Here is a 47,474-nt window from a genome sequence, read left to right as displayed (position 1 = left end):
GTCGGATCAGTGTCCGCTTTCAGCTCGGAATGCTGTCCGCTTTGACGTCGGATTGGTGTCCGGTTTGGATCGGAATAGGTGTCCGGATTCGGCCGGAATACTCACCCTAAGGGAATAGGGTCGCTGGCGGCTAGTGGCTGGCCGCCTTCCCCTCAATCATCCTCATCCCGATCACGACGCTCGACGGTCTCTGGGTCTGCCGTGATTGGACGATAGATCTCCACGCGATTACCGTCCGCAAGCTTAGTGTCGAGCTTGCTGAGCTTGCCGAAGATGCCGACCTTGTTCACGTTCAGGTCGACCTCCGGGAACTGATCGAGCAGGCCCGAACGCTCAATAGCATCCCGAATGGTGCTTCCCTCAGGCACGTCCAGCTTGAGCCAGGTCTGCTTGAACTTGTCTGCGTAGGCGACTCCGACGTGCATTTTGTCTTACTCCAAATCTCGAGACGATTCGTGGGCGCCGGCCGGTAGGGTGGACGAGCGAGAGCGAAGTCCACCGAGCCATGCGCCCGCCCGTGGTGGAGTGCGCTGCGCTTGTCCACCCTCAAGCTGCCAGCTGTCCTTTCTTCGCGCCCTTTCCACCTTTGCGTTTCCACTGACCGCACCGAGGCTCAGGCCAGGGCCTCTGTCCCAGACTCGGCGCTGCGGCGTTTCACTTCGGCGATGCGGGCGTCGATCAGACGCTTGGCGGCCAGCATGAAGCCCAGGGCGATGAAGCCGCCCGGCGGCAGGATGGCCAGCAGGAAGCCGCGGTACTCGGGGATGATGGTCACTTCGAGGAAGGACATGCCCTCGCCCAACAGCAGGCTGGCATTGGCGAAGAGGGTCCCGCTGCCGATGATCTCGCGCAGCCCGCCGAGCATCACGAGCGCAAAGGTGAAACCGACGCCCATCATGAGGCCGTCGAAGGCCGAGGGCAGCACCGGGTTGCGCGAGGCGAAGGATTCCGCGCGCCCCAGGATGGCGCAGTTGGTGACGATGAGCGGGATGAAGAGCCCCAGCACCTTGTGCAGATCGTGCAGCCAGGCGTTCATGCCCAGGTCGACCAGGGTCACGAGCACGGCGATGACCAGGATGAAGATGGGGATGCGCACCTCGGGCGTCACTTGCCCGCGAATCAGCGCGACGAGCAGGCCAGACGCGATCATGACGACCGTGGTCGCCAGCCCCATCCCGAGCCCGTTCGTCGCCGTGCCAGTCACTGCCAGCAGGGGACAGAGCGCGAGCGATTGCGCGAAGACGACATTGTTGTTCCAGAAGCCGTCGGAGGCGATCCGCCCCCACTGGGTCTTGGGCTTGGTCTCTGTGTCTTTGCTCATGGCTGGCTCCGGACAGGCGCATCGGGATCCGCTTTGGTGATCTGGGCCGGACTGGTCAATGCCTCGCGGTGGCTCTCGAAGAACTCCAGACCGCGCCGGATCGAGCCCACAACACCGCGCGGCGTGATGGTGGCCCCGCTGAACTGATCGAAATCACCGCCATCCTTCTTCACGGCCCAGCGCTCGGCGGGCGGATCTCCCAAGGAGAGCCCGTTGAAAGCGAGGATCCAATCGTCTTTGGCGACCTCGATCTTGTCGCCCAGTCCAGGCGTTTCGGCATGGGAGAGCACGCGCACGCCGAGGATCCTGCCCTTGGCGTCGACCGCCATGATGGATTCGATCTCGCCGGCATAACCGATGCCAATGATGCGGTAGGCAACCGCCTTCACCTGCACGCCGTCCAGGGCCCGGTAGACGGTCACCGGCTCGCCATCGGCGTTCTCCAGCGTCAAGGGCTGCGCCAGCAGATCATTGTCGTGGATCGCCGGGGGGATGACCTGGCTCAGCGAGGCCTTGAGGTCCTCGGCCCTGCGCAGCTCGATGGTGTCACGGGTCGCCATATCGCCCATCACGAGCAGCGCGGCGGCCAGAAGGGTGGAGCCACCCAGCAGGCCGGCCTGATAGCCGATGCGCTGGCGATAGCTTGGCTCGGCGGCATGACTCATGACTCCACCTCCGCATCGTCAGCGTACTCGATGGGTGCGCCCTTGCGGTCGCGGCCATAGACACGCGGCTTGATGTAGTAGTCGATCAGCGGGGTGCAGGCGTTCATCAGCAGCACCGCGAAGGCGACACCTTCTGGATAGCCGGCCCAGGTGCGGATGGCATAGACCAGCAGCCCGCAGCCCGCGCCGAAGAGCAGCTGCCCGCGCGTCGAGACCGGCGAGGTCACTAGATCGGTCGCGATGAAGAAGGCGCCGAGCAGGGTCGCCCCCGAGACCAGGTGATAGAGCGCGCTGGTGTAGTGCTCAGGGTCATAGAGGTTCATGGCCGTGGCCAGCACCGCAATGGTCCCGAGCATGGCGAGCGGGATATGCCAGGTGATGATGCGCTTGAAGATGAGGAAGAGCCCGCCGAGCAGGATCAAGATGGCCGAGGTCTCGCCCATGCTGCCCGCAACGGTGCCAATGGCACCGGAAAGCGGCGCGAAGAAGCCCGGCAGGATGCCGGACAAGCTCAGCCCCTGCCCCAGTTCCGTCCGCACATGGCCGAGTACGGTCGCGCCACTGTAGGCGTCGAAGCCCTGACCGCCGAAGGTGATGGCCAGGCCCTCGAGCAGCCCGGGCGTATCGGCGGAGAACAGCGGCGCCGGCTCGACGAAGCTGGTCATCTCGAAGGGGAAGGCGATCAACAGGGCCACGCGCGCGACCATGGCCGGATTGAAGAGGTTCTGGCCGATGCCGCCGAAGACCTGCTTGGCGATGACGATCGCCATGAAGCTGCCGACCACGCCGATCCACCAGGGCGCCCAGGGCGGCAAGGTCATCGCCAGCAGCCAGCCCGTCAGCAGCGCCGAGCCATCGAAGATGAAGGGACCGACCGGCTTGCCCGCGATGCGCAGACTGACCACCTCGAACAGGAGGGCCGAGGCGATGGTCGCGGCGAAGAGATAGATGGCCGGCCAGCCGAATTGCCAGAGCCCGAAGGCGGTGGCTGGCAGCAGCGCCAGCATGACCAGCCCCATGGTGCGGGAGATGCTGACGGGCTCGTGGGCGAATGGCCCGGCCTGAGCCGCCGGGGTCTCGATACTCATCTCAAGCCTCCGTCTCGGCTGGGGCCTTGGCATCGGCAGGAGCGGACTCCACCTTCGGCGCCGCTGCGGCCGCAGCCTGCTGCTCGGCCTCGGCCTTCTTCTTCGCGGCCATCTCGAGCTTGCGCTTCGCCATGGCCTCGCGCTTAGCCTTCTTGAGCGCCTCCATGCGCTCCGTGCGCTGCTCTGCGAGACGCTTGGTCTCGGCCTGCTTCTGCTTGGCGCGGCCGCGCGCCGCCATTTCGCCCTTGGCGTAATTGAAGAACTGCACCAGCGGGATGTGGCTCGGGCAGGCGTAGGCACAGGAGCCGCAGCCGATGCAGTCCATGAGTCCACGCCCGACTGCGCCCTCGAGGTCGCCGACGCGGATATGGGCCGCCATCTCGAGCGGCACCAGGCCGCAAGGGCAGGCATGCACGCAGCTCGCGCAGCGGATGCAGGGCATGGCCTCTTGGACGTTGGTCTCTTCCGCGGTCAGGGCCAGAATGCCATTGCTGCCCTTGACCATGGGCACGCGCGTGCTCGGCAGGGGCTGCCCCATCATGGGACCGCCGCTGATGAGTCGGTCGGGCTCCACCTTGAAGCCGCCGCAGTAGTCCAGGATGTCCTGGACCCGGGTGCCGAGCGGGATACGCACATTGCGCGGCTCGGAGATCGCCTTGCCGCTGACGGTCACCACACGTGAGACCAGCGGGTAGCCGTAGCGCAGCGCCTCGTGGACGGCGAAGGCGGTCGCGGGATTGTGCACCACGACGCCGATATCCGCAGTCAATCCACGGGCAGGGGTCTCGCGGCCGGTGAGCGTCTGCACCAGGTGTTTTTCCGACCCCATGGGATAGCGCGTCGGCAAGCGCGCGATGCGGATGCCCGGAAACTCGGAGGCGACCACCGCCATGGCGGCCTGCGCCTCCGGCTTGTTGTTTTCGATCCCGATGACGATGCGCTCGACACCGAGCGCGTGCGCCATGATGCGGATACCGTCGAGGACGTCGGCGGAGCGCTCGCGCATCAGGCGGTCGTCGCAGGTCAGGTAGGGCTCGCACTCAGCCCCATTGATGACCAGCGTGTGCAGCCGGTACTTCTTGCGCAGGTTTAGCTTGACCGCAGCGGGGAAGGTCGCGCCGCCCAGACCGACAACGCCGGCTGCAGCAACACGGGAGGCGACCTCCTCCGGCTGCAGCGCGAAGGGATCCGCGACGCCCTGGATGTGATCGGCCCAGCGATCTTCACCGTCGGGCTTGAGCGTGATCGTCGGCACCGAGAGCCCGGAGGCATGATGCGCCGGATAGCTGCCGACGCCCATGATCCGCCCCGAGGTCGGCGCATGAACGGGCGCCGAGATCATGCCCTGACCATTGGCCAGAAGATCCCCCTTGGCGACCATCTGGCCGCGACGCACGGCCGGGCTCGCCGGGGCGCCGATATGCTGCTGTAGCGGGATGTGAAGCAGCGCCGGCATCGGCAGGTTTTCGATCTGCTGACCTGCTGCGAGCTGTTTGCGGTCGTCCGGGTGGACGCCGCCACGGATCTTGAAGAGTTTCATGGCCGTGAGCGGACCTCCATCCGAGATTGCGAGCCCCCGAGTGCGAGGCGCGGATTGGCAAACACAGGCTGGGTCATATCGCCACCGCCGGCTTCGGCCAATACCAGGTCTGCAGGGTCGGCGCGAGCGGACGCATCTCGATGCACTCGGTCGGGCAGACATCGAAGCACAGCTCGCAGCCAATGCAGGCGTCCGCGAAGACGCTGTGGATCATATTGTTCGCGCCCATGATGGCGTCGGTCGGACACCGCTTGAAGCACTTGGTGCAGCCGATGCAGAGGCTCTCGTGGATGTGCGCAATGGTCGGCGCCTTGTCCTCGACGCCCGACAGATCCGCCGTCACGCCAAGCAGGCTGGCCAGAGCCTCGGCGAGCACGCGGCCGCCCGGCGGGCAGATGGTGACCGGGGCCACACCCGAGGCGATGGCCTCTGCGGCGGGACCGCAGCCCGGATAACCGCACTGACCGCATTGTGAGCCGGGCAGCAGGGCGGCCACCTCTTCGGTCGCCGCGCTCCCCTCAACCTTCAGGTAACGCGCGGCGAGTCCCAGCAGTCCGCCGAGGGCGAGACCAAGCGTGGTCAGACTGGCGATCGCGGCAAACATAGGTGTGCAGATCTCCGCAGCAAATCATTAGGTGGATGGGTAGAGCACAGCGAAACCCATCGTCTTCAGTGGTCGGTGGTCGGTGGTCGGTGGTCGAAACGCTAGGCCAACCCGGCGAAGCCCATGAAGGCCAGCGACAGCAGGCCGGCCACGATGAAGGCAATGGGCGCCCCGGCGAAGGCCGCGGGCACATTGGCCAGGGCCAAACGCTCGCGCATGCCGGCGAACAGGACCATGACCAGGGTGAAGCCGAGCGCAGAGCCGAGCCCGTAGAGCACGCTCTCCAAGAACCCGTGCTCTTCCTGCACGTTCAGCAGCGCCACGCCGAGCACGGCACAGTTGGTCGTGATGAGCGGCAAATAGATGCCGAGGACTTGGTAGAGTGCCGGCGAGATCTTGCGCACCACCATTTCCGTGAACTGCACCACGGCGGCGATGACCAGAATGAAGGTCAGGATGCGCAGATAACCGATGCCCAGCGGCCCGAGCACATAGTGCTCCAGCAGCCAGCCGGCCACGGCCGCCAGTGTCAGCACGAAGGTCGTGGCGAGCCCCATGCCGAGTGCCGAGTCCAGCTTGCCCGAGACCCCCATAAAGGGGCAGAGACCGAGGAACTTGACCAAGACCACGTTGTTGACCAGTGCGGTGGCCAGGATCAGCATGAGATACTCGCCCATGTGCGAAAGCCCTTGCGCGACGAAACCAGATAACCCAGGCAATGCAACGCGAATGCCACTTCACCTCGTAGGGCCTTGAGCCATCGCCCGAGACCTTTTCGCCTGAGCCTTCCCGGCGCGCCTGAGTTCACGACTCCCGCACCTAAAACAGCAGGTTGCGGGTATGATCAGGAGCCCTTAGATGCGGCATGGATGGAGGTCGGGAGTCTCGCGCCACCGTCGCGATCGGAGCCGCCGGCTGTCGCGGTACCAACAAGATCCCCCGTTGCGGCCAAGTAAGATTGTTGGAAAACTGACAAGGTGCCCCGCCCAAGCGCGCAGTGCTGCGGGCCATCACATGGTGTAATTTTTGCTTAATACTAAAAGTATTATTGAATCCGCTCAGGAGAGTGCCGTGCCGGTCCGACAAGCCCCCGAGCCCGTTCAACAGGCCGTGATCAATGCCTTGGGCGAATTTCTCGCATCCCCTCCGGATGGAACGCCGCCCGAAGTCATCGAGGCACTGGCCCTCATGGGCGGCAACCCCGCGGACCCCTTGCCGCCGCGACTCTTTTTCGAGGCTGTCGAGCAGTCCCCGATCGCGATCTCCATCACGGACGCCAAGGCGGTCATCCTCTACGCCAACCCCGCCTTCGAGCAGTTGACAGGCTACGGCCGCAAGGAGGTGATCGGACAGAACGAGGCGATCCTGTCCAACAATGCGACGCCGAACAGCGTCTACGAGCAGCTCTGGCGCACCATTCAACGCAAACAGACCTGGACCGGCACCCTGGTCAATCGCACCAAGCAGGGCGGCGACTACCTCGCCGAGCTGACCATCTCGCCGGTTTTGGATCGCAACGGCGATCTCAAGTACTTCCTGGGCATGCACCGGGATGTGACAAAGATGCACGAGCTGGAGGGCGCACTGCGCCAGCAGAAGTCGCGCATCGAGACCGTCTTGGACGCCGCCCCCGTGATCGTCGTGCTGCTCGACAGCGCCGGGCGCGTCATCCTGGACAATCAGGAATACAAACGCCTGCTCAGCGACCTCAAGGGCAAGGAGCCGGTCGAAGTCTTGCGCGCAGCCATCAGCGAGCAGCTCGGCATCGACGCCTTCGCCGCCTGTCTGGAGGGCCAACCCTTCAAGAACGTCGAGGTCAGCATCGACATCCGCGGCCATCAAGGTCCACGCTGGTTCTCCTGCTCCGGCACCCCGGCGCAAGAGACCGACCCCACCGCGCGCAGCTATTTCGGCCAGGTCGGCCCAGGCGAGCGCCGCATCCTCATCCTCGCCAACGACATCACCGTGCGACGGCGCGAGATCGAGCGCGCGCTCATGGAAAACCTGCGCGCTCGCCTGGCCGAGCAGCAGCTGATGCACGGCATGCGCGAGGCGCTCGCGGCGGCCATCTATCAGATCCAGGTCCCACTGAACGTCATCAAGGCGGCCGGCAGCATGCTGCGCAGTGGTGCCGGCAACGTGGACACCCTCGTCGGCATGCTCGATCAGATCAGCGAGTCCGGCGCCAAGGCACTGGAGACGCTGAGCGCCGCACTGCCGGAAGAGCCGCGCGAGGCCGGGGTCATGGTCAATGTGAACGCCCTGCTCCGTCAGGTGCTGGAACTCGAAACCAACCGATTGCTAGCCGACGGCGTCGTAGTGGACTGGCGACCGGCCAACGTGCTGTCCGAGCTGCCCGCGCACAAGAACGAGCTGCGCTCCATGTTCAAGCACCTCATCGAAAACGCCATTCAAGCGCTGCGCGAATCCAACAAAGGTCATCGCGAACTGAGCCTGACCACCCGTAAACTGGACAACGGCGTGGAGGTCGAGATCCAGGACAACGGGCCTGGGATCCCGACCGACGACCGCTACCGGGTCTTCGAACCCTTCTATATCGGCTGGAAGAACCGCCGCGGCCGCGCCGGCATGGGCCTCGCCCTCTCCCAGGAGATCGTCAACGCGCATGGCGGATCGATCGAGGTCGATCCCGACTTCACCGACGGCTGCCGCATCCGTCTCTCTCTGACCGCTGTCTTTCCGGACGACTGACTTTGCCCGAACGATCAATGAGCTCTAGCACAACCGACTTCGGGGCCGCTGAAGAGGCGCATCGCCTCGCCTTAGCCGAATCCCAGCTGGCGGCCCTCTTCGAGGTCAGCAGCGTGCTCAGCCGCTCGCTGAACCTGCGCCAGACCCTGCGCGAGGTGCTCAGCGCGCTGCACGAGCGCGGCCGCATGAGCCACGGCCTGGTCTGCCTGCTCGACGAGGAGCGCGGCGAGCTGCTCATCAGCGCCTTGCATGGCAAGGACGCCGAGCCCTTCGAGACCGTCACCTACCAGCCCGGCGAGGGGGTCATCGGCCACATCCTCACCACCAATGAGCCCTGGGTCCTACCCAAGGTCGCGGATGAGCCGCGCTTTCTCGACCGACTCAATCTCTATGATCCGGAGCTACCCTTCATCGGCGTGCCGATCCGCATGGGCGAGGAAAAGGCGGTCGGCGTCTTCGCCGCTCAGCCGCCTCCGGATGACGCACTGCTCGGCTACCGCTCGCGCTTCCTCGAAATGGTTGCCAACCTCATCGGTCAAGCCGTGCGCTTGGCGCGCACGGTCGAGGCCGAGCAGCGCGCCCTGCGCGAGGAGCGCGACACCCTAAGGCGCGAGGTCAAGGGCACTCACGGGTTCGACAGCATCATCGGCCGCGCCAACTCCATGCGTCTGGTGTTCGAGCAGGTCCGCCAAGTCGCCAAGTGGAATACCACGGTGCTGATTCGCGGTGAGTCCGGCACGGGTAAGGAGCTGATCGCCAACGCCATCCACTACAACTCACCGCGCGCCCGTGCGCCCTTCGTCAAGCTCAATTGCGCCGCCCTGCCGGACAACCTGCTGGAGTCCGAACTCTTCGGGCATGAGAAAGGCGCCTTCACGGGCGCCGTGAGCCAGCGCAAGGGGCGCTTCGAACAGGCCCACGGCGGGACCATCTTCCTCGATGAGATCGGCGAGATCTCCCCCGCCTTTCAGGCCAAGCTGCTGCGCGTCCTCCAAGAGGGCGAACTCGAGCGGGTCGGCGGCGGCCGCACCCTCAAGGTCGATGTGCGCGTCATCGCCGCGACCAACCGCGACCTCGAGGCCGAGGTGCGGGCGGGCGACTTCCGCGAGGACCTCTACTACCGCCTCAACGTCATGCCCATCCGCATGCCGGCGCTGCGCGAGCGCATGGAGGACATCCCTGATCTCGCGCGCTTCCTTATCGACAAGGTCGCGCGCACCCAAGGGCGTGACCTGGAAATCACCGATAGCGCCATCCGCCAGCTGATGCGCCACGATTGGCCGGGCAACGTGCGTGAGCTGGAAAACTGCATGGAGCGCGCGGCGGTCATGAGCGAGAACGGCATCATCGACCGGGACGTCGTCAATCTGACCGGCTTCAGTCCGGACAGCAGCGAGCAGGAACTCGCTGCCTCCCCGGCCGCGCAGACCACCCAGGTCGACCTCAACGATCCCAACCTCGACGAACGCGAACGCGTCATCGCCGCGCTGGAAGAGGCCGGCTGGGTCCAGGCCAAGGCCGCGCGCTTGCTGAACATGACACCCCGTCAGATCGCCTACCGCATCCAGACACTCAATATTAAGATGCGACAATTCTGACCTCGGCAGCGGCGGTGCTCACCGTCGATGCCTCGGAGGGATCGGCGATGAGCAACCTGATCGACGCGATCGTCCTGGTGGCTATGCTGGCCGCGCTGGCCAAAGGCTGGGGTTGGTGGCGAACGGCGCAGCGCCTGCGCTTCATCCGCACCTACAGCTTCCCGGATGGCCTGCTCGAGCGGCTCGGCAAGCACCACCCCCATCTCGACGGCCGCGACCGCCACCTGGTCGCCCGCGGACTGCGGCAGTTCTTCATCGCCTACCTGCGCGGCGGGCGCAAGTTCGTATCCATGCCCTCCCAGGCCGTCGATGACCTCTGGCACGAATTCATCCTCTACACGCGCCACTACCAGGCCTTCTGCCGCAAGGCCTTCGGGCGCTTCCTGCACCACACCCCAGCGGCCGTGCTCGGGGCCAACCGAGAGAGCAACGCCGGCCTGCGCCGCGTCTGGTGGCACAGCTGCCGCGAGGAAAAGATCGATCCCAAGAAAACCACCCGACTCCCGCTGCTCTTCGCCCTCGACCAGCAGCTCAAGCTCGAGAACGGCTTCCGCTATGCGCTGGATTGCCATCGTCCGAAACGCCAGGGCCAAGACAGCTCCAGCGCCCCCGTCTACTGCGCCGGCGACATGTCCAGCACCGCCTTCGACGGCTCATCCGACGGCTTCGGCGATTCCTGGTTTGGCGGCAGCGATGGCGACGGAGGCGACAGCAGCTGTGGCGGCGGCTGTGGTGGGGATTGAGGTTCGAGGTAAGGGGCTCAGGTTTTCAGAGGCTGTCTGAATATCCACGCTGGATATGCCCGCGGTATCCACCGGCAACATGACCGGCTGCCCGATGAGATCGGCGAGTGGCACGATCTGATGTTCTATGGCAAGGCGCTCAAAAAGACATTGCAATTCTTTTTTCCAGTACACCATATCCTCTTCACTTTGGGGTGGGTTGTCGTGGAGGAGGAGGATGTCGCCAGGCCGGATCTTCCGCATCACCCTGGCCGCAAGATCGTGAACATTGCGGTTGCCTCGGTCGAAAATGCGGCAACTGAAGGTCATGGCCTGCAAGTTGAGAGAGGCGAGTGCCGGCACCAGGCGAGGGCTGATGACCCCGATAGGTGGTCGGAAAAACAGCGGTCGCACGCCCAAATTCGCCAGGATCTCCTGGGTCTGTCGAATATCCGCCTCCACTCTATCGCACTCGCGCAGCATGAGCAGGTTGTCATGGCTGAAGGAGTGGTTGCCGATGGTATGCCCCTGGGCAAGGATGGCGGCGATTAGCTCCGGATGGGCGGCTGCACGCTCTCCCACCACAAAAAAAGTGGCCGGTAAGCGATAACGCGCCAATAGCTCCAGCAAAACCGGAGTGGAGTCGGGAAAGGGGCCGTCGTCAAAGGTGAGTGCGATCCCTTCACGGCCATCCGCCCCTCTGGAGATGACGGGCAGAAAAAAAGACGAATGGGGCCAAAATGGTGCCCCCAAGCAGGCCAGGAGAAACAGTCCCAAAGGAATGGCGGCAAGCTGGGGAGCCTGGCTGAGGCCCAATGGGATCGCCGTGAGCAGCGCGCTCAAGCCCGTCTTTTTCGCCAGACTGAAACGGCGATGCCACTGCCGCTTACTCATTTTGTCGATGCCCCGGGTTTGCGGCCACTGAGCCAATAAAGTTCACTGTTGATCGCGGCCTCTAGTTGAAGCTCAACAAAGCCGGCATCGGTCAGCATCCGTTGCCACTGTTCCGGGCTTCGGTACCAGGTCCGCCCGCCGCGAAGGCGAGTACGCCAATCCTCAAGATACCAGGTTAACGAGAGGCGTCCCTGGGGCCGAGTGACGAAACGGATCAACACCAGCCCCCCATCTGCCAACTCCCTGAAGCCGCGTGCACAGGTGGCAACCAGCTGCTCATCGCTCAGGTAATGCGACATGTCCAGCAGCATGACCCGATCGACCGGGCCGGGGATATCCGGAAGATCGGGCGCAGATCCGACGAGCATGGTTCCCCTTGCGCCGGTGGCACGGGTAGCGACATGCACTCGGGATGCGTCAGGATCCACGCCGATCACCTCGGCCGCCGGATACCGTTCCAGACACCAGCAGGCCGGAACACCGTAGCCACAGCCGATATCAAGGATCTTTCGTATCTCCCCTTTCCCGTCCAGCCACTGAGGGAGTTCACGAAACAGCGGATCAAGTCGGAGCTTGAACCGGGCAAACACGCGCGGGTAGGCCTCGATGAGGCGATACCGAGAGAGGAGGCGCTCTTCAAGTGTTGCCGCCGGATCGAGTCTGGTCCGATTTTGGGCAAAAAACCGGCGCAATAGCGGCGGCAGCAGCAGAAAGGTACCAAGCAGGGAGTAGCCGATGCCGAGCAGCGAGGTCAAGCCGATGCTTTGTAGAGCGCTGTGCTGGGCGAAACAGAGAACGCCAAACCCGATAAAGGTGGTCGCGGCCGCCATGAGGATTGCACTGCGCACCAGGACATGGCCGGGATGATCGACGGTGCCGTACCATTGACAGCCGCAAACGGTGTAGATGGCGTAGTCCACGCCCATACCAAGAATGACCACCGAGAGCATCAGGGCAGGGATATCCAGAGGATGGCCGATCAGCCTCAAGGTACCAAGGGTGCAGATAAAGGCAAAGACCAGGGGGGAAAGGGTGATCAGGGTAAGACGCCAGTTGAGTAGCTGCACAAAGAGCAGCAGGCTCACCATGGCAACGATGATCGCCAGCAGGGTCGCAAAGGTGGAAAACAGGGTCTCACCTAGACGGGCGGAGAAATCATTGCCGTCAAAGACCTTGCCCTCCTGGCCATACTTTTCGAGGAAGGATTGCGCATTGTAAGCCTCTCCCGGAGTCAGGGCGGTGAACTGGATCAGGTGGCCGTCCGCCCCGGTGGTGATGCCAAAGAGCTGGTTGTAACGGCCATCGAGGATCGGTGGTGCAGGCAGGCTCGTGGCCTTGAGTTGCGCGAAAAAAGGAGCAAAGGCATCGGCTGTCAAGCCCAGGGTGATCCCCTCGTCAACGAGGGTGCTTTGTACCTGCTGCACCCTTTGCGGTGTCCAGAACGAGCGCCAGGCGGCAAAATTTGCTCGACTGCGCTCCGCGCCGGGAAAAAGGAGGGAGGGCACAAACACGGATAGGATGCGGTCTGCCTGCAGATCCTCTTCCATCTGGGCCAGCAAGCGGTCGTTCTTGTTCTGCAGCTCGGCCAGGGAGGAGGCCCTGGTCATGAGATAGACCTTGCTCCCGGTATTGCCCCAGACCTTGCTGAACATTTGGTCCTCGGCCTGGGTCTTGGCGCTGACCGTGCTCATCTCGCTGAGGCTGACGCGGAACTCTGGTTTGGCAAAAAAGAGCAGGACCAGGGCGAGTCCGAGCGCGGTCAGCGCCCCGAGACGGCCGGTGTTGAAGAGACGCTCGGCAAACCAATGCAGGGGCAGGATCCGCTTGCCGCCCGCGGGCATCACCGGAAAGAGGCGTGGAAAAATGACGTGGATGAAGAGATAGGTGCAGATAAAGCCCAAGGCGGTGAATTGCCCGAGTTCGCGAAATACCGGAAAATCGCTCAAGCTGATTGCCAAAAAGGCACCTATAGTGGTCAATAGGGCCATGGTTCCGCCAACGGACTGCACCTCACGGGCCGCCTCCGCCCCCCGGGTCTTGTGGGGACGGTCGAGGAAGAGGAGGTAGGCGATGCTGTGATCGTTCATCATCGAGATCAGGGCCCCGGAAAACCCGAGGACCATGATTGAAATCGATTCATTGAACAGGGAATAGACAAAGAGCGCCATGGCCATACCGGCCAACGCAGGTACGAGCGAGAGCAGGCCGATCAGGGGGCGGGGAAAGGCGAGCAACAGCAACAGCGCGAGACCGGCCGTGGTCAAGCCCAGGGCGAGCTGCACATCGTGGCGAATGATGGCCTCGTTATCCAGGGCGGCGCGAAAGGCTCCGGCCGGGGTAAGAGTCAGGTGGACACCTGCCGGTATCGCGGATTCGGAGAGTTCTTTGCCTGCCTCGACAAAGAAATCGGCCAGTTTACGCGCCGCATCGCCATCGGTTCCGGCGGCATTCGGCCGTGCCGTGACCAGGAGATGCCGCCCATCGTTTGAGAGCAGGTATCCCTGATAGAAGGTTGCCTCCTGCGATGGCGCCAGAGAAAGCAGGTTGGCCAGGATCGGGGCCTTGAACCCCAAGGGATCAAGGCGAAGCAAGGCAGCCTGACCAATGCCGTCCAGGCCGGACAACCCTGCCATTGCCTGCTGCAGCCGCTCGCGGATGGCGCCGTCCGTCAACCGAGGTGCGATGGTCGTGTCCAGTTCCTCACGGGAGAACAGCAGGGGCAGCGTTGTTGCCACATGATGCGCCAGTTCTGGCAGCAAACCGCTGGTATCGCCTCCCCCCACCTCGGCAAAGAGGCCACTGGCCCGCATGCTTTTCTCCAGGGACTGCCCGTAGGTGACCAAGAGATCCGGTGCATGGCGGTCGATCATCAGATCCACCGCAATCTGGTCGTGGATCGGGTGGTTCTCAAAAATCTCCAGGGCATCGCCAATGATCTTTTCGTGGGCGGGCAGGGTCTTGACAATATCGGTGTCGATATGCAGCCGGGTCAGCCCCAAGTAGGCAAACAGGGCAATCGCCGCGCCGACGATGAGCAGCGCAGGATAGTTGATCGAAGTGGATTTCATGAGCAGGTCGGCCAAAGAAGCGCGATGAGCGCCGCCGCAACGAAGACGTGGATGAAAATAATAAGCCACTTGTGGTTGCAGTAGACCTCGTTGCCTTTTTGGATCAAGGCCAAGCCGCCAAAGATGGAGCGCACCCGGTCGATCCATACAGTGTTGTTGTCGCTTGTCGCCAGCCCCTGAAAGGCACACATCGGATGCAGGGCAAAGAATTCCCCGCCAAGGCTATGGATCAGGCCGTCAATGGGTACGCCTTGCCAGGGTTCCCGCAGAATGCGCTTGGCAAAGGGACGATTGAGGGCATAGCCATGGGTGAGACAACGATAGCCTATGCGGACCACACCACGCCGATTGGTCGGTCGGCTGCTAAGGGTCAGGCAGCCAAGTGCAAAACCGTCCCAGGTGTCGATATCCTCAAGAAACCGACAGGCATCACGGAGCCGCTCCGGGTTATGCTGCCGAAAAAAGACATCATCCTCGAAGATAAGGATATGCTCGGCCCCCGCAGCCAGCGCTCGAGAGAGGCAGCGCTGATGCGAGCTGAAAATGCCGCGCACAGGGTCTTCTTCGTCCCTTGCCACAACAACGAATTCGACTCGCTCATCCAGATCAACCAGGGCAAACTGCTCCTTTGCGGCCTGCATCCGATCGGGGCGGCTCGCAAGTGTTATGCAGTAGATGGCGTCAAAAAAATCCCACTCACCTCCGTGGCTCATCCTGTCGTCACTACTCCCATCTTGCCTTACGCCTCTCGGTTGGCTCTACTTGATGCCCGGGCTGTTTTAATAACATAACTGCTATCGATGAAACAGTTGCCTACAAAATGGATTCTTTGGGTGGCCTCAACCGATTTTGTGCGTTCAGCGATCGAAGAGCGGGCAGATCTTTCCGCCTTTCGTGAAAAACCGACCGCCAAGGTGTTGCTTGGCGTTTTTCTCATCATCCTAGGCTCACTGCTCGGCTGGCCGGCCGTGACCGCCCTGGGCATTCTCTCCGTGCATTTGCAGACTCCCTGGATCGTTGTCATCGGAGGCCCACTCATCTACGGCTTGTCGCACCTCGTCTTTCTGGCGGGCATGTATCTCTCCGGCGTAACCTACTCCCTGATTTTTGGTCGCTGGCTTGCCCGGGTGAGCGTGGAGCGCTGTCTAACCTGGCTGGGAGCGGAGTACCGGCCCGACCTTACCCACTGATGCCTTAGCCATTGAGCGCTGCTTGTCCTCCTGGGACCAAGGTCTTGACCCAGGTCGGTGGCTTGATCAGCCCCTGACTCACATCCCGCATCAGCAGCCCCTTGACCGTTTCCCGCAGGTGCCCCGCTTCGTCGACAAGACTGAGATCATAGATCAGCTCACCCTTCTCCCATTGCTTGAGCAGGGCCTGGGTTTGATAGCGTTCACCGGCCACGGTCGGCCTGAAAACATGCCGGCTGGCAAATCCCACCGGAAAGGGAACGAAATCCACCAGTCGTTGGCCGTGGACACAGGCGGCGTGCATGGCGCCGTCCAGAGGAAAGGGGGAGCCGAGTGGTTGGGTGGCACTCGTCCCCAGTGTCGCTGCCTGAAGCAGACCCCAGGCAGCCTCTGCAGAGAGATATAGCCGGTCCTGCAGACTGCGGAATGAGGGGCCAAAGGGAACCAGCTCCTCATAAATCCTCGCAGCGTCAATGCTCACCGAGGACTCTGCAGCGGGGGCTGCCGGCAACAGGTCCATTTGCAGGGCGGCAACCGGCGTAGCGGTAAAATGTACTTCGCAATGGCTGACCAGACGGGTCATGACCTTGCCTTGGGCTCTGGTCAGTAATCGAGTGCGAATCGTCCCGTTCTCCCCTTCTTCCGTCTCCACCAACGCATCAATGCTCGAAGCACCTGCAGGGAGTTCAAGCAGTTTGGCAAAACGGCCATCGGCCATCGTGCGGACGTCCACGCCTGGATGTGCGGAGTACGCAGCAACAGCCAGCAACTGCATGGCCTCTACGGCAGCAAGAATAATGCGGCCGCCGAAGTGGTGATCGGAATACCAGGGGAGAATTGGAATGCTGATTAGGGTGCGCGTATCGGCCATCAACTGGGAAACTGGTTCCAGAGGGTGAGCGTCTTGTCGTCGATTTCCACAGGGATATGCTTGGAGTTGACCGCGCAGTGACGGGTCATGCCGGTACAGCAAATCTCACCGGTTTCCGCGTTGGTAATCAGATAATCGAATTGCACCTTGACCCGTTCCAAACGGGCTAGCCGCGTGTGGATATACATCAGGTCATCGTAGAAAAGCGGCGAATAATAATTAAGTTCGGTATTGATGATCGGATAGAGGAAACCGCCGTCTTCAATATCCTTATAGGGGTAGTTGGCCTCACGCATGAGCGAGGCGCGACCGAACTCGAAATACCGTAGGTAATTGGCGTGATAGACCACCTGGGAGCGGTCCGTATCCGCATAGAGGGTGCGGAGTTCGCAGCGGTGCCAGACCAGCCCGGTTTTGGCGTCTCGCACATAGGGTGTTCGCTCGTGGGGCTCTGGAACAAAGGGTTTCGGACGCATTACAGACCCCTGAAGACGATGCAGCAGTTCGTTCCACCGAAGCCGAACGAGTTGGAGAGAAAGAATTCGTGGCGATGCCTGCGGCTTTGGTTGGGCACGACATCAAGGTCGGCAAGGGCTGGGTCGGGCAGATGGTTGACCGTCGGCAACACCAGGCCCTGGCGCATGGCCTCAATCCCCAGAGCAGCCTCGATTGCGGCAGAGGCTCCCAGACTGTGACCGACTTGCGATTTATTGGCCGAGATCGGGATGCCCTGTACATGGCGGCCGAACACCGTCCGCAGGCATTGGGCCTCAATGGTGTCGCCTGTGGGCGTTGAGGTGCCATGGGCATTGACCGCGCCAATGTCCTGCGGCCTAATCTCGGCGTCATCAATTGCATCGCGCATGGCCTGGGTCACGGTCTGCTCATTGGGCCGAGTAAAATGATGGGCATCGGAGTTCCAGCCGATTCCGGCGATTTCCGCTCTCGGCAGCAGCCCGTGAGCCCGCGCGGCCTCTTCGGCAGCCAGGACCAGCACCCCGGCCCCTTCGGCAAGGACAAAGCCCTTGCGATCGATACTGAACGGACGGGAGGCCTGAGTCGGATCGTCGAAAGAACGGTCCTTGGGGCCGACGTTGATCGTTGCCAGCATATTGGCAAAGCCGAGAATAATCTCTGGAATCAAACAGGTATCGACGCCACCGGCCAGGGCGAAGTCGCAGTCGCCGTCCCGGATCATGCGGGCACCGACCCCAAGGGCATGATTTCCAGAGGCACAGGCACCCTGGGGCGAGAAGATGGGGCCGGTAAAGCCAAGCAGCATCCCCGCCTTGCTGGCGGGAAGATTGGCGCAGAGGTTCGGCAGGAGGTAGGGGCTGACCTTGGTCGGCCCGAGACGGGTGTAGTTGTCCATGGCGATCCGATAGGCATCGGAGCCGTTGAGCGCCGAGCCAACCAGGCAGGCGGTTCGCGGCCCGGTCTGGTTGTCGATCACCAGCCCGGCGTCTTCCAGGGCCTGGCGGCAGATCTCCATGGTGAGATGGACAAAATCCGCGTTCCACAGCGACGCATCCTTTCTGCTGACATAGGGGAGATCACTCGGATTCCAGTCCGGTATCTCACCGACCACCTGACTGCGGGTCTCCACGGTACAGCGGGTCAGGCGGCGAAACCCGGCCTTTCCGGCCACCGCCTTTTCCCAGGTAGAGGCAAAGGTATTGCCCAGGGCGGATGCGGCTCCATAACCAAGAATGACGACCTTTCTATTGCTTGGTGCTCTCAATGACGGACCATCTCTCAAAGGTGCATTTACACTAATTTTCTCAACACCGCGCAAGCATTGCATCCACCAAAGCCAAAGGCGTTCTTGAGTACATGTTCCTGGACGAGCGGCCGGGCACCCTGGGCGACACAGTCCAGTTCCATTTCGGGATCGGGCTGATAATTGATTGTGGGAAGTAACAGATCTTCTTCCATACCACGCAGGGCGAGGATGGTTTCGATGATGCTCGAGGCGCCCATGGCGTGCCCCAACAGGGATTTGTTGGCGCTGACGGGTGGCAGGCGCCCTGCAAACAGGGTCCGTAGGGCATCGAATTCCACCCGGTCCCCGGCCCTGGTCGCGGTGGCATGTGCATTGACCGCAGCGATGTCGCCGCTTTGCAGGCCTGCATCGCCCAGTGCATCGATCATGCACTGGCGAACGGTTTCTTCGGCCGGCATGACAAAGTGATGGGCATCGGAGGTCATGCCCCAACCGGCCAACTCAGCCGAGGGGTTCAGGCCATGGGCGGCGGCAAACTCCCTGGTGGTGAGAATGACCGCTCCAGCCCCCTCGGAGACGACAAAACCACGACGATCAACGGAAAAGGGTCGGCTGGCCCGTTCGGGCGGCTCGTTTTCCTCGCCTTTCTTGGGTAAATAGGCGCCGTTCATGGTGTGAAATCCGGCGAGGATCGGTTCGACCAGCGAACAGTCGACAGCGCCGCAAATGACAACATCGGCCCGGTTCTGGGCCATGAGCATGGCCCCCACCAGAATCGAGGTCAGGCCGGTGGCACAGGCGGTGATCGTGGAGAGGATCGGCCCCTTAGCACCGGTGAGCATGGCGACCTTGCCGCCGATCATGTTGATGCAGGAGTTGGGATTCGCGTAGGGGTGGGGCAGTTTCTGCTCGGCTTGCAGACGCCTGTCCGCTGTGAGCACCGCATCGATGCCCCCGACCGCCGAACTGTAGGTGACGGCGACGCGTGGGGCAAGCCCGGAGTCAATCTGGATGCCGCTGCGCTCTAGGGCGCGAGCCACCGTGAGCATGCCGTACTTGAATACCGGAGAATGCCAGGCGGCTTGATGACGGGCGGTGAGAAAGGGATAGCTCAGGTGGTCGACATCAGGCAGTTGCCCAGCAATACGAACTGGAAAATCCTCTCGCAGCGGAAAGCGGGTCAGCGGCCCGATACCGGATCGGCCGGCTACGGCATTGCGCCACTGCTGGGCATGATCGCCACCCAATGGCGAAATGGCGTCATAGCCGACAATAACCGCTTTTTTTTCCTCCGAGAACAGCATCAACGACTACCAAGGTATGTAGCGGTATAGCTTGGCAAACATCTCATAGACTTCGATCCAGTTCTGCAGATCCTCGGAACTGTTCATGTGGGCACGCTTATTGACCATAACCCAGCTCATATGGGCCGCGCCGTCCTTACAGGTGGAGCAGTCACGGGTTTCGGAGGTGCAGCAGCGGTGCATAGTCTTGAGATCAGAGGCCCAGCGGATGAAATTGGTCAGCCGTTTTGGCCGGGGGTCTCGTTGATCGATGGAATCGGTGACCGAGGGGCACTCCATCCAACCGAAGCGGCGGCCACACATGATCCCGGTGGTGATGATCTGGTGATAATATTTGGAGGAGATCACCGTCTCCGGGTAATCATCAAGCATCTGGTCCATCTCTGCACGCACCGCGATCAGCTCGTCGGGCTGCCAGGAAAAACCGTCGATCCCCTCGTCGTTGGACAGCAGTTGCATGTGCACCTTGAGCCCGACATCCTTGATTCGACGAATGTTATCCTCGATCTTGCCCAACTGCTTCGGGGTGATGGTGTACAGATAATAAACGTTGGGGTCTCCAGCATAATGGCTGCTGGAAATGGCAAAGGTATCCTTGCCCCGCAGGAGGATTTCGTCCTCGCGATCGCCCCACAGGGAAATGCCGACCATCAAATCGGGGAAGCGGTCACGGTCGACCTTGATCATGCCGTTGGTGGCAACGAAAGTGGGCAGCCGTTTGTAAAAGGCCTCGATGCGGTCCGGGCAGAGGGTGGGCTCTCCGCCGATAAGGATTGCTAGGTTGACTCCGCGGCCCATTTCGCTCTCGACAAAGGCCTCCCACTTGGTCACATCCTTTTCTTCCGAAGCGGCCTTATGCTCGTTCGAGGAGAAGAAGAAACACCCCTTGCAGCGGAGATTACAACGGTCGGTCACGTCATAAATAGAGCTGCGGATGTTGAGTTTGGAGATGCGCTTGTAGCGCTCATACCATTCGGGATCAAGAAGTGAGCTGACTGTTTTCATACGAGTAACTAACCTGTAAGCCACCGGCTTTGTCGGTGCAACCCGAAGAGGCTCTGCCGTTCCCGGGCACGAAGCGTTCCGGACTTCGATTAAGTCAATCTGAATCGGAACGGAGGCGGGTTCTTCTGGCCCCTAGAGGCCTTCTCCGCCAATCGCCCCCCTTGGGGAGGGCTGCTTCAAACCACCCGCTGTGCGGGTGGTACTTGACTCTGCCTCTACTGACCGTCTGCGGGAGGCGTGACGGGATGGTCACAGAGATTGGGGCTCTTATCGTATCCCCGGACCCAGACCGCCAGGTAGGTATCAACGTAATCGAGCCAGGCGGAAAAGGTGTCCGGATTGGTGGCATGCCGGTACATTCGAGCCGTCACCACGGCGCTCCCCGCCGCATAATGGCGACAATCGGCACAGTCGGTATCGGGCACGCAACAGGCGGCGTCGCGATCCCACTGCAGATCGGTGCGGTATTGCCGAAACGATCTGCCCAGACCGACATTGGTCGACGGGTTCATTCTCGGGTAGGAGCAGGAATAGAGCGCGTGCAGTCCCAAGCGATGGGTATGGGCAACGATGTTGTAGTGTGAAAAAAGCACCGACTCGGGATACTCGCGCAAGAGCCCGGTCATCATCGCCGCCGCTGCCGACAGACTCTCTGGTGTATGCCGAAGCGAGCCGTTATAGCCTTCAGGAGCCGAGAACATGTTGAAGGTGATCTGCTGCCCAGCCTTGGCCAACTGTTTGGTGACCTCTGCGGCCTCGGTAATGTTCTGCGAGGTAAAGGTGTAGACAAAGACCGCCCGGGGATCGTTTTCGTAGTTTGCTATCTGGCGATCGAGCATGTGCTCGGCCTTGCGGACCGCTTTGCTGGTGGCGTCGCTGCCCCAGACGGAAATATGGACCCGGTAGTCAATCTCGCGGGGAAGCGATTTGAGGCCATTGGTGGCAATCGCCCCCAGGGGAATGGTGTCCGCACAGATTCGGCACAACTCGGGCGCCAGCGAGGGTTCTGCCCCGGCAAGGACGGCAAAGGTGATGCCGCGCTCCTTTTCCGCGGTCATCAGTTCCTGCCAGGCGACAGGATCGCCGTTTTCAACGGCGAACTGTTTTTCGCCCTCGAAATAATAGCACCCATCGCAACGCATGTTGCAGCGATGGGTCATATCGTAGGTGGACTCGCGAAGAAAAAAATAGCGCCGTACCTTTTCCCAGCGATCCCGTATCGCTGGTCTAGCAATAATGTCGGCGAATTTCCAGCACGCATCCTGCAACGCCTGACTGGCCATTTATTCCTCGCCTTGCAGTTTCTCGGTGATGTACTCGCTGATTATCCGCAGGGTGGTCAGTTTAGGGTAGTCGTCCTCATCAATGCGAACGCCGAACTCATCACGAATGACCAGGGCAATAGTGGCCAGATCCATGCTGTCGATACCCACCTCGTCAACCAGGTCAAGATTGGCTTCAAAGGTTTCCGGGGTCACATCCTCCAATTTCAACGTATTGATGATGATTTCGGCGATGCGGAGGATGGTTTGATCAAGATTGTTGTTCATGGGGTCGTTTCTACTGCTGTTTATCATCAAGGGACATCATGCCGGAGCAGACGTCCTCCGCGTTATGGGTAATGCGAAACGAATATTGGTTACCCGTGCCCATGACGTGGATTTCGAGTAGCTCTCCAGGCTTCACGATCCGCCTGAACTTCACGCGATGCAACCTATTGATCCATAAAGCCTTCTTCTGTGCCTGACCGACGACATCGGCAACCATCTTGAGCTGCGCTATACCAGGCAAAATGGGACTATCGGGAAAATGGCCATCAAACCAGGGCGAGTCGCCGTTAACGACGACCCCTGCCCGAATTTCGTCCGGTGCGGGCTTCTCTAAATTAAGGTGCAAAAACCACATGCTATCATTTTCTATCTAGGTAAAATGTCGAATTTGTCTCACCACATCATGGGCAATCTGTTGCCCTGAAGGCTTTATTCAGCTAGGCGGCCAGGTATTCCCAAAGCGGCCCGATCAACCCTCGCCGATGCATGGCCTGCAGCGATGCGGCAACTCTCGCCCCGCCGGAGCCTACCAGCCAGTTTCTTCGCCGGGCAGCCCGATCGATGACCTGAGCTTCGATGGCAGCCAGACTGGTGGCATCGGGATGATAATAGACCGGGCGCAGCAGATCGGTGTTTCGGTCGATTTTGCCCTCGGCCAAAGCCCGGTCATAGAGGCCGGTACCGGGGTAGATCCTGACCCCGATAAAAAAGAAAAACACTGTTTTCTTTAACTGCTCGATGGCGTCGAGGCTCTCGTCCACGGTTGCTGCACTCTCCCCCGGCCCCCCAAGCAAGAAATAATGGGCCACATGCAATCCGGCGGCTTGGGCCTGCCGGTGGGCTTCAATGACCTGCGGTGGACGGAAGGGTTTGCGGTAGGTCCGCAGCATGGATTCGGACAAGGATTCCGTGCCGAACTCGACGTGCCTGCAACCGGAAGCCGCCAACACCTCGAAATACTCCGGCGGCAGCGCAATCGGCGCGAAAAAAGCGCCCCAGGGAATCGCCAGACCATGACGATTCAGGGCCTTGGCCACAGCCAGACTATGGGCCACATCGGAGTTGAAGGCCGAGTCGGTAATAAAGAGATACCGGGCGCCGGCCTCCTGCAGGCCCAGGGCAATCCGGGCCACTTCGTCCGGTTCCACCAGCCGATGGACGCCTCCCTCTATACGGGGATAGGAGCAATAGAGGCAGGAATAGGAGCAGCCACGTTTGCTTTGCAGGTTGAGCATGCCGCCGTTTTGGACGTAGAAAGCACTCTGCTCATCCGCAACCGGCAGCCTACGAGCCAACCCTCCCTGCCAGGGTGAGGGCTGAACCGCAATGCCGCCCCTGGACAAGATGCCCGGGATCGCCGCTGGATCCTCCCCTGCCGCAAGGGCCTCGACCAGCAGCCCAAACCGCTCACCTTCGCCGATGATGCCGTAATCAACATCAAGAAAGGCCGCAATCCGCCTTGGCATGATTGTAAAACCAGACCCACCGCAAACAATGACCGCGGTCGACCGCGCACGCAACCAGAGCACTAGGTCCTGATATTCCTGAAGAAGAAACAGGGAATCGGTGGCGTCGGTATTGTCGATATTGCGACAGGCGATGCCGATGATCTCGGGGGCAAACGCGTCGAGCAAGGCCGCCAGGGCAGTTTTATCAACAACATGCGAATCGGCGATCTCCACCTGATGGACAGGCGAGAGCGAGGCCGCCACATAATCCAGACCCAATGGATAGACCGGATAGGGAGCGATCAACCGATTGGGTGAGAGGAGCAGGATCCTCACGGGCAAAAAAACTCCATGGCGGTCAGACATTGCCCGGTGCCCAGGACAAGCACCCTGCTTTCAGGGGCAAGCATAACATCAGCGCCCCCGATCAGGGCACCGGGGACACGGCCTGCCTCGATACACTGGGCAGCCAGAACGGCGGCAACAGCCGAGGCCGAGGCGAACTCGCCGACAAAATCACGATACCGGCAGGCAGGCAAGGAATGACCGATCAGTTGCCACAATCGTTCCAACTGCGGTCCACTTTCGGCCTGCATGGCTGCCGGCACTCCAACAAAGACGACAACGCTGTGCCGATGAAAATACCCCTCACCCCCCAGAGCGGCAAACAGGCGATCGGGAAGGTCATCGCCCCCGCCTCGCCCATAGTAGGCGAGCCGAGCCAAGCACTTTGCCTGCTCGCGATCCCGGTTGACATACAGGCCGCCGCCGCCGTCAGCCAGACCGCCTGCCCCAATGGACCGATCAAGCAAAGGGGTAAATTCGGCGTGGGCCTCATCGGCTCCAAGAAGCATGGCCGACTGGCCGGTTTCCGGCAACAGGGTTTGCGCCGCCAAGAGGGCCTGCTCAAAGGAATAGTCACCGCCACTGCTGGTGACGTTGGCAGCGGTCGCCTTGAGCAGCATCGCCACCTGTCCCGCGGGACTGTTATGAACCGACCCGACAAAATCGGTGGGGCTGGAGAACTGTTCGCCTGAGGACTCAAGCCGCTGAAGAAAATCCCAGGTCTCGGAAAGCGCTCCCCACCCGGTCCCCATGAACACGGCGCAGGGCGCATCCTGCCCCTCGGTATTGCTCTGAGCCTCCCCGGCAAGCAGCAGGGCGATTCGGGGCAACCGCTTGATCCGTCGAATGAGCCTGGCAGGCAACCGCTGGGCCAGATCCGCGTCGGGAAAGCACCCCCCCGCCGCCCCCCCCTCTTGCAGGTGCGCAAACGTTGCCTGCAATAGGCCTTTCCCGGTCAGGCAGGCAATGCCGTGAATGGCGAGCCACGCATCCCTTGAGGAGGGGCGGACTTGTTTATGCGCCAGATCTCCAAAAACCAGGCTCCCGTTGTTCCCGCCAAAGCCAAAGGAGTTGGAAAGCACCGTCCGCACCGGTCTCTGGACGCAGGTCATTTCCGGGGTGAAGGCAAAGGCCGAATCCGGCTGGCTACAGCCGACCGTCCCCGGTACCAGTCCTCGGGAGATGGCTAGACAGGAGACCACCGCCTCAATGGCCCCGGCGGCGGCGAGGCCGTGACCGGTGGCGCCTTTGATCGAGGAGAGCTGCGGTGGTGAAGCAAAAAGCGCGGCAATGGCGCGTGCCTCCGCCAGGTCATTATCCGGCGTGCCCGTGCCATGGAGATTGATGTAATCGATATCCTCCGGAGCAAGGCCGGCATCCTCGATGGCGGCCTGCATCGCAGCCCGGGCCCCCTTGCCTTCGGGATGGGGTGCGGTCGGGTGGTAGGCATCACAGGAGAGCCCAGCCCCCAACAAACAGGCCAATGGCTGTTCGATCTGCTCGGTGGTCAGCAGAAGCATGGCGGCCCCTTCCGCCACCGCAAGTCCCTGGCGGCTGACATCCAGTGGACGACAGCCGTTGCGGTCGACTAGTTGCAAGGAATGGAAGCCGTAGTAGGTCAGACGGCTGAGTGAATCGACCCCACCGGCAAGGACCCGTCGCGCCTGGCCGGTTCGCAGCAGGTTGAGGGCCAGAGCAATGGCTACCGCTCCCGAAGAGCAAGCAGTGGAGACTGTCAGGGCAGGGCCTGTACAGCGACAGAGGTTGGCAATATCCTCGACCAGACTGAGCAGGCCATGTGAGCGGTACCCATCCGGGGAATGCTCCTTCTTGCGCAGCAGCTCTTCGGTGGTGAGGATACCACCCGTGGTGCAACCCAGGACGATGGCATCGGGTGGCTCAGGTTGCCCGCGAAGCACCATCCGCGCCGCCTCGCGGGCCAAGCGATGGGCTCGCGGTGGGACAGGAGAGGAATCCAGGTCCTTGACCTGCCCTACAGGCAGGGGCTGGCCATGAAGGAGCGAAAAAATTTCAAGGGGGCCAATGGCCGCGCGATCTGCACGCAGGGCCGCCTCGGTTTCGTCAAGCCCCCGACCAAGAGGACTGACGCTTCCGGCGGCGGCAACGTAGACAGGGCTCTGCTTCACGCGGCCCCTCCGGCCCGGTTGCTCTCGATGTACGCGGCAAGTGAGGCCACGGAGGCAAAGACTTTCTCGCCGACCTCCTGGCTGTTGATGACCACGCCGTAATCCTGCTCCACCATCACCGCCATCTCCAAGACATCAATGGAGTCAATGCCGAGTTCCCCACCCACCAGCCTGGCCTGGGCATCGAGTTGTGCGGGAGTGAGACTGGAGAGATCCAACAGTTTGATCAGTTTGGTCTTGAGCTCTTCGATCAGTTCATTCATCGTGCTATCCGCGTATACTTGTCTTGATAAGCAATCGGGTCTTGTGTGAAGACGAATAATTTTTCACGAAAAAGTGATGCAAGTGACCGGTCGGAAACAAGTTAAACCTCGACTTTGGCCATTCTTGTGCCTTGACGGGGAGGCCGACGGGCATCTTGAGCGATGGTGACGGACTCGACGGAATTGGCGGCAGAGGGCCGCAGGCTGTATCGTCTGATGTCGACTAAAACGCCAGCGATGGGCCTTGATCATCGTTCCGGCCGGCTGCAAAGCTGACTCTGTAGTCAGGCCATCTTGGCCTGACGATCTCAGGGCTAGAAGCCCTGACTACAGATAGGTACAAGCGATCGGCCGAAACGATGATCAAGGCCCCAGCGATGTCTACCGACGCCCCCTCTGCCGACTGCGATTGTATCTGTTCTGCAGCCGTTTGCCTGCCTGTTTACCGGTCCGGTCCAACGTGGGTCCACGTCCAAGTTGCCGCTGAGCGGGAAGCCGTGGCGTAAGGCCCGCGCACCGTGACGGCGGTGTTGCGCGCAATGCGGCTGAGCGCCGAGCGACGCTTCGAGCGCTACCATCGGGTACTGAATCGGGCGCGGTGGTCGTCGCGGCAGGGCGCGCGGATTCTGCTCGGGTGAGCTTTGCACGTTGCATCGATTGGCTGGCACGAGACTTCGGAGAGGATCATGAACAGGTTGGAGCTTGCAGATCTCACTCTCGAGGATCTGCTCCCGCATAGAGAGGGGATGCTCCTCATTGGGGAGATTCTGGAGGTGGATGCCGTCCACGCCAGGACCCTGAGCAGGGTACGATCGAGCTGGCCGCTCACCGATACCCATGGCGCAGAATCCTTGATCTGCGTTGAATTGGCCGCCCAGACCGCCGGGGTGTGCAACGGCTGGGGCCGCATCCAGACCCTGGGCCTGAACTCCAGCCAGATGGGCTGGCTGGTGGCGGTGAAACGGGCCGATCTCTTGATCGACCGACTTCCCCTTGGTAGCCAAATACTGACCACCGCGGAAAACACCCTGGTTTTTGAAAACTTCCGGGAAATTACCAGTGAACTCCATCTCGACGGTCAGCTTGCCGCCTCGGTGGTTCTTCAATTATGTCAAGTATAGAGTTTACGAAAAATAAATTCTAAGTTATTGATAATTAAATTTTTTATAGCTAGCGGGAACCGCTGATCGGAGATGAGCATGAATGACAATCCTCGGGTAGCCATCGTCACAGGCGGCAGCGGCGGCATCGGCCGCGCCGTTTGCGTCGAGTTGGCGAGGAACGGCTCGTTTCTCATCGTCAACTATATGCATAACCGGGATGGCGCCGAGCAAACCCTAGCCGCGGTGCAGGCAGCAGGCGGACAGGGAGAAATCTATCCGTTCGACGTCCGGGACCGGGAGGCGGCAGAAGCCGCGATCACCGACATTGCCGGTCGTCATGGCTCCATCGACATCTTGGTCAATAATGCCGGTACCCTGGCGGACGGCTTGTTCATGATGATGTCTCCCGAAAACTGGCATGGCGTCATCGAGACCAGTTTGCACGGCTTCTACAACATGACCCGTCCGGTTCTTGAGCACATGGTCCGCGCCAGAACGGGGGCGATTGTTTCCATCTCATCGGCCTCCTCGCTGATGCCCAATCGAGGGCAGGCGAATTACGCCGCCGCCAAGGCCGGACTTAACGCCGCAAGCAAGACCGTGGCCTCGGAGGTAGCCCGCATGGGTATCCGTGTCAATGTGGTGGCACCGGGTTTGATTGAGACCGACATGATTGCCAAGGCTCCCAAGGAGCATATCAAGGGGTTGATTCCCATGGCCCGCATCGGCCGCCCGGAAGAGGTGGCGCAGGTGGTGGCCTTTCTCTGTTCCGATGCCGCATCCTATGTCACCGGGCAGGTTATCTCGGTGAACGGGGGCATGCTGTGAAAAGACTCGCGGTTTGGATCCTGTTGCCGAGCCTGCTCGGGATAGGCGGACTCGCCTCGGGTGAAGGGGGTCTCCATCCCGCTGGAGAACTCCACTCGGTCCAGGCCGTATTCATCCAGGAAAAACATCTCAAAATTCTTGCCCGACCGCTGATCTCCCAGGGAACGCTCACCTTTCAAAGTCCTCAGTCCTTGCGTTGGGAATATTTGCAGCCCATGCACACGGTCCTGTTGCTCCATGACGGCCACATTGATAAACGCATCGAACACGATGGCCACTTTGAGCGCGATAATGGCCCCGGAGTGGAGACCATGCAGATCGTGCTTCAGGATATCGGCAGTTGGTTGGACGGTCGTTTCAACGACAACCCGCTCTTTACCGTCCACCGCCTGGACCAACAGACCCTGGAGCTTCGCCCCCGTGATCCAGGTATGGAGTCGATGATTCAACGCATCGAGCTACGTTTGGGAGCACAAAAAGGTGTGGTGGAGCAAGTGACGATTGTCGAGGGGGAAGAGGACTTCACCGTGATTACCTTTTCCCAGCTTGTGCTGAACGAGGAGATTTCAGCCAACCGCTTCACAGCCCCCTGATCAGGCCCTGACAGACCGAGTCGAACCCTAGTGAACAGGCCCTTCTTCTGCTTACCTCGGCCTACGGCTTCTTAATTCCTGGGTGAACAAGGCAATAGTGTGTACCGCTCGGCTAAATTCAGCAGCGAAGGTGCGCCCCTGGCAAAAACGGCTTCAGGGGAGGTACTGGCGACTTACCCTTCCGCTGATCACCATGCTCCTGGCCGCCTGCAGCACCACCAGGCACGCCTCCCTCCCGGCGATGACCGCTGTGACGTCCGCGCCCATTGCCGAGCGTTGCGCCTCGTTTTTTCCCAAGGGGCGCTGGCAGTTGACCCATGAGATCAACTTTCAGCTCGCCAGTGGCGCCAACGGCCATGGCGTGGGGGTGCTGATCATCGATGGCAACGCGCTCAGCTGCGCCCTGATGACGACCGAGGGGTTGACGCTGTTCGCGGCCCGCTCCCAAAGCGACGGCATCCTGCAGGTTCTGCGGGCGCTGCCTCCCTTCGACAGTCAAGGGTTCGCCGCCGGCCTCATTGCTGACGTTCGGGCGGTGTTTCTGCCCCCGCCAGGTGTGGTCAGCGTCGGTCGCCTGGCCGACGGCCGGGTCCAGTGCCGCTATGCAAACGGCCAGGAAGTGACCGATGTTCTCCCGAAGATGGACGGTTGTTTCCGACTCTCGACCTACGCACCGATGGGGTCGTCCGGTGAAACGCCGGTGCAGACCCGCACGGTCGATGCCCATAGGTGCAACCAGCTCGGCAACGCTCTCATGGCGCACGAGCTCAACCTGACCGGCCAGGGTGCTGCCGGTTATACCCTAAACATGCGACTACTGAGCGCCGAGCCCTTGCCGGCCATCACCCAGTGAATCTGCCATGAAATTTCGTCTAATCTATCCGAAATGGCCAAAACTGACCCAGCAAACCGAATTCCACCTCCCTCCCCATGGCCCGGTCGTCTTTGCCGCAACCCTGCCCGGCTATGTGGACGTCGACTTTATCGACGAAAACCTCGAATCGCTTGATTTTGACGATCCGGTCGATCTTGTCGGCATTTCGATGATGCTGACCGTGCAGGTGAAACGGGGCTGGGCCATCGCCGACGCCTACCGTGCCAGAGGGGTCAAGGTTCTGTTCGGCGGCATCGCCACCATGCTCCATGCCGAGGAGACGATGGCCCATGCCGACGCCGTCTTTCTCGGAGAAGCGGAAGGACGCATGGAGGAGATCTTTGCCGACTTTCGCCAGGGCAATCTCCAGCCTTGTTACAACTTTCTTGATGATCGCCCCGATATTGGCCTGGTGGGCACGGCCCGCCGCAGTATTCTCAATCGCTCGCTGTACAATCACAAAGGGGTGCAAATGGTCGATCTGGTCCACGCCTCGCGCGGGTGCCATTTCAACTGCTACCCCTGTGCCGTGGCCTACCTCGGCGGCCGGGAATTTCGCCCCCGACCCATTGATAAGACCATTGCCGAGATGGAGGCCATCGACAATAACCGCCTCTTTCTAGTCGATAACTCGCTGGCCCAGGACACGGCCTGGGAAATGGATCTATTTCGGGAGATGATTCCGCTCAAGAAGAAGTGGTGCTGCCACCCCATCGAAGACAAGCCCGAAGTGCTCGATCTTGCCGCCCAGGCCGGTGCCTGGTATGTCTACCAGGCGGTGTTCGACACCTCGGACTACATCCGCGAGCGGATCAAGCGTTATCACGACCATGGCATCGGCGTGGAAGGAACGATCCTGCTTGGACTCGACAGCCATACCGAGGATTCCATCAAACGGTTGATCGATTTCCTCCTCGACATCGAACTGGATCTTGCCGAATTCACGGTCCTGACCCCGTTTCCTCACACCAGGGCCTATGCGGATCTCCAGCGGCAGAACCGAATCATCTCCACCGACTGGGATGACTATTCGGCGGACAAAGTCGTCTATCAGCCCAAGCATATGTCTCCGGAGCGGCTGCAGGAGTTACTCGCCTACGCCTGGGATACCTTTTACCGGGACGAATCGCAGAACATCAAGATGGCCAAACTGTTCCAACAGGTGGTGCGCAAGGAGATGGCGGACAATACCTTCAGGCCACGCAACCGCGAATTGAGCAACCAGACATTCGGCAAGGTGCAGCCTCGACGATGAAGCCCGCAATCCCCTGCAATGGTGCGGAGGTCGCCGCCCTGCTGACCCGACCGGTCGATCCGGCCCTGGAATTCGTCGATGGCGGCACGACCCTTGGCTCGGTGCATGGGATGGCGGCCTGGCTGCGGCGGCAGTTCGCCGATGACGTAGAACGACCAACACTCTGCCTGGCAACCGATAACCGTGCCTGGATTGCCGCGGCCCTCCTGTCCTCCCTGGCCGGCGGGCCGATCGTGCTCCTGCCCTACAGCTTTTCCTCCCAGGCATTGTCGGGGCTGCATCAGGCAACCGGTTGCAGGCATGCCCTGGTCGCCCCGGAGCAGCCACCCCCTCCAGGCATGGAACCAATCCGGCCGCTGGGGGAGGGCGGCCGGATCCTGGCCCCATTGCCCGCCATCCATCCAGATGAAGAGCTGCTCCGTCTCTATACCGGCGGTACCACCGGCGCGCCCCAACTCTGGAGCAAGACTGGCACCAACCTCTTTGGCGAGGCCCTGTTCCTTGCCGCCCATTTTGCTGTTTCGTCCTCTGATCGCATCCTTGCCACCATCTCTCCCGCGCATATCTACGGACTGCTCTATTCCGTGCTCCTGCCCCTGGTTTCCGGGGCATCGGTCGTCCCAGGAATACCGTCCTTTCCCGAGGAGATCGTGCGCTGCGTGCGCGAGCGCAAGGCAACGGTGCTCGTCAGCGTTCCCCCGCATTATCGGGTACTGCGGGGCAAAGGTTGTCTAGGGGATTCGCTCCGTCTCGCCTTTTCCTCCGCGGGCATGCTCGATGTCGCGGACAACAACGCATTCAGCCTGGCCAATCGCTGTGGCATTGTTGAGATCTACGGATCCACCGAGACTGGTGGCATCGCGCTGCGCAACCGCTCCCGTGGAGAAAGCGGGTTCACTCCCTACTCCACCATCGACTGGCAGATCCACAACCAGCGGCTTCAGATCCGCTCCCCCTATCTTTCACCCAGCCTGCCGCTGGATGCAGCCGGAGGCTACCTCGCCAACGACTGGGTCGAGGCCGACGGGACCACGGCCTTCCAACTGCGAGGACGCACCGATTCCGTCATCAAGGTTGGGGGCAAACGGGTCGATCTCGAGGAAGTCAAGGCGGCGATCAAGGACATGCAGGGGGTTACCGATTGCCTTGTCCTGGCACTGCCCGATCGCGGCAGTCGTGAACACCGCATCGTCGCCCTGGTGGAAGGGCCATGCGTGGAGATCGAGGAAATCCGAACGCTCTTGATGACCCGCTTCGAGCCCTACGCCCTGCCCGGCGCCATCAAAACCATCGATCGACTTCCGGTCACGGACAACGGCAAGGTCGACCGCAAGGCCGTGCTCAAGCTCTTTATGCCATGACGACGCTGCAAGAGGCATTCACTGCCGGATATGTCAGTCTCAGTGCCTGGTCGGATCTGCTTGATCGGATCAATGTCTTTCCGGTGGCGGACGCGGATACCGGTGCCAACCTCCGTATCAGCCTCAGCCCGCTGCGCGCCTGCACGCTGACATCCGCGCAAACCGCCGAGCAGATCATTCACTCGTCCACCGGCAACTCCGGCAATATCGCTGCCGCCTTTTTCAGTGTTCTTCTCCAGGCAACCCGTCCGGCCGAGCTGCCTGAACGCATCCAGGCAGGCTACCACGAGGCACGCACGGCCGTTGCCGTCCCCAAGGACGGCACCATGCTCTCCGTCTTTGAAGCGCTGTCCGAGCTGTTCGCCTCATCCCCATCGCTCGACGCCGCCCGTTGTGAGGACATCCTTGCCGACCTCCGCCAAACAGTGCTCTCTACTGCCGATATTCAAGCTGATTGCCGGCAAGCGGGCGTGGTTGATTCCGGCGCCTTGGGCATGTATGTCTTTTTCGATGGATTTTTCCGAACCCTGACAGGAATGGATGGCGAGCGTCCGTCACTCTTTGTCCTTTTCCACGGCTATCTCACCCTGGACGCGAAGTTTCGGCCACCAACAAGCGATGCGTATTGCGTCGATGTCCTCCTTGCCCCGACAAACGAGCGCTCCCTGGATCCGACCGAACTGGCCCGGTTGGGTGAAAGCCTGGTGGTTGTCCCCGAGCAGAACAGCCTGAAGATTCATATCCACACCCCTGATCCATCGGGGCTGCATGCCCAGCTGGCCGATCTTGGCGAAGTGAGCCGCTGGTCGGCTGAGCCGCTACATGCGGAGGCTGATGCCGCAGAGGCGCAATCCGTTGCGGCAGGCTGTCTGCACATCATGACCGATGCCGCTGGCTCCTTACCCCGCGAGCTGGCCCGACGCTACAATATCAGCCTCCTCGACAGCTATATCATCCACGGCGACAGCGCCCGCCCGGAAAGCCTCTGCGATCCGGTGCAGATCTATGAACTGATGCGGCACAAGCACCGCCTGACCACGGCTCAGGCCTCCTTGGCCGAACGGCATCAGCGCTATCGCACTGTCTTGGAAGAATTCGGCAAAACCCTCTATCTCTGTGTGGGCTCCGCCTTCACCGGCAACCATGCCGTGGCCCTGGCCTGGCAAGAACAGCAGGACCGGGACCAGCTCCTGGAGGTCATTGACACCGGCGCCGCCTCGGGACGCCTGGGGCTGATTGCCCTGCTGAGCGCCCGACTGGCCCAGCGAACCGCCGATGCGGACGCGGTTCGCCATCACGCCCGGCACCTGAGCCGGGCCTGCCGGGAGTACGTCTTCATCGACAGCCTCCAGTATCTGGCTGCCGGTGGCCGCGTCTCACGATCCAGTGGCCTGTTCGGTCATCTTCTAGGTCTAAAACCGATCATCAGTCCGACGGCGGCGGGGGTGAAAAAGGCAGGCATGGTCCGCAGTCGGGACGCCCAACTCGCCTTTGCCTGCGACACAGTGCGCCGTGAGATCACCACTCCGGCCCGCGCCGTGCTCCTGCTCCAGTACTCCGACAACGAGCCTTGGGTGCGCGAAATGGCCCAACCGCAACTGCACAGCCTCCTACCTGGGGCGGAGTTCCATCTGCTTCCCCTTTCATTGACCTCAGGGGTCCATATGGGACCGGGCACCTGGTCGCTGGCCTTTGCCGAGGAGCCGTAAGATGCGCGCTGCCATCGTTATGCCGGTGTACAATCATGGACCGCAAATTGCTGCGGTGATCGCGGCGGCACGCCCTCTGGGCCTACCGATGATCGTCGTCGACGACGGCTCCACCGATTCCACGCCCTCTGTTCTCCAACATCAGGAAGGTGTCACTCTGCTGCACCATGTCGAAAACCAAGGGAAAGGAGCGGCCCTGCTCACCGGCTTTGCCGAAGCTGCTCGCACCTGCGACTGGGCGCTGACCATTGATGCCGACGGCCAGCATGACCCGGCGGACGCGCTGACCCTGCTTGCGGCGGCAGAGCGAGGGGAACGAACGATCGTTGTCGGCAATCGCCAGGGTATGGTCGGTGACCATGTCCCCTGGACCAGTCGTTTTGGTCGTGGATTTTCCAACTTCTGGGTCCGGGTCTCCGGCGGTCCACGGATCTCGGACTCCCAGTCCGGCTATCGCCTGTACCCCCTTCCCGAAACCCTGCAGCTCGGGGTCGTTGCCCGACGGTACCAGTTTGAGGTGGAAGTGCTGGTGCGCGCCAAACGCGCGGGGATCGCTACCGTAGAAGTTCCGGTCTCGGTCGTGTACCAGCCCAAAGGCGTTCGCGTCAGCCATTTCCGGCCCTGGCGCGATTTTCTGCGCAACTCGAGCACCTTCAGCCGGTTGATCTTCAGCCGCATTTTTCGTCTGGGCAGCAACAAATGAGCCTTGCGCCCTACGCTGTCCTGGTGCGGATCTCACGCCTCGTCGGCCCCTGGTTCTTTGCCGGTGTCGCACGCTGCATTGCCACCGGCTACTTTATCTTTTCCCCCAAGGTTCGGGAAAGCCGCCGTCTCTATGCCATCGTCTTCCCTAAGCGGAGCCGCTGGTTTCATCTCTGGTGCGCTTTTTGCCAGTACCAGAGCTTCACCACCATCCATTTTGATCGTTTTCTGACCAACGACGGCCAGCTGCCGATCTTTACCTGTGAAGGGGTCGAGGCGCTGAACGAACGCATCAATCATGGCGGGGCACTTCTTTTAATGTCCCATCTCGGTAACTGGGAGATGGCAGCACGGCTCATGATGCACCAGGGCTACGAGACGCCCCTGCTTCTCTATATGGGCGTCAAGGAAAAAGAGGGGGTGGAGCGACGACAAAAAGAGGAACTGCAACAGGCTGGGGTCACGATTATTGGGGTTGACCAGGGCGCGGCCACTCCCTTTACCGCCGTGGAAGGCTTGAAAATACTGCGCCAGGGGGGCTTGGTCTCCATGGCTGGAGATATCATCTGGCGGCAGCACCAGCGCCGGATTCCGGTGCAGGTGCTTGGCCATCCGGCCTTTGTTTCCGAGGCGCCCTTTGCCTTTGCCCTGGTCTCCGGGGCACCGATTATTGTCTTTTTTGCCTTCCGCACCGGGCGCAACTGCTACCGGCTTACCTTTTCCGAGCCTATCTGGGTCATATCCGAGCGCAGAGAAGATCGACACCAAGCGATTGCCCAGGCAGCACAACGGTATGCCGACCTGCTGGAGGCGGCCCTCGGCGCCCACCCCCGCGAATGGTATCATTTCGACCGCTTCCTCCTCGATCCGGGTGACGCCCCTGACTCGCCCGATTCCCCCGGCAGAGGCTTCTTTCCTGGATAATTTTCTTCCATGGACTTTAAGGATAGTATTTCGGCTTTTTATATTTCCACCACCAAGATTCGTTACATAGATTAAGCCATCATGACAAGAGATGTACTGCAAAAAAAAATCCTGTCGATCCTTGTCCAAGATTTCGAATTCCAGGAACCGGGTCTGGATGACAACCTGCGAGAAGACCACGGCTTCGACAGCATCGACGCGATTGAACTGCTGGGTAAAATCGAACGTACCCTCGGCTTTTCCCTCACCCGCGAGGAAAAAGAAAAGGCGATGGAGATCAGGACGATCAACGATATCCTCGACTACCTGGAGAGGATCCAACAGGGCCGCGCCCAGTAGCCCTCCAGGGTTTGTTCGATGAAACGTCGCGTTGTTATCACCGCCTGCTCCGCCATCACCCCCATCGGGTACGGCCAACAATCCATCGTCGAGAGCCTGCGCCTAGGACGCTCCGGGGTCAAGCCACTGCGTGACGACGGTCTTCTCACCGACCATATTCACTCCCGCGTTTTTGGTACGGTCGACTACCCCATTGATTACGCGTTCAATCGCTCTCAGCGCAAAACCATGGGACCGGTAGCCTATTACGCCTGCCAAGTGGCCAAGGATGTGCTCGAGGCCTCCGGCCTCTCCAAGGAATCGATTGCATCCGGCCGCCTTGGCGTTGCCTTTGGCTCCACCCACGGCAGCCCAACGGTGCAGCGGGAGATCTACCAGACCTTTTTCCAGAACCTCGAGGCCGAATTCTCTTCCATCGGCGCGGTTGATTACCTCCGCTCCATGGTTCATACCACGGCGGTCAACATCACCCGCATGTTCGGCATCACCGGTCGGGTCATCGCCTCCTCCACTGCCTGCACCACCAGCAGCCAAGCCATCGGATTTGGCTATGAAATGATCAAATTCGGCATGCAGGATGCCATGCTCTGCGGCGGGGCCGACGAATATGACACCACCACCGTAGCCGTGTTCGACAACCTGCTTGCCTGCTCGGTCGGTTACAACGACTGCCCTTCCTGTACCCCCCGCCCCTTTGACAAAAAGCGCGATGGCCTGGTGGTTGGCGAAGGCGGCGCCGCTGTCCTTCTCGAGGAATACGAGTCCGCCAAACAGCGAGGGGCCACCATCCTCGGCGAGGTCATCGGCTTTGCCTGTAACAACAACGGCGGCGACCTGATCCTTCCCAACCTAGATGGCATCACCTCGACCCTGCGTCTTGCCCTTGACGATGCAAACATCGAGGCGAAGGAGGTGGACTATATCAGTGCCCACGCAACCGCAACCAAGATGGGCGATATCATCGAATCCCAGGCCATCGAGGCCGTCTACGGCCAATCTCCCTATGTGACCGGACTGAAAAGCTACACCGGCCATACCATGGGAACCTGCGGCGCGATGGAACTGATCATGACCCTGTACATGATGGCCGAAGACTTCCTTGCCCCCACCCTAAATCTTCAGGAAATCGATCCCCGCTGCGCCCGGCTCAACTATACGCCGAAGGTGATCGAAGCCTCGACCCGCATTGCCTCAATCCAGAATTTTGCCTTTGGCGGAGTCAACACCTGCCTCCTGATTAAAAACGGGAACGAGGTCCTGTAAAGGTGCAGCGGTGGAATGCGGATAGATTTTTCGATCTCAGCGTCACCCTCATTTGCTGGCTTTATTTTACCCTGGGTTTTCTCTTTCTGTTTGCACCGCTCTATCTGTGGAGCGGTCTTTTCCACAAAGAAAAAGCACGCGCCTTCCAGCGATACAACCGCCTCTTTTATCGATTTTTTTTTCGCATCCTTCACGCCGTCGCTCCACGACAGCACTGGGAGATCGATGCCACCATCGTCTCCCTTCGCGGTTCGGTGATTCTCTGTAATCATCGCTCCTATCTCGACCCCCTGCTGCTGATCGCCCATCTCCACCGCGCCACCACCATCGTCAAATCCGTCTTTTTCACCGTCCCCATCTTTGGTTGGGTGATTCGCACCTCCGGTTACCTGCCGGCCACGGCCACCGGCCCGTTCGCGGCCCTGATGCTTACGCAGATGGAATCCCTGCCTGCCTATTTCGCCTCTGGGGGCAACCTCTTTGTCTTTCCGGAAGGTACGCGAAGTCGCGATGGCCGGATAGCGCCCCTTCACCAGGGGGCATTGAAGATTGCCCGGCAATGCCGGGTGCCGGCCCATGTCCTAGTTGTGGAAAACACGGACCGACTTTTCACTCCCGGCGTTTTCCTCTTTGCCGCCAGCCAGGAAAACACGATCCGCCTGCGTCTTGTCGACACCATTGCCGTCCAGGATCTCCAATGCCGCCTTAGCGACCTTGGCCAACGGGTTCGCCAGGCCATGGAAAGCCAGCAGCGCGAGGCGGAATTGTCATAAATACGGAATGACGGTCATTCGCAGTCTTATTTTCGAAAAAGAATGAACACATTCAAAAATATCCAAGGATACTAAACATGCAACTCTACAACCTGGAGTTCAGTGAAGAAGAGATTCGCGCCGCGGCGGCGAACGACCGGCTGTTATCCATGGAAATTGAGTTCAGCCGGAAATGCAATTTTCACTGCTCATACTGCTATGTAGAGGATCCAGCCGCATCGACTTTAGAGATGTCACTCAAGGAGATCAAAGACGTTATTCTCCAGGCTAAGGAACTGGGTGCGCAAAAAATCATCATTCTGGGCGGCGAGCCTTCCATCTATCCCCACCTGGTGGAAATGCTCCATTTTCTCGGCGAGCTTGAGCTGGAGATTGAGCTGTTCACCAACGGCAGCGGCATCACCGAAGAGCTGGCTCAGGTTCTGGCCGAGGAACGCGTGCGGGTGGTCGTGAAAATGAACTCCCGCGATGCCGCGACTCAGGACCACTTGGCCGGGAAAAAAGGCGCCTCGATGATCATCAACCAGGCCATAGAGCGGTTGCACCGGGCAGGTTACCCTTCAAAGGAGCTGTTTCTTGCAGCCAGCACCGTTATCTGTCGGCAAAACCTGGGAGAACTGGTCGAACTCTGGCAGTGGTTGCGAGTGCGGAACATCGAGCCCTATTTCGAGGTCCTTACCCCCCAGGCCAACGCCGTCAAGAACACCTGGCTCTATGTCGAAGCCGAGGAGTTGCAGGATCTCTTCACCCAGCTCTCAGCCATTGACCGCGAACGCTTTAATCGCAAATGGGAGCCGCAGCCGCCGCTGGTCGGCAACCGCTGCATGCGTCACCAGGTTTCCTGTCTGGTCACTGCCCAGGGGGATGTCATGCCCTGTGTTGGCGTGACCATTGCTCTGGGCAATATTCGTCGGCAACCATTGGGCGATATCCTGAAAAACAGCGAGGTGATGAAAAACCTGAAAAACTACCGGCAGACAATCAAGGGATTCTGCAGCACCTGCGAAAAAAGCGGGGAATGCTATGGATGCCGGGGCGCAGCCTATCAGATGACCGGTGATTACCTTGCCTCCGATCCGACGTGCTGGCGGAATACCATTGCGGCCTGTAGCCAAAAACCGGAAGCGCAGTAAAGAGATGGCGGCGAGAGAAAAGATCGGGACGGCAGGATGAATATTTTATTGATCAATCCACCCAATTGCGGACGCAGTATTCCCGAAGAGCGCTACGGTATCACCTCGATTAAGCAGATTTTTCGCGGTGAACCGCTTGGTCTGGAAGAAATCGCGGGCAATCTCCAAGGTCACGTGGTTGATCTGCTCGATCTCAAGGTGGAGCCGGAGGCCCTGGAGTCACGGCTGATGGAATGCTCCCCGGATGTGGTCGGCATCACCGGTGTTACCTGCGAGGCCAACACCATGCTGCGGATTGCGGAGACCACGAAAACGGTCTGCAATGCCATCACTGTGGTCGGCGGTGTCCATGCGAGCAGTGACCCCCATTTTTTCAATCACTTGTCAATCGATTACATTGTCTGCGGACTCGGCAAGCAATCCTTTGCCAAATTGACAGCGCTTATCGAACAAGGGATCAGGCCGAGCACCGGCCTCCCCTCGGGGGTGCATCAGACCACACCGGGAAAACCCTTAGCGTTACAACCACATACATCCACCGCCGAGGATATGGCGGAACACCGGCCGCCCGCCTATGACCTGGTTGCCCCTTACCGCAGTCACTATGTCATCGAAAAACTAGGTATCCGCATGGGATTTGTGGCCTCGGCCTTTGGCTGCCCCTACTCCTGTGCCTTCTGCTCGATCAGCGGCCAAACCTGTGGTGTGTACCTCACCCGCTCACCGGACGCGGTTATCCGCGATATCCGCCTGCTGCAGGATATCCCGGTTATTCGCCTCGTCGACGCCAACACCTTTGGCTCGATCAAGCGGGCGACTGCACTTGCCCACGCGATCATCGATGCCGGAGTCAATAAAGAGTTTATCGCCGATATCCGCTCCGACACGGTGGCTCGCCACCCGGAGATGCTGCAACTATGGAAGGAAGCCGGCTTGCGGGCGGTGATCATCGGCTTCGAGGCCATCGACGACACCACTCTGCTCTCCATGCACAAAGCCAATCAGGTCCGGATGAACACGGAGGCGATCACCATTCTCCATGAGCTGGGGATTACCATTGTCGGCGATTTCATTATCCACCCCGAATGCGAGGAGCAGGATTTTGAGCAGCTGAGCACCTATCTGGCCAACCACACCATCGATCTACCGATGATCACGGTGATGACACCCCTGCCGGGAACCCCCCTGCATGCATCCCTTGCTTCGCAGATCGTCAACCATGACCTTGATTATTATACCCTGACCAATGCCGTCCTCCCTACCCGATTGGACGAGCAGCGGTTTTACAGCGCCTATGCCGAGCTGATTGCCCAGAGCCATCGACATGCCAGGATTTAAGTGGTGGACGCCTATATTACCAACCTTGCCTCTTTTCTTCCTGGCCACCCAGTTGCCAACGAGGATATCGAACTGTATCTCGGTCCGGTGGATCGCGTTTCCAGTCGCACAAGAACCAAGATCCTCGCCGGTAACGGCATTCAGACCCGCCATTACGCCATTGACCGAGAGAACGGCGAGCCCACCCATACCAATGCGCAACTGACGGCTGAGGCTATACGCCGCCTCAATACCTCTGGAAACGGCTGGTCCTGTCTTGTCTGCGGCACATCTTCTCCGGATCAACTGATGCCGGGGCATGCCTCCATGGTCCATGGCGAATTAGGCCAATCGCCCTGCGAGGTCGTTAGCACCGCCGGCATCTGTCTTTCCGGCGTGATGGCCCTGAAATACGCGGCCATGGCAGTGGCGACGGGATCGGCGGCAGGCGCTGTTGCCACAGGATCGGAGCTCGCCTCCTCCTACATGCGCACCGATTTTTTCGCGCAGGCAGGCTGTCGGCGGCTTGGGAATAATGCATCGGAACCCTCTCATCCGGCCTTTTCTTTTGAGGAACAGTTTCTGCGGTGGATGCTCTCCGATGGAGCCGGAGCCGTCCTCATCGAACCTGAATCGCGTGGACCCTTGAGTCTGCGTATCGATTGGATTGAACTCACCTCTCAAGCGCATCGCCTCGCCACCTGCATGTATGCGGGCTGCAGCAAGCAAAATGGCGGTGAGATCGTCGGTTGGCGCGAGGCATTGCGCCAGGGAGAGTCGGGAGGAGTGTTCACCATCAAGCAAGATGCCAAGCTGCTCAACCGAGAAGTACTGCCTGCCTTGGTCGGCAACTGTCTTCCCTCCATTGTCAGCAAGCACAAGTTGACGGCCACTGAAGTCGACTGGTTCTTACCGCATTATTCATCAGCCTATTTTCGTGAACCCCTTGAGCGCCAGCTCAGTGATATCGGATTTGCCATTCCCCAGGAACGCTGGTTTACCAATCTCAGCACCAAGGGGAATACTGGGGCCGCTTCCTTTTATATCATGCTGGAGGAACTGGTGCTCTCGGGCCGGCTGCGCCCGGGCGACCGGATTCTCGGCTTTGTCCCGGAGAGTGGACGGTTCGCCGTGGGCTATCTCTTACTCACCGTGGTCTAAGTCGTAGGGAGAGTACTTGCGGATATGCGATGCAAGGCTGGCCGCTGACTGGAGGACGATGCGGCTGGTATTTTCCGATTCAATCCGAACACCGTAGTCTTTCTGGACCATAACCACGATTTCCAGGGCATCAAGCGAATCGATACCCAACGCCGATTCGGGTCCGATCAACGGATCATCGGCCTTGATGCTTGTCGTCTCCACATCCTGCAGATTACATGTCGTGCAGATGGCCTCAATGAGTTCTCTTTCGAGAGTATCTAATCCCATGTGTCGTTGTTTGTTTCTTGTAAAAAGGGGAAAAGGGGGAAGCATGGCGATCTCCCATGCCTTATCTGTATGCTCTTTTCCAGGAGATGATCAGCATCACCGCGGAAAAGGCCACAAGCCTGCCCAGATCAGGCAACGTACTCTCCCAGGGATTGCCACGGATGAGCAGGTCGGAAAAACAGGTGATCGCCCAGCTGAGCGGGGAAAGAATGCTGAGCTGCTGCATCAGCGGGGGCATGGCGTAGACCGGCACCATGATGCCGCCCATGGCCGCAGCGGCAACAACGATGGTGGCGCCAAGGGTGGATGCCTGTTCATAGGAGCGGCAGACCGAACCCAGGCAGACACCGAAACCGCAGGCCGCCAGACTGCTTGCGCACACCGGCAGGAGCAGTGATAACGGATTGATCGGAAGGCTGAATGCCTGCAACCCCAGGTGCGGAAAGAGATAGATACCGACTAAGGCAATCAGAATAAACTGCACCACGCAGACACCGAGGTAAGCGAACATCTTCCCCGCCAACAGGGATATGGGTGAAACCGGCATGGCAGTGAGCCGCAGGGCTACCCCCGATTGCCGCTCGGTGAGGATGGTCCCGGCGATGGGGATGGCGGTGAAAAACATGCCGAACAGGGCCCAGGCGGGCACATTGCGGTCAACGGGATTCAAGATCTCGTCCATGGAGGATTGACTTGAGTGCCCGGATTGTTCGGCAATGGTGGTGAGGGAGCGCGAGAAGAGCGCGCGCAGATCCTCTCCGGAACCGTTCCCGGCCGGAGTGCCGGCGCCGGCTTGTGCCGTTAACCGTGCCCCCAAGCGAGTGGCCTTCATCTCCAGCTCGGTTGCCTGGGCCGCCATCTGCACCCGGGCGAAGATACCGGCCCGAAATCCGACCATGGTCGCGGGGTCAAAGAGAAGATCGAGGGCAAGGCTTGGGCTCTTCGAGGTGGCATCACCGGCCAATTGGCGGTCGATCTGCTGCTGGAGCCGTGCCGATGCCCCCTGTTCGAGGATCAAGGCCGCCTGGCAGGTTCCGGCGGTGACGGCTTGGCGGAGCTCGTCTGCAGATCCGGTCCAGGGGACGGCTTCCAGTTTCCCGGTCTGGAGATAGGCCGTAAGTCCGTGGGCAAAGGGCCCTTGATCATCATCCTGCACACAAATTTCGGTTGGCCGTTGCCCGGAGAGCTGGAGGATGTTTTCCTGCACCAGGGTGATGACCACCACCAGGGTGACCGGCATGAGAAACAGCACCAGTAACCCGGCATAATCCCGGGCCAACAGCCGCAATTCTTTATGGGCGCTGGTGAGCAGTGCGCGCATATTCAATGGTCCCGCAACGCGTTGCCGGTCAGCTCGAGAAAGATCTCTTCCAGATTCTGATATTCCGATCGTTGCAGCAGAAGCTCCGGCGCCCCCTCTTTGAGAATCCGCCCCTGATCGAGAATGCCCACCCGTGAGCAGAGTTCCTGGGCTTCCTCGAGGTAATGGGTGGTATAGAGGATAGTGGTTCCCGTTTGTTGCAGGCGGCGCAACTGCTGGTGGATGAGATGACGGGATTGGGTATCGACCCCAACGGTGGGCTCATCGAGAAACAGAATCCAGGGATCGTTGAGCAGCCCGATCGCCAAGTTGAGCCGCCGTTTCATCCCGCCGGAGTAGGTTGCAACCGGCTGCCTGGCTCGGTCCTGGAGCTGGCAGAATTCAAGACTTTGCTCGATCCTGCTCTTGATCTCCTTCCCGCGCAGTCCAAGCAGGCGGGCAAAATACCATATATTCTCCATTCCGGTCAGGCGCTGATAGAGCGCCAGTTCCTGTGGGACGAAACCAATCTTTGATTGAATCAATCGGGTATGACGGCCATAGCGCATGCCATGGATGCGCACCGCTCCCGAATCAGGCGGCTGCAAACCCGCGAGCATGGACATGATCGTTGTTTTTCCGGCGCCGTTGGGGCCAAGGAGTCCATAGAACTCTCCTTTGGCGATGGTCAGGCTAAAACGATCAACGGCCGGTTCCGGCTGCCCTTTGTAGTGCCTGGACAGAGCCTCGGCTTCAATGGCGGGATCGGCGATATAGGCTTGAGATACCTTCATGCAAGCTGTCGAACCCATCGCCGTAAATCAGTATAAACCTGCTCTTCTAGATCGGCGCACCGGCGGATATGCTCGGCAGCATTGGCATAGCTGTCCCCCGGTTTTTCCCGTTTCTTGCAGAGGCGGGCGGCCATGACCGCAAAGGCGCGCCACTGGTCACCGGCTTCGATCAGACCTGTCGCACAGGCACTAAGGCGCTCATCGTCAAGACGGCCGCTGCTTTCCTGGAGAAAGGCCGCATACATGAAGCGAAAGCCGCCTCCGCCCGTGCCGATCTCCTCCTGCATCCTCACCACATGACCAAGGTGGAGATCGGCTTTCTTCTGACCCAGTCGCCTGGGCCAACGACAAAGCCGCCCGGCAAGAAAACGCATCCCCTTGACCCCGATCAGGAGGAACGGACTGGCGGTCATCATTCGGCAGACCACATCGATACCCTGGACGATGGCTCGCCGCTGGTCAAATTGGGTATCGACCTGCGAGAAATGATACATCTTGCCCTTGGGTGCCAAGGCTCCGGCTGCGAACCGCGCCTTGGCCAGATCCCGTGTCGGACACCGCTCCGGTTCGGGAAAGACCGGGTCGCTGATCAAATACTCATCTCCCTCTTTGCCGTAGACCACCAGATTATGGGCGTTAAAATGAAAACGCAGGGCCTTGGGAAAATACGGCAGCCAGAAAACCCCGGTCTGCAGGCCAACGGGAATGGAATCCGCCAGTTTTTGATCCAGAGCCGCCATGGCTATTCCAGGATCTGAAAAGGTTTGTTGCTCAAGGGTAAAGCCTGGGATCTTCGAGATCTGTTTCAACAGGGAGCCGGCAGCGCCCCGGTAGGTGACCATAGGCAGATGGTTGAGACGGATAAAGGGCAGATAGGCAAAAAAGAGCCCGCCGCCAATGCCGAATGCGGTGGCCTCATTGATGTCGATCCCTTGGTAGCTGAGCAAGTTGGCGGCAACCCCGCTCTCGCAATGCGCCGCCTGCCGGTGGGGAAAGTCAATATGAATATTTTCAGTCATGGCGCCCCCTATGGTAAACAGCCGGCAAGAGGCGGCCTGCTTGCAAATCATCCTCGGAAATCTGGAAAAGCTGTGCATACGGCCGTAAATCATCGCGCGACAGCCGCCTGAAAAAAAATGGCAAGAGATGGAGATAGACCTTCCACAAGGGCAGTCGGGCATAACTGGCAAGCAATCGAGGGCTCATCTGATTGGCGGCCATGTAGTGATACAGGCAACTGGCCCGTCCGGAGGCGATTTTACGTGAAGCCTGGTCGATATGCCGATCAATCTCCTGCCAGGCTTGGTGATTGACCTCGTTCACCGGTTGCCAGCCATCCTGTTGATCCGTGCTAACCCGGCCGGAATCATCGGGAATATAGTTGAGAGTGTGCAGACCGTCGGTGATGGAACGGGCCTCTTGCTCCGCATTCTCAGAAGGTACTGTTTGCTCATGTATAATCAATGGGTGTCACTTCAGAACGAAAAGCCGGCAAGAAATTGCACCGAGTTCAATGGATCATTGGGCATTTCCGCGCCAGCGTTGGAGATATGGTGATACCGGAGTTCAAAGAGGAGCCAAGTTCCTGAATCGAGTCGATGCGCTAGCCCCAGGGCAAACTGATAATTGCCGTTCCAGTCGGCGCCCATGCCGGGAATGTCGGCAAAGCTGTAGACTGGACCGCCGCCACCGAAAATGTAGGGCTGCCAGTCTTCGTCGGCGGTAAAGGTGTAGGAAGCCAAGGCGTTGAGCCCCAGCATCAGCGAACTGTCCGGTTCGGTGACAATATGCACCGGGAGCTCGATGAGGGTTGAATACCGTCCCTTGAGCCATCCTGCGCCCAGGTTGTCGATGGTCAGATGTGTGTATCGTGGCACGATGTCGATGGTCTGGACCCGTTGACTGGTTTGCCCCCAACCGGGGATGCTCTGCCCATAGCCCACGTTTAGCGACCACATATCCTGGGAGGTGTCCCAGCCTAGGGCCGCCGGAACAGCGACAAAAAACCAGAGCACCCCGGACATGCCAACCGCCCACTTCCTCAATGTATACTTCATGTATAGATGCCTCCAAATTGCAACATAGACCAGTATCAGACTGGTCATAGAACTTTCAGATCATCCATAAGGGGACCGTAAGGTCTCTCGGGTAGTGCCACAAACTATAGGGATGGCGAGAAATTATTACGCCTTTAAATCAAATGGTTCAAGAAAACGGTCATCCTATAAATAAGGGCGCTATCCGAATGGGATCGATTTGATGCCTATATAAAATCCCGGGAGTCAAAGCCAGGGCTCACGCATCCCGGCCCATTAACCTGGCTGCCCGATATGGCGTTAAGCTGCCGACCTAGGCAGAGTATCTTACAGACGAGAAAAATAGCAGCAAACTGTCAACTGCGCGCAATGCCTTGGGCCACGAAGCGATCTATGCAGCCCATCCAATCGGCTACTCTTATCCCGAGGAGAACTATGATATCGAACTCGTTGCTTTTAATGTTCTCCTTATCGCAGGAGTCATTGGGCTTCGAACGCCATTGCTTACTACCAGCTCAAGCGTTCGAGCATATCACACGTGGAACCTGGAACCTGGAATAGACCTCTACAACGAAGTTGCCGAAACTGACCAAGCACCGCTGGTGTCGTGGCCGATCTCAAGCGTGGTACCGGCACCAGGTCAGGATTGCCTTGGTAGATATCCTGATCATGGGTGTCCGCTATCCGGTGGGCTTTCGACACCAAAGCCCTATCCACGCTGACTGCTACCCGCGTTTCGCAGAAGGTGCGTATCTGACCGGCGAGCGACAGGTAAACTGGACCCCATGTCCAGGACAGTTTTCCCCTGAATTTAGAAAGTGTCCATCAATTGTTTCCCGATGCGAGCGATGCCGCCCGAAATCCCCCCTAGCCCCCCTTTGCGAAAGGGGGGAAGTTGTTGATGGACGCTTTCTTAGGTGTTGATCATCGGTTGGTCCAAGCGCACGACCGGTGGGAGCGGCGCCCCGCCGCGACGGTCGCGCGAGCGCGGCGGGGCGCCGCTCTCACGGCGGGCTGCACGATGTCGATTCAAGCGAGCAGGCGATCCGATGATCAAGGCCTGAATTTAAGTTATCGTGCCGACTTTGGTCCCAGCGATGCACCTTGGGTGGTGGTGCGCCTGGAACCCCTGCAGCAGCCCGCGCGTCGCGCCGCCCAGGAGCAGTAGGAGCAGTAGGAGCAGTAGGAGCAGTAGGAGCAGTAGGAGCAGTAGGAGCAGTAGGAGCAGTAGGAGCAGTTGTGCCGCAAGCTCACCGGCCTGGGGGCCAAGATTCCCGGTGGGAAGTGGTTGCGCATCGAGGTCGGCGACTCGCCGCTTTGACCCTGTCCCGCTTCGCAAACTGTCCAACAATCTGGGTGATTTATCGGCTATTCCGGGAGGTCTGATATTTCAATCGCCCGAGCCGTTGGGGCGAATTCATTCGCCCTCACGCCAGTGCCAAGGGCGACTAAAGTCGCCCCGAGGTTTGTCAGACAGCCTCTCAGCTCACCAGCACCCGCAGTGCAGTGACGATACGGGAATGAACTATGCCTATCCGGTTGACTCAGGTAGACACCAGATGCGGGGGGAGTAGGTGCCGGACGCTCGTTCGCTTTGGGATGGGGGCGTTGATCATCGAACCGTCCAGTCGGTTGAGTCGACACCGTGAATCCTTCAAGGCAAAGCGACGTGGGAGCGGCG

The 47,474-nt window shown here is 60.2% G+C and carries 46 protein-coding genes; 20 read left to right on the top strand and 26 right to left on the bottom strand.

Annotated features, from left to right (window positions below):
- Window positions 1-152: 152 nt before the first annotated feature.
- From G3480_RS10685 to rsxA, 7 genes are all read right to left on the bottom strand, one after another.
- Window positions 153-425 (bottom strand): RnfH family protein, encoded by a 273-nt coding sequence (locus G3480_RS10685; RefSeq protein WP_164653878.1) that lies wholly within the window; start codon window positions 423-425, stop codon window positions 153-155.
- 188 nt (window positions 426-613) lie between these two features.
- Entirely contained in the window at window positions 614-1,321 is a 708-nt protein-coding gene (locus G3480_RS10680) for an electron transport complex subunit E (RefSeq protein WP_164653877.1), read from the bottom strand.
- Complete coding sequence (rsxG, locus tag G3480_RS10675; RefSeq protein WP_164653876.1) at window positions 1,318-1,986, bottom strand: electron transport complex subunit RsxG; 669 nt, start codon at window positions 1,984-1,986, stop codon at window positions 1,318-1,320. The genes G3480_RS10680 and rsxG overlap by 4 nt, the downstream gene beginning before the upstream one ends.
- Entirely contained in the window at window positions 1,983-3,074 is a 1,092-nt protein-coding gene (locus tag G3480_RS10670) for an RnfABCDGE type electron transport complex subunit D (RefSeq protein WP_164653875.1), read from the bottom strand. Before G3480_RS10670 ends, rsxG begins: the two co-directional genes overlap by 4 nt.
- Window position 3,075: 1 nt before the next feature.
- Window positions 3,076-4,614, bottom strand: coding sequence for an electron transport complex subunit RsxC (gene rsxC, locus G3480_RS10665; protein WP_164653874.1), 1,539 nt, complete (start codon window positions 4,612-4,614; stop codon window positions 3,076-3,078).
- A gap of 73 nt (window positions 4,615-4,687) precedes the next feature.
- Window positions 4,688-5,218 (bottom strand): RnfABCDGE type electron transport complex subunit B, encoded by a 531-nt coding sequence (locus G3480_RS10660; protein ID WP_164653873.1) that lies wholly within the window; start codon window positions 5,216-5,218, stop codon window positions 4,688-4,690.
- 101 nt (window positions 5,219-5,319) lie between these two features.
- A complete protein-coding gene (gene rsxA / locus G3480_RS10655; protein WP_164653872.1) occupies window positions 5,320-5,895 on the bottom strand; it encodes an electron transport complex subunit RsxA in 576 nt (191 codons plus the stop codon).
- A 394-nt stretch (window positions 5,896-6,289) separates the two neighbouring features.
- Between rsxA and nifL the strand changes: the two genes are divergently transcribed.
- The 3 genes from nifL to G3480_RS10640 are packed head-to-tail and all read left to right on the top strand — an operon-like array spanning window position 6,290 to window position 10,271.
- Window positions 6,290-7,930, top strand: a complete 1,641-nt coding sequence (nifL, locus tag G3480_RS10650) for a nitrogen fixation negative regulator NifL (RefSeq protein WP_164653871.1) — start codon at window positions 6,290-6,292, stop codon at window positions 7,928-7,930.
- A 17-nt stretch (window positions 7,931-7,947) separates the two neighbouring features.
- The gene (nifA, locus tag G3480_RS10645; RefSeq protein WP_164653870.1) at window positions 7,948-9,528 is read left to right on the top strand and encodes a nif-specific transcriptional activator NifA; all 1,581 of its coding nucleotides are present in this window, start codon (window positions 7,948-7,950) and stop codon (window positions 9,526-9,528) included.
- Between the two features lie 47 nt (window positions 9,529-9,575).
- Window positions 9,576-10,271 (top strand): glycine-rich domain-containing protein, encoded by a 696-nt coding sequence (locus tag G3480_RS10640; protein ID WP_164653869.1) that lies wholly within the window; start codon window positions 9,576-9,578, stop codon window positions 10,269-10,271.
- Here G3480_RS10640 and G3480_RS10635 read toward each other — a convergent pair.
- Together G3480_RS10635 and G3480_RS10630 are read right to left on the bottom strand one after the other, a co-directional pair.
- Window positions 10,182-11,144: a polysaccharide deacetylase family protein gene (locus tag G3480_RS10635; protein WP_164653868.1), complete on the bottom strand. Its 963-nt coding sequence runs from the start codon at window positions 11,142-11,144 to the stop codon at window positions 10,182-10,184. The genes G3480_RS10640 and G3480_RS10635 overlap by 90 nt on opposite strands.
- Window positions 11,141-14,212: a methyltransferase domain-containing protein gene (locus G3480_RS10630; protein WP_164653867.1), complete on the bottom strand. Its 3,072-nt coding sequence runs from the start codon at window positions 14,210-14,212 to the stop codon at window positions 11,141-11,143. Before G3480_RS10630 ends, G3480_RS10635 begins: the two co-directional genes overlap by 4 nt.
- Window positions 14,213-14,259: 47 nt before the next feature.
- Here G3480_RS10630 and G3480_RS10625 point away from each other — a divergent pair, with 47 nt between their 5' ends.
- On the top strand, window positions 14,260-15,003 hold the full coding sequence (locus G3480_RS10625; protein WP_164653866.1) for a hypothetical protein: 744 nt from the start codon (window positions 14,260-14,262) through the stop codon (window positions 15,001-15,003).
- Between the two features lie 9 nt (window positions 15,004-15,012).
- Window positions 15,013-15,402: a hypothetical protein gene (locus G3480_RS10620; protein ID WP_164653865.1), complete on the top strand. Its 390-nt coding sequence runs from the start codon at window positions 15,013-15,015 to the stop codon at window positions 15,400-15,402.
- Window positions 15,403-15,406: 4 nt separating this feature from the next.
- Here G3480_RS10620 and G3480_RS10615 read toward each other — a convergent pair whose 3' ends face one another.
- The 11 genes from G3480_RS10615 to G3480_RS10565 form a co-directional block, all read right to left on the bottom strand.
- Window positions 15,407-16,273 (bottom strand): polyketide synthase dehydratase domain-containing protein, encoded by an 867-nt coding sequence (locus G3480_RS10615; protein WP_164653864.1) that lies wholly within the window; start codon window positions 16,271-16,273, stop codon window positions 15,407-15,409.
- Window positions 16,273-16,749, bottom strand: coding sequence for an acyl-CoA thioesterase (locus G3480_RS10610; RefSeq protein WP_164653863.1), 477 nt, complete (start codon window positions 16,747-16,749; stop codon window positions 16,273-16,275). The genes G3480_RS10615 and G3480_RS10610 overlap by 1 nt, the downstream gene beginning before the upstream one ends.
- A complete protein-coding gene (locus G3480_RS10605) occupies window positions 16,749-18,014 on the bottom strand; it encodes a beta-ketoacyl-[acyl-carrier-protein] synthase family protein (RefSeq protein ID WP_164653862.1) in 1,266 nt (421 codons plus the stop codon). Before G3480_RS10605 ends, G3480_RS10610 begins: the two co-directional genes overlap by 1 nt.
- Before the next feature lie 26 nt (window positions 18,015-18,040).
- On the bottom strand, window positions 18,041-19,300 hold the full coding sequence (locus G3480_RS10600) for a beta-ketoacyl-[acyl-carrier-protein] synthase family protein (RefSeq protein WP_164653861.1): 1,260 nt from the start codon (window positions 19,298-19,300) through the stop codon (window positions 18,041-18,043).
- A 6-nt stretch (window positions 19,301-19,306) separates the two neighbouring features.
- Window positions 19,307-20,305 (bottom strand): radical SAM family protein, encoded by a 999-nt coding sequence (locus G3480_RS10595; protein WP_164653860.1) that lies wholly within the window; start codon window positions 20,303-20,305, stop codon window positions 19,307-19,309.
- Between the two features lie 215 nt (window positions 20,306-20,520).
- Window positions 20,521-21,588 (bottom strand): radical SAM protein, encoded by a 1,068-nt coding sequence (locus G3480_RS10590; protein WP_164653859.1) that lies wholly within the window; start codon window positions 21,586-21,588, stop codon window positions 20,521-20,523.
- Window positions 21,589-21,855 (bottom strand): acyl carrier protein, encoded by a 267-nt coding sequence (locus G3480_RS10585; protein WP_164653858.1) that lies wholly within the window; start codon window positions 21,853-21,855, stop codon window positions 21,589-21,591.
- A 10-nt stretch (window positions 21,856-21,865) separates the two neighbouring features.
- Window positions 21,866-22,210 (bottom strand): ApeI family dehydratase, encoded by a 345-nt coding sequence (locus G3480_RS10580; RefSeq protein WP_164653857.1) that lies wholly within the window; start codon window positions 22,208-22,210, stop codon window positions 21,866-21,868.
- 82 nt (window positions 22,211-22,292) lie between these two features.
- Window positions 22,293-23,639 carry a B12-binding domain-containing radical SAM protein gene (locus G3480_RS10575; protein WP_164653856.1) on the bottom strand — a complete coding sequence of 449 codons (1,347 nt, stop codon included), beginning with the start codon at window positions 23,637-23,639 and terminating at the stop codon, window positions 22,293-22,295.
- Window positions 23,636-25,591, bottom strand: coding sequence for a beta-ketoacyl synthase N-terminal-like domain-containing protein (locus tag G3480_RS10570; protein ID WP_164653855.1), 1,956 nt, complete (start codon window positions 25,589-25,591; stop codon window positions 23,636-23,638). The genes G3480_RS10575 and G3480_RS10570 overlap by 4 nt, the downstream gene beginning before the upstream one ends.
- Before the next feature lie 200 nt (window positions 25,592-25,791).
- The gene (locus G3480_RS10565; RefSeq protein ID WP_164653854.1) at window positions 25,792-26,058 is read right to left on the bottom strand and encodes a phosphopantetheine-binding protein; all 267 of its coding nucleotides are present in this window, start codon (window positions 26,056-26,058) and stop codon (window positions 25,792-25,794) included.
- Window positions 26,059-26,744: 686 nt separating this feature from the next.
- Between G3480_RS10565 and G3480_RS10560 the strand changes: the two genes are divergently transcribed.
- The 15 genes from G3480_RS10560 (at window position 26,745) to G3480_RS10490 (ending at window position 41,393) form a co-directional block, all read left to right on the top strand.
- A complete protein-coding gene (locus G3480_RS10560) occupies window positions 26,745-27,179 on the top strand; it encodes a hotdog family protein (RefSeq protein WP_164653853.1) in 435 nt (144 codons plus the stop codon).
- A gap of 78 nt (window positions 27,180-27,257) precedes the next feature.
- Window positions 27,258-27,989: a 3-oxoacyl-ACP reductase FabG gene (fabG, locus tag G3480_RS10555; RefSeq protein WP_206171657.1), complete on the top strand. Its 732-nt coding sequence runs from the start codon at window positions 27,258-27,260 to the stop codon at window positions 27,987-27,989.
- The gene (locus tag G3480_RS10550; RefSeq protein WP_164653851.1) at window positions 27,986-28,582 is read left to right on the top strand and encodes a LolA-like protein; all 597 of its coding nucleotides are present in this window, start codon (window positions 27,986-27,988) and stop codon (window positions 28,580-28,582) included. The genes fabG and G3480_RS10550 overlap by 4 nt, the downstream gene beginning before the upstream one ends.
- A 130-nt stretch (window positions 28,583-28,712) precedes the next feature.
- Complete coding sequence (locus tag G3480_RS10545) at window positions 28,713-29,435, top strand: hypothetical protein (RefSeq protein ID WP_164653850.1); 723 nt, start codon at window positions 28,713-28,715, stop codon at window positions 29,433-29,435.
- 7 nt (window positions 29,436-29,442) lie between these two features.
- The gene (locus G3480_RS10540) at window positions 29,443-30,711 is read left to right on the top strand and encodes a B12-binding domain-containing radical SAM protein (RefSeq protein WP_164653849.1); all 1,269 of its coding nucleotides are present in this window, start codon (window positions 29,443-29,445) and stop codon (window positions 30,709-30,711) included.
- Window positions 30,708-32,072: a class I adenylate-forming enzyme family protein gene (locus G3480_RS10535; protein WP_164653848.1), complete on the top strand. Its 1,365-nt coding sequence runs from the start codon at window positions 30,708-30,710 to the stop codon at window positions 32,070-32,072. The genes G3480_RS10540 and G3480_RS10535 overlap by 4 nt, the downstream gene beginning before the upstream one ends.
- Window positions 32,069-33,781 (top strand): DegV family protein, encoded by a 1,713-nt coding sequence (locus G3480_RS10530; protein ID WP_164653847.1) that lies wholly within the window; start codon window positions 32,069-32,071, stop codon window positions 33,779-33,781. The genes G3480_RS10535 and G3480_RS10530 overlap by 4 nt, the downstream gene beginning before the upstream one ends.
- Before the next feature lies 1 nt (window position 33,782).
- Window positions 33,783-34,484 carry a glycosyltransferase family 2 protein gene (locus tag G3480_RS10525; RefSeq protein ID WP_164653846.1) on the top strand — a complete coding sequence of 234 codons (702 nt, stop codon included), beginning with the start codon at window positions 33,783-33,785 and terminating at the stop codon, window positions 34,482-34,484.
- Window positions 34,481-35,407, top strand: a complete 927-nt coding sequence (locus tag G3480_RS10520; protein WP_164653845.1) for a lysophospholipid acyltransferase family protein — start codon at window positions 34,481-34,483, stop codon at window positions 35,405-35,407. Before G3480_RS10525 ends, G3480_RS10520 begins: the two co-directional genes overlap by 4 nt.
- An 81-nt stretch (window positions 35,408-35,488) precedes the next feature.
- Window positions 35,489-35,746, top strand: coding sequence for an acyl carrier protein (locus G3480_RS10515; RefSeq protein WP_164653844.1), 258 nt, complete (start codon window positions 35,489-35,491; stop codon window positions 35,744-35,746).
- A gap of 18 nt (window positions 35,747-35,764) precedes the next feature.
- The gene (locus tag G3480_RS10510) at window positions 35,765-37,009 is read left to right on the top strand and encodes a beta-ketoacyl-[acyl-carrier-protein] synthase family protein (protein WP_164653843.1); all 1,245 of its coding nucleotides are present in this window, start codon (window positions 35,765-35,767) and stop codon (window positions 37,007-37,009) included.
- Window positions 37,010-37,011: 2 nt separating this feature from the next.
- Window positions 37,012-37,782, top strand: a complete 771-nt coding sequence (locus tag G3480_RS28315; protein ID WP_164653842.1) for a 1-acyl-sn-glycerol-3-phosphate acyltransferase — start codon at window positions 37,012-37,014, stop codon at window positions 37,780-37,782.
- Window positions 37,783-37,859: 77 nt separating this feature from the next.
- Window positions 37,860-38,915: a radical SAM/SPASM domain-containing protein gene (locus G3480_RS10500; RefSeq protein WP_164653841.1), complete on the top strand. Its 1,056-nt coding sequence runs from the start codon at window positions 37,860-37,862 to the stop codon at window positions 38,913-38,915.
- Between the two features lie 36 nt (window positions 38,916-38,951).
- Entirely contained in the window at window positions 38,952-40,253 is a 1,302-nt protein-coding gene (locus G3480_RS10495) for a B12-binding domain-containing radical SAM protein (protein WP_164653840.1), read from the top strand.
- Between the two features lie 3 nt (window positions 40,254-40,256).
- Complete coding sequence (locus tag G3480_RS10490) at window positions 40,257-41,393, top strand: StlD/DarB family beta-ketosynthase (protein ID WP_164653839.1); 1,137 nt, start codon at window positions 40,257-40,259, stop codon at window positions 41,391-41,393.
- Here the strand turns inward: G3480_RS10490 and G3480_RS10485 are convergent.
- Genes G3480_RS10485 through G3480_RS10460 form a run of 6 tightly spaced genes read right to left on the bottom strand, consistent with a single transcriptional unit; the run spans window position 41,376 to window position 45,814 of the window.
- Window positions 41,376-41,708 carry a phosphopantetheine-binding protein gene (locus G3480_RS10485; protein WP_206171656.1) on the bottom strand — a complete coding sequence of 111 codons (333 nt, stop codon included), beginning with the start codon at window positions 41,706-41,708 and terminating at the stop codon, window positions 41,376-41,378. The two genes, G3480_RS10490 and G3480_RS10485, sit on opposite strands and share 18 nt — an antisense overlap.
- A 16-nt stretch (window positions 41,709-41,724) precedes the next feature.
- Complete coding sequence (locus tag G3480_RS10480) at window positions 41,725-42,984, bottom strand: ABC transporter permease (protein ID WP_164653838.1); 1,260 nt, start codon at window positions 42,982-42,984, stop codon at window positions 41,725-41,727.
- Window positions 42,985-42,986: 2 nt separating this feature from the next.
- A complete protein-coding gene (locus tag G3480_RS10475; RefSeq protein WP_164653837.1) occupies window positions 42,987-43,775 on the bottom strand; it encodes an ABC transporter ATP-binding protein in 789 nt (262 codons plus the stop codon).
- Window positions 43,754-44,776, bottom strand: a complete 1,023-nt coding sequence (gene darH, locus G3480_RS10470; protein WP_164653836.1) for a BtrH-related acyltransferase DarH — start codon at window positions 44,774-44,776, stop codon at window positions 43,754-43,756. Before darH ends, G3480_RS10475 begins: the two co-directional genes overlap by 22 nt.
- Window positions 44,769-45,221, bottom strand: a complete 453-nt coding sequence (locus G3480_RS10465; RefSeq protein WP_164653835.1) for a DarG family dialkylresorcinol biosynthesis protein — start codon at window positions 45,219-45,221, stop codon at window positions 44,769-44,771. The genes darH and G3480_RS10465 overlap by 8 nt, the downstream gene beginning before the upstream one ends.
- 11 nt (window positions 45,222-45,232) lie before the next feature.
- Window positions 45,233-45,814 (bottom strand): acyloxyacyl hydrolase, encoded by a 582-nt coding sequence (locus G3480_RS10460; RefSeq protein WP_164653834.1) that lies wholly within the window; start codon window positions 45,812-45,814, stop codon window positions 45,233-45,235.
- Window positions 45,815-47,474 lie beyond the last annotated feature (1,660 nt).

This window comes from Thiorhodococcus mannitoliphagus (assembly GCF_010915725.1).
Lineage (GTDB): Bacteria > Pseudomonadota > Gammaproteobacteria > Chromatiales > Chromatiaceae > Thiorhodococcus > Thiorhodococcus mannitoliphagus.
This window is presented reverse-complemented; position numbering and strand designations above follow the sequence as displayed.

Coding starts and splice junctions, on each gene's coding strand:
- G3480_RS10685 (WP_164653878.1), bottom strand. CDS start 425: ATGCACGTCGGAGTCGCCTACGCAGACAAGTTCAAGCAGACCTGGCTC.
- G3480_RS10680 (WP_164653877.1), bottom strand. CDS start 1,321: ATGAGCAAAGACACAGAGACCAAGCCCAAGACCCAGTGGGGGCGGATC.
- rsxG (WP_164653876.1), bottom strand. CDS start 1,986: ATGAGTCATGCCGCCGAGCCAAGCTATCGCCAGCGCATCGGCTATCAG.
- G3480_RS10670 (WP_164653875.1), bottom strand. CDS start 3,074: ATGAGTATCGAGACCCCGGCGGCTCAGGCCGGGCCATTCGCCCACGAG.
- rsxC (WP_164653874.1), bottom strand. CDS start 4,614: ATGAAACTCTTCAAGATCCGTGGCGGCGTCCACCCGGACGACCGCAAA.
- G3480_RS10660 (WP_164653873.1), bottom strand. CDS start 5,218: ATGTTTGCCGCGATCGCCAGTCTGACCACGCTTGGTCTCGCCCTCGGC.
- rsxA (WP_164653872.1), bottom strand. CDS start 5,895: ATGGGCGAGTATCTCATGCTGATCCTGGCCACCGCACTGGTCAACAAC.
- nifA (WP_164653870.1), top strand. CDS start 7,948: ATGAGCTCTAGCACAACCGACTTCGGGGCCGCTGAAGAGGCGCATCGC.
- G3480_RS10640 (WP_164653869.1), top strand. CDS start 9,576: ATGAGCAACCTGATCGACGCGATCGTCCTGGTGGCTATGCTGGCCGCG.
- G3480_RS10635 (WP_164653868.1), bottom strand. CDS start 11,144: ATGAGTAAGCGGCAGTGGCATCGCCGTTTCAGTCTGGCGAAAAAGACG.
- G3480_RS10630 (WP_164653867.1), bottom strand. CDS start 14,212: ATGAAATCCACTTCGATCAACTATCCTGCGCTGCTCATCGTCGGCGCG.
- G3480_RS10620 (WP_164653865.1), top strand. CDS start 15,013: ATGAAACAGTTGCCTACAAAATGGATTCTTTGGGTGGCCTCAACCGAT.
- G3480_RS10615 (WP_164653864.1), bottom strand. CDS start 16,273: ATGGCCGATACGCGCACCCTAATCAGCATTCCAATTCTCCCCTGGTAT.
- G3480_RS10610 (WP_164653863.1), bottom strand. CDS start 16,749: ATGCGTCCGAAACCCTTTGTTCCAGAGCCCCACGAGCGAACACCCTAT.
- G3480_RS10600 (WP_164653861.1), bottom strand. CDS start 19,300: ATGCTGTTCTCGGAGGAAAAAAAAGCGGTTATTGTCGGCTATGACGCC.
- G3480_RS10595 (WP_164653860.1), bottom strand. CDS start 20,305: ATGAAAACAGTCAGCTCACTTCTTGATCCCGAATGGTATGAGCGCTAC.
- G3480_RS10590 (WP_164653859.1), bottom strand. CDS start 21,588: ATGGCCAGTCAGGCGTTGCAGGATGCGTGCTGGAAATTCGCCGACATT.
- G3480_RS10585 (WP_164653858.1), bottom strand. CDS start 21,855: ATGAACAACAATCTTGATCAAACCATCCTCCGCATCGCCGAAATCATC.
- G3480_RS10580 (WP_164653857.1), bottom strand. CDS start 22,210: ATGTGGTTTTTGCACCTTAATTTAGAGAAGCCCGCACCGGACGAAATT.
- G3480_RS10565 (WP_164653854.1), bottom strand. CDS start 26,058: ATGAATGAACTGATCGAAGAGCTCAAGACCAAACTGATCAAACTGTTG.
- G3480_RS10560 (WP_164653853.1), top strand. CDS start 26,745: ATGAACAGGTTGGAGCTTGCAGATCTCACTCTCGAGGATCTGCTCCCG.
- fabG (WP_206171657.1), top strand. CDS start 27,258: ATGAATGACAATCCTCGGGTAGCCATCGTCACAGGCGGCAGCGGCGGC.
- G3480_RS10540 (WP_164653849.1), top strand. CDS start 29,443: ATGAAATTTCGTCTAATCTATCCGAAATGGCCAAAACTGACCCAGCAA.
- G3480_RS10535 (WP_164653848.1), top strand. CDS start 30,708: ATGAAGCCCGCAATCCCCTGCAATGGTGCGGAGGTCGCCGCCCTGCTG.
- G3480_RS10530 (WP_164653847.1), top strand. CDS start 32,069: ATGACGACGCTGCAAGAGGCATTCACTGCCGGATATGTCAGTCTCAGT.
- G3480_RS10525 (WP_164653846.1), top strand. CDS start 33,783: ATGCGCGCTGCCATCGTTATGCCGGTGTACAATCATGGACCGCAAATT.
- G3480_RS10520 (WP_164653845.1), top strand. CDS start 34,481: ATGAGCCTTGCGCCCTACGCTGTCCTGGTGCGGATCTCACGCCTCGTC.
- G3480_RS10515 (WP_164653844.1), top strand. CDS start 35,489: ATGACAAGAGATGTACTGCAAAAAAAAATCCTGTCGATCCTTGTCCAA.
- G3480_RS10510 (WP_164653843.1), top strand. CDS start 35,765: ATGAAACGTCGCGTTGTTATCACCGCCTGCTCCGCCATCACCCCCATC.
- G3480_RS10500 (WP_164653841.1), top strand. CDS start 37,860: ATGCAACTCTACAACCTGGAGTTCAGTGAAGAAGAGATTCGCGCCGCG.
- G3480_RS10495 (WP_164653840.1), top strand. CDS start 38,952: ATGAATATTTTATTGATCAATCCACCCAATTGCGGACGCAGTATTCCC.
- G3480_RS10485 (WP_206171656.1), bottom strand. CDS start 41,708: ATGCTTCCCCCTTTTCCCCTTTTTACAAGAAACAAACAACGACACATG.
- G3480_RS10480 (WP_164653838.1), bottom strand. CDS start 42,984: ATGCGCGCACTGCTCACCAGCGCCCATAAAGAATTGCGGCTGTTGGCC.
- G3480_RS10475 (WP_164653837.1), bottom strand. CDS start 43,775: ATGGGTTCGACAGCTTGCATGAAGGTATCTCAAGCCTATATCGCCGAT.
- darH (WP_164653836.1), bottom strand. CDS start 44,776: ATGACTGAAAATATTCATATTGACTTTCCCCACCGGCAGGCGGCGCAT.
- G3480_RS10460 (WP_164653834.1), bottom strand. CDS start 45,814: ATGAAGTATACATTGAGGAAGTGGGCGGTTGGCATGTCCGGGGTGCTC.